This is a genomic window from Arsenophonus nasoniae (assembly GCF_004768525.1).
Classification (GTDB): Bacteria; Pseudomonadota; Gammaproteobacteria; order Enterobacterales; family Enterobacteriaceae; genus Arsenophonus; species Arsenophonus nasoniae.
The window spans coordinates 1-50,328 of record NZ_CP038622.1; the positions used below are offsets into that span (position 1 = coordinate 1).

Annotated in this window: 48 protein-coding genes and 19 pseudogenes; 34 read left to right on the forward strand and 33 right to left on the reverse strand. The window is 42.3% G+C overall.

Annotated elements, in window-relative coordinates; all coding sequences use genetic code 11:
• Window positions 1-134: 134 nt before the first annotated feature.
• The 4 genes and pseudogenes from ArsFIN_RS24720 (at window position 135) to istB (ending at window position 2,950) form a co-directional block, all read left to right on the forward strand.
• A complete protein-coding gene (locus ArsFIN_RS24720; RefSeq protein WP_135679055.1) occupies window positions 135-440 on the forward strand; it encodes a hypothetical protein in 306 nt (101 codons plus the stop codon).
• Between the two features lie 158 nt (window positions 441-598).
• Window positions 599-1,081, forward strand: a pseudogene (locus ArsFIN_RS24725) (IS91 family transposase); the annotation flags it as partial.
• An 86-nt stretch (window positions 1,082-1,167) separates the two neighbouring features.
• Window positions 1,168-2,204: pseudogene (gene istA / locus ArsFIN_RS24730) on the forward strand (IS21 family transposase).
• Window positions 2,191-2,950: pseudogene (istB, locus tag ArsFIN_RS24735) on the forward strand (IS21-like element helper ATPase IstB). The pseudogenes istA (ArsFIN_RS24730) and istB overlap by 14 nt, the downstream one beginning before the upstream one ends.
• A gap of 10 nt (window positions 2,951-2,960) precedes the next feature.
• On the opposite strand, the pseudogene ArsFIN_RS24740 reads toward istB, so the two are convergent.
• Window positions 2,961-3,542 (reverse strand): annotated as a pseudogene (locus ArsFIN_RS24740) (IS91 family transposase); the annotation flags it as partial.
• 81 nt (window positions 3,543-3,623) lie between these two features.
• A complete protein-coding gene (locus tag ArsFIN_RS24745; protein WP_135679058.1) occupies window positions 3,624-4,010 on the reverse strand; it encodes a hypothetical protein in 387 nt (128 codons plus the stop codon).
• Between the two features lie 82 nt (window positions 4,011-4,092).
• Between ArsFIN_RS24745 and pilV the strand changes: the two genes are divergently transcribed.
• Complete coding sequence (gene pilV / locus ArsFIN_RS24750) at window positions 4,093-4,443, forward strand: shufflon system plasmid conjugative transfer pilus tip adhesin PilV (RefSeq protein ID WP_246067633.1); 351 nt, start codon at window positions 4,093-4,095, stop codon at window positions 4,441-4,443.
• Between the two features lie 6 nt (window positions 4,444-4,449).
• On the opposite strand, the gene ArsFIN_RS24755 is transcribed toward pilV, so the two are convergent.
• Window positions 4,450-4,917, reverse strand: coding sequence for a lipocalin family protein (locus ArsFIN_RS24755; protein WP_135679039.1), 468 nt, complete (start codon window positions 4,915-4,917; stop codon window positions 4,450-4,452).
• 117 nt (window positions 4,918-5,034) lie between these two features.
• On the opposite strand from ArsFIN_RS24755, the gene ArsFIN_RS24760 reads away from it, so the two are divergent.
• The 12 genes and pseudogenes from ArsFIN_RS24760 to ArsFIN_RS24805 all read left to right on the forward strand — a co-directional run bounded on the left by ArsFIN_RS24760 (window position 5,035) and on the right by ArsFIN_RS24805 (window position 15,349).
• Entirely contained in the window at window positions 5,035-5,493 is a 459-nt protein-coding gene (locus tag ArsFIN_RS24760) for a hypothetical protein (RefSeq protein ID WP_135678317.1), read from the forward strand.
• Between the two features lie 9 nt (window positions 5,494-5,502).
• Window positions 5,503-6,706: pseudogene (locus ArsFIN_RS29080) on the forward strand (IS91 family transposase).
• 332 nt (window positions 6,707-7,038) lie between these two features.
• Window positions 7,039-7,545, forward strand: a complete 507-nt coding sequence (locus ArsFIN_RS26865) for a hypothetical protein (protein WP_167876789.1) — start codon at window positions 7,039-7,041, stop codon at window positions 7,543-7,545.
• A gap of 121 nt (window positions 7,546-7,666) precedes the next feature.
• A pseudogene (locus ArsFIN_RS24775) lies at window positions 7,667-8,761 on the forward strand (IS3 family transposase).
• A gap of 442 nt (window positions 8,762-9,203) precedes the next feature.
• Window positions 9,204-10,731: pseudogene (locus ArsFIN_RS24780) on the forward strand (DNA topoisomerase); the annotation flags it as partial.
• A gap of 287 nt (window positions 10,732-11,018) precedes the next feature.
• A complete protein-coding gene (locus tag ArsFIN_RS29085; RefSeq protein ID WP_407062062.1) occupies window positions 11,019-11,195 on the forward strand; it encodes a transposase zinc-binding domain-containing protein in 177 nt (58 codons plus the stop codon).
• A 54-nt stretch (window positions 11,196-11,249) separates the two neighbouring features.
• Window positions 11,250-11,414, forward strand: coding sequence for a hypothetical protein (locus ArsFIN_RS29090; RefSeq protein WP_407062063.1), 165 nt, complete (start codon window positions 11,250-11,252; stop codon window positions 11,412-11,414).
• A gap of 14 nt (window positions 11,415-11,428) precedes the next feature.
• A pseudogene (locus ArsFIN_RS29095) lies at window positions 11,429-12,160 on the forward strand (transposase).
• A gap of 229 nt (window positions 12,161-12,389) precedes the next feature.
• Window positions 12,390-12,965, forward strand: coding sequence for a topoisomerase C-terminal repeat-containing protein (locus ArsFIN_RS24790; RefSeq protein WP_276324686.1), 576 nt, complete (start codon window positions 12,390-12,392; stop codon window positions 12,963-12,965).
• A gap of 198 nt (window positions 12,966-13,163) precedes the next feature.
• Entirely contained in the window at window positions 13,164-13,598 is a 435-nt protein-coding gene (locus ArsFIN_RS24795; protein WP_026823894.1) for a regulatory protein RecX, read from the forward strand.
• A gap of 213 nt (window positions 13,599-13,811) precedes the next feature.
• Window positions 13,812-14,804 carry a plasmid segregation protein ParM domain-containing protein gene (parM, locus tag ArsFIN_RS24800; RefSeq protein WP_026823895.1) on the forward strand — a complete coding sequence of 331 codons (993 nt, stop codon included), beginning with the start codon at window positions 13,812-13,814 and terminating at the stop codon, window positions 14,802-14,804.
• On the forward strand, window positions 14,801-15,349 hold the full coding sequence (locus ArsFIN_RS24805; protein WP_026823896.1) for a plasmid partitioning/stability family protein: 549 nt from the start codon (window positions 14,801-14,803) through the stop codon (window positions 15,347-15,349). Before parM (ArsFIN_RS24800) ends, ArsFIN_RS24805 begins: the two co-directional genes overlap by 4 nt.
• Here the strand turns inward: ArsFIN_RS24805 and ArsFIN_RS24810 are convergent.
• The 6 genes from ArsFIN_RS24810 to ArsFIN_RS24835 form a co-directional block, all read right to left on the reverse strand.
• On the reverse strand, window positions 15,346-15,720 hold the full coding sequence (locus tag ArsFIN_RS24810) for a DUF2726 domain-containing protein (protein WP_026823897.1): 375 nt from the start codon (window positions 15,718-15,720) through the stop codon (window positions 15,346-15,348). The two genes, ArsFIN_RS24805 and ArsFIN_RS24810, sit on opposite strands and share 4 nt — an antisense overlap.
• Window positions 15,717-16,112 carry a hypothetical protein gene (locus ArsFIN_RS24815; RefSeq protein ID WP_026823898.1) on the reverse strand — a complete coding sequence of 132 codons (396 nt, stop codon included), beginning with the start codon at window positions 16,110-16,112 and terminating at the stop codon, window positions 15,717-15,719. The genes ArsFIN_RS24810 and ArsFIN_RS24815 overlap by 4 nt, the downstream gene beginning before the upstream one ends.
• A gap of 132 nt (window positions 16,113-16,244) precedes the next feature.
• Complete coding sequence (locus tag ArsFIN_RS24820) at window positions 16,245-16,496, reverse strand: helix-turn-helix domain-containing protein (protein WP_026823899.1); 252 nt, start codon at window positions 16,494-16,496, stop codon at window positions 16,245-16,247.
• Window positions 16,486-16,842: a hypothetical protein gene (locus ArsFIN_RS24825; protein ID WP_135679033.1), complete on the reverse strand. Its 357-nt coding sequence runs from the start codon at window positions 16,840-16,842 to the stop codon at window positions 16,486-16,488. The genes ArsFIN_RS24820 and ArsFIN_RS24825 overlap by 11 nt, the downstream gene beginning before the upstream one ends.
• 269 nt (window positions 16,843-17,111) lie before the next feature.
• Window positions 17,112-17,648, reverse strand: coding sequence for a hypothetical protein (locus tag ArsFIN_RS24830; protein ID WP_026823901.1), 537 nt, complete (start codon window positions 17,646-17,648; stop codon window positions 17,112-17,114).
• A 14-nt stretch (window positions 17,649-17,662) separates the two neighbouring features.
• Window positions 17,663-18,822 (reverse strand): IS3 family transposase gene (locus ArsFIN_RS24835; protein ID WP_135679031.1). Its coding sequence is split into 2 segments (ribosomal slippage): window positions 17,663-18,543 and window positions 18,543-18,822, totalling 1,161 coding nucleotides; the frame shifts between segments, so codons are not numbered across the junction.
• 379 nt (window positions 18,823-19,201) lie between these two features.
• Here ArsFIN_RS24835 and ArsFIN_RS24840 point away from each other — a divergent pair.
• The 6 genes and pseudogenes from ArsFIN_RS24840 (at window position 19,202) to ArsFIN_RS24865 (ending at window position 23,887) form a co-directional block, all read left to right on the forward strand.
• Window positions 19,202-19,699: a hypothetical protein gene (locus tag ArsFIN_RS24840; RefSeq protein ID WP_135679060.1), complete on the forward strand. Its 498-nt coding sequence runs from the start codon at window positions 19,202-19,204 to the stop codon at window positions 19,697-19,699.
• 262 nt (window positions 19,700-19,961) lie between these two features.
• Window positions 19,962-20,846, forward strand: coding sequence for a MobP1 family relaxase (gene mobP1, locus ArsFIN_RS24845; protein ID WP_276489452.1), 885 nt, complete (start codon window positions 19,962-19,964; stop codon window positions 20,844-20,846).
• Between the two features lie 45 nt (window positions 20,847-20,891).
• Complete coding sequence (locus ArsFIN_RS24850; RefSeq protein WP_026824268.1) at window positions 20,892-21,851, forward strand: Rpn family recombination-promoting nuclease/putative transposase; 960 nt, start codon at window positions 20,892-20,894, stop codon at window positions 21,849-21,851.
• Window positions 21,852-21,854: 3 nt separating this feature from the next.
• Window positions 21,855-22,367: a DNA-3-methyladenine glycosylase gene (locus tag ArsFIN_RS24855; RefSeq protein WP_026824269.1), complete on the forward strand. Its 513-nt coding sequence runs from the start codon at window positions 21,855-21,857 to the stop codon at window positions 22,365-22,367.
• Window positions 22,368-22,645: 278 nt separating this feature from the next.
• Window positions 22,646-22,951 (forward strand): annotated as a pseudogene (locus ArsFIN_RS24860) (type II secretion protein E); the annotation flags it as partial.
• Between the two features lie 159 nt (window positions 22,952-23,110).
• On the forward strand, window positions 23,111-23,887 hold the full coding sequence (locus ArsFIN_RS24865) for an N-acetylmuramoyl-L-alanine amidase (protein WP_026824271.1): 777 nt from the start codon (window positions 23,111-23,113) through the stop codon (window positions 23,885-23,887).
• A gap of 141 nt (window positions 23,888-24,028) precedes the next feature.
• Here ArsFIN_RS24865 and ArsFIN_RS24870 read toward each other — a convergent pair whose 3' ends face one another.
• Window positions 24,029-24,367: an Hsp20 family protein gene (locus ArsFIN_RS24870; RefSeq protein WP_246067618.1), complete on the reverse strand. Its 339-nt coding sequence runs from the start codon at window positions 24,365-24,367 to the stop codon at window positions 24,029-24,031.
• Window positions 24,368-24,491: 124 nt separating this feature from the next.
• Window positions 24,492-25,178, reverse strand: a pseudogene (locus ArsFIN_RS24875) (IS91 family transposase); the annotation flags it as partial.
• A gap of 86 nt (window positions 25,179-25,264) precedes the next feature.
• Here ArsFIN_RS24875 and ArsFIN_RS24880 point away from each other — a divergent pair.
• From ArsFIN_RS24880 to ArsFIN_RS24900, 7 genes and pseudogenes are all read left to right on the forward strand, one after another.
• On the forward strand, window positions 25,265-25,789 hold the full coding sequence (locus tag ArsFIN_RS24880) for a LuxR C-terminal-related transcriptional regulator (RefSeq protein ID WP_246067617.1): 525 nt from the start codon (window positions 25,265-25,267) through the stop codon (window positions 25,787-25,789).
• Window positions 25,790-25,848: 59 nt separating this feature from the next.
• Window positions 25,849-26,010 (forward strand): hypothetical protein, encoded by a 162-nt coding sequence (locus ArsFIN_RS26870; RefSeq protein ID WP_167876672.1) that lies wholly within the window; start codon window positions 25,849-25,851, stop codon window positions 26,008-26,010.
• 112 nt (window positions 26,011-26,122) lie between these two features.
• Window positions 26,123-26,302, forward strand: coding sequence for a hypothetical protein (locus ArsFIN_RS24885; RefSeq protein ID WP_135677618.1), 180 nt, complete (start codon window positions 26,123-26,125; stop codon window positions 26,300-26,302).
• Window positions 26,303-26,311: 9 nt separating this feature from the next.
• Window positions 26,312-27,546 (forward strand): annotated as a pseudogene (locus ArsFIN_RS24890) (IS91 family transposase).
• A gap of 233 nt (window positions 27,547-27,779) precedes the next feature.
• A complete protein-coding gene (locus tag ArsFIN_RS28495; RefSeq protein ID WP_276489417.1) occupies window positions 27,780-27,902 on the forward strand; it encodes a hypothetical protein in 123 nt (40 codons plus the stop codon).
• 339 nt (window positions 27,903-28,241) lie between these two features.
• Window positions 28,242-29,443 (forward strand): annotated as a pseudogene (locus tag ArsFIN_RS29100) (IS91 family transposase).
• 163 nt (window positions 29,444-29,606) lie between these two features.
• Window positions 29,607-29,777, forward strand: a pseudogene (locus tag ArsFIN_RS24900) (IS91 family transposase); the annotation flags it as partial.
• Between the two features lie 820 nt (window positions 29,778-30,597).
• Here the strand turns inward: ArsFIN_RS24900 and ArsFIN_RS24905 are convergent.
• A pseudogene (locus ArsFIN_RS24905) lies at window positions 30,598-30,869 on the reverse strand (HU family DNA-binding protein).
• A 623-nt stretch (window positions 30,870-31,492) separates the two neighbouring features.
• Between ArsFIN_RS24905 and ArsFIN_RS28505 the strand changes: the two are divergent.
• The 4 genes from ArsFIN_RS28505 (at window position 31,493) to ArsFIN_RS24920 (ending at window position 32,852) form a co-directional block, all read left to right on the forward strand.
• Window positions 31,493-31,807, forward strand: a complete 315-nt coding sequence (locus ArsFIN_RS28505; protein ID WP_167876791.1) for a RepB family plasmid replication initiator protein — start codon at window positions 31,493-31,495, stop codon at window positions 31,805-31,807.
• Window positions 31,804-32,319: a replication initiation protein gene (locus tag ArsFIN_RS24915; protein ID WP_135679066.1), complete on the forward strand. Its 516-nt coding sequence runs from the start codon at window positions 31,804-31,806 to the stop codon at window positions 32,317-32,319. Before ArsFIN_RS28505 ends, ArsFIN_RS24915 begins: the two co-directional genes overlap by 4 nt.
• Before the next feature lie 74 nt (window positions 32,320-32,393).
• A complete protein-coding gene (locus ArsFIN_RS26875) occupies window positions 32,394-32,534 on the forward strand; it encodes a hypothetical protein (protein WP_167876787.1) in 141 nt (46 codons plus the stop codon).
• Between the two features lie 84 nt (window positions 32,535-32,618).
• Entirely contained in the window at window positions 32,619-32,852 is a 234-nt protein-coding gene (locus ArsFIN_RS24920; RefSeq protein WP_135679068.1) for a hypothetical protein, read from the forward strand.
• A 136-nt stretch (window positions 32,853-32,988) separates the two neighbouring features.
• Here the strand turns inward: ArsFIN_RS24920 and ArsFIN_RS24925 are convergent.
• The 21 genes and pseudogenes from ArsFIN_RS24925 to ArsFIN_RS25025 form a co-directional block, all read right to left on the reverse strand.
• Window positions 32,989-34,190, reverse strand: a pseudogene (locus tag ArsFIN_RS24925) (IS91 family transposase).
• A 9-nt stretch (window positions 34,191-34,199) separates the two neighbouring features.
• Complete coding sequence (locus ArsFIN_RS24930; protein ID WP_135679025.1) at window positions 34,200-34,427, reverse strand: hypothetical protein; 228 nt, start codon at window positions 34,425-34,427, stop codon at window positions 34,200-34,202.
• A gap of 124 nt (window positions 34,428-34,551) precedes the next feature.
• Window positions 34,552-35,754, reverse strand: a pseudogene (locus ArsFIN_RS29105) (IS91 family transposase).
• A gap of 151 nt (window positions 35,755-35,905) precedes the next feature.
• Complete coding sequence (locus ArsFIN_RS24940; RefSeq protein ID WP_135679070.1) at window positions 35,906-36,220, reverse strand: hypothetical protein; 315 nt, start codon at window positions 36,218-36,220, stop codon at window positions 35,906-35,908.
• Window positions 36,221-36,496: 276 nt separating this feature from the next.
• Window positions 36,497-37,699 (reverse strand): IS91 family transposase, encoded by a 1,203-nt coding sequence (locus tag ArsFIN_RS24945; protein WP_135678014.1) that lies wholly within the window; start codon window positions 37,697-37,699, stop codon window positions 36,497-36,499.
• A gap of 151 nt (window positions 37,700-37,850) precedes the next feature.
• The gene (locus ArsFIN_RS24950; RefSeq protein WP_135679072.1) at window positions 37,851-38,165 is read right to left on the reverse strand and encodes a hypothetical protein; all 315 of its coding nucleotides are present in this window, start codon (window positions 38,163-38,165) and stop codon (window positions 37,851-37,853) included.
• Window positions 38,166-38,441: 276 nt separating this feature from the next.
• Window positions 38,442-39,644 carry an IS91 family transposase gene (locus ArsFIN_RS24955; RefSeq protein WP_135678014.1) on the reverse strand — a complete coding sequence of 401 codons (1,203 nt, stop codon included), beginning with the start codon at window positions 39,642-39,644 and terminating at the stop codon, window positions 38,442-38,444.
• A gap of 9 nt (window positions 39,645-39,653) precedes the next feature.
• Window positions 39,654-40,112, reverse strand: a complete 459-nt coding sequence (locus ArsFIN_RS24960) for a hypothetical protein (protein WP_135678330.1) — start codon at window positions 40,110-40,112, stop codon at window positions 39,654-39,656.
• Between the two features lie 276 nt (window positions 40,113-40,388).
• Window positions 40,389-41,590 (reverse strand): annotated as a pseudogene (locus tag ArsFIN_RS24965) (IS91 family transposase).
• Window positions 41,591-41,745: 155 nt separating this feature from the next.
• Window positions 41,746-42,057 (reverse strand): hypothetical protein, encoded by a 312-nt coding sequence (locus tag ArsFIN_RS24970; protein ID WP_135679074.1) that lies wholly within the window; start codon window positions 42,055-42,057, stop codon window positions 41,746-41,748.
• Between the two features lie 59 nt (window positions 42,058-42,116).
• Window positions 42,117-42,581 (reverse strand): ATP-binding protein, encoded by a 465-nt coding sequence (locus tag ArsFIN_RS24975; RefSeq protein ID WP_276489446.1) that lies wholly within the window; start codon window positions 42,579-42,581, stop codon window positions 42,117-42,119.
• The gene (istA, locus tag ArsFIN_RS24980) at window positions 42,568-43,608 is read right to left on the reverse strand and encodes an IS21 family transposase (protein ID WP_135679076.1); all 1,041 of its coding nucleotides are present in this window, start codon (window positions 43,606-43,608) and stop codon (window positions 42,568-42,570) included. Before istA (ArsFIN_RS24980) ends, ArsFIN_RS24975 begins: the two co-directional genes overlap by 14 nt.
• A 57-nt stretch (window positions 43,609-43,665) precedes the next feature.
• Window positions 43,666-44,073, reverse strand: a complete 408-nt coding sequence (locus ArsFIN_RS24985) for a hypothetical protein (RefSeq protein ID WP_135679051.1) — start codon at window positions 44,071-44,073, stop codon at window positions 43,666-43,668.
• A gap of 5 nt (window positions 44,074-44,078) precedes the next feature.
• Complete coding sequence (locus ArsFIN_RS24990) at window positions 44,079-44,336, reverse strand: hypothetical protein (protein WP_135679049.1); 258 nt, start codon at window positions 44,334-44,336, stop codon at window positions 44,079-44,081.
• Window positions 44,337-44,509: 173 nt separating this feature from the next.
• Window positions 44,510-45,709, reverse strand: a pseudogene (locus tag ArsFIN_RS28050) (IS91 family transposase).
• A 79-nt stretch (window positions 45,710-45,788) separates the two neighbouring features.
• Window positions 45,789-46,064 (reverse strand): hypothetical protein, encoded by a 276-nt coding sequence (locus ArsFIN_RS25000; protein ID WP_135679047.1) that lies wholly within the window; start codon window positions 46,062-46,064, stop codon window positions 45,789-45,791.
• A 297-nt stretch (window positions 46,065-46,361) separates the two neighbouring features.
• Entirely contained in the window at window positions 46,362-46,847 is a 486-nt protein-coding gene (locus ArsFIN_RS25005; protein WP_026823965.1) for a phospholipase D family nuclease, read from the reverse strand.
• A gap of 36 nt (window positions 46,848-46,883) precedes the next feature.
• Window positions 46,884-47,411 (reverse strand): hypothetical protein, encoded by a 528-nt coding sequence (locus ArsFIN_RS25010; protein WP_026823966.1) that lies wholly within the window; start codon window positions 47,409-47,411, stop codon window positions 46,884-46,886.
• 1 nt (window position 47,412) lies between these two features.
• Window positions 47,413-48,387 carry a plasmid segregation protein ParM domain-containing protein gene (parM, locus tag ArsFIN_RS25015; protein ID WP_026823967.1) on the reverse strand — a complete coding sequence of 325 codons (975 nt, stop codon included), beginning with the start codon at window positions 48,385-48,387 and terminating at the stop codon, window positions 47,413-47,415.
• A 281-nt stretch (window positions 48,388-48,668) separates the two neighbouring features.
• On the reverse strand, window positions 48,669-49,214 hold the full coding sequence (locus ArsFIN_RS25020) for a ProQ/FINO family protein (protein WP_026823968.1): 546 nt from the start codon (window positions 49,212-49,214) through the stop codon (window positions 48,669-48,671).
• Between the two features lie 3 nt (window positions 49,215-49,217).
• Window positions 49,218-50,136 (reverse strand): annotated as a pseudogene (locus ArsFIN_RS25025) (Rpn family recombination-promoting nuclease/putative transposase); the annotation flags it as partial.
• Window positions 50,137-50,328: the final 192 nt, after the last annotated feature.

The window sequence follows — 50,328 nt, forward strand, 5'->3', positions numbered from 1 at the left end:
ATAAAAGTGCATGGATTTGCAGAACGTAGCACGCTACGCGTGAGCGGCGCAGCGGTGCTGCTTCGGGGATGTTAATGAGTTGAGTACTGTTTTATACTCTGCAGTAGGTTAATTTTTTTCAGGGATTCATCTCGATGGCTCGCAATAAATCTCCCAGAAAGCGTAAACCGGTTAAATCAGGCAGGCTGCCCGTCACTTCACGTGCCACAGCGCCTGTTTATCCGAAACGTTTTATGATCTCTCTCCCACCCGAAAATGATGATGACAGACCGCCTGAATTTTTTTATGACACCCTAAAAGAAGCCATACGCCACTGCGTCCGACTCGGCCCCAATTTTTCTCGACACGCAGTATTACCCGCCGCTAGTCACGATTATCAGGGTTTTGAACAACGCCAAGACCAAGCCGATGACGCTGGATACGACTACACTGAGGGGTAATAACTGAAAGTCTGCCTGCCGATGAATTCATCACCTATACGGAGCTAGGAATAATCCCTGTTTCCTTTGAACCCTGGGATAAACACACCGATAACTGGGCTGACGAATCTGACAATTTCTGTTTCTTTGGCAAGATGCCCATAAGGTAATTGAGTCAGATGTATATCCCTCGTCCTGCTAAACTACTTTTCACCATTGATGACGGTTGGAATAAATTCCTCGAAAAATACGGCGATAGCGTTAGTTCGTGGACGAGTTTATCTGTGGAGCGCATGCTTGCCTGCGGCACTTGTGCCATGGGTGTCCGGCGCTATTGTTGCGCTTCGTCTGATTGTTCTCACAGCCGTTTTTTCTGCCAAAGCTGTAAGTCAAAAGCCTGCAGTTCATGTGGCTTTAAAGCCACCGAGCAGTGGTTAGCACAGCAGGTTCATATTTTACCCGACTGCGACTGGCAACACATTACTTTCACCATGCCACATCTCCTTTGGCCTTTTTTTAACAATAACTGGCCGCTACTTAATGCTCTGTTTCGGGCAGCCACTCGAGCTATGCTGCAGTTGGCTCGCAAACAGGGTATCGAAATTGGTATTTTCTGTGCCTTGCATACTTATGGCCGGCAACTCAATCAACATCCGCATGTGTCACCGATCATGCAAAACTGATCCACTAACGATCATCTAAAACTGATCCACTTGGTATTATTCGCACATTTTTGTACGGATAATTTATGTTAACCAAGGAGATATTTGTGGATATTCATGTTCGCTTTGCACAAGGACAAAGCCTTCGAAAAATTGCCAGTGAGTTGGGTATATCCCGTAACACCGTAAAACATCATTTACAACAACAGACAATGCCAACTTATGCTAAAAGAAGTCAACAACCGACTAAATTATCCCCCTTTAAACCTTATTTGCTTCAGCGAATTGAACTGGCTAAACCTGATTGGATCCCTGCAACAGTCTTATTTGATGAGGTAGTTGAAAACGGCTATCAAGGTGGTATTGCTCAATTACGCCGATTTGTTTGTCAATTTAAACCAAGCATTGTTCCCGAAGTAGTCGTCCGTTTTGAAACACAGCCAGGTCAACAAATGCAAATCGACTTCACCAGCATCCGGCGAGGTAAAAATCGCTGAAAGCGTTTGTTGCAACGCTAGGCTATTCGCGTGCGAGTTATGTAAAGTTCTTTGATAATGAACGAGCAGAATCGTGGCAGCAAGGTTTAAGAGAAGCTTTCGACTACTTTGGTGGTGTACCACAGGAAGTATTGTGTGATAACGCAAAATCCCTCATCATCGAACGGGATGCTTATGCAGAAGGTGATCATAAATTACATGTCGAAATGCTTCAAATGTCGAAAGATTACGGGTTTAAATTGAAGGCTTGCAAGCCCTACAGGGCAAAACGAAAGGGAAAGTAGAGCGCTTTAACCACTATTTAAAACAGCTTTATCGTGCCATTAAACACCGACCTTCGTGCTCATAATCTTGAACTGGATATTGAAATAGCTAATGCAAAAGTGGGTCCATGGTTACAACGCGTTGCCCATCAGCGAATTCATGGAACAACGTTAGAGAAGCCAGCAGATAGATTAGCTAAGGAAGTGAAGTCTCTTCTACCCTTACCAGCAAGGGTTTGCCAATCTATCCCACAGACTAATACGCTTAATATCCCTATCGTACCGCCCCTTGAATCTGTCAGTTTGCAACACTCAATCAGCGTATACGAAGCATTACTGGGAGGTGAACATGTTATTGCATGAACAAATTGAACACCTGTGTGAGTCATTGAAATTAAATTCTATTCCGACTCATTGGTCATCACTTGCCGAAAATGCATTGCCCAAGACAAAAGCTACGGAGAGTTTTACTGTCCCTGTTAAAATGTGAGCAACAACAACGAGATGAACGAACTCGTAATCTTTTGAGTCGGATGGCAGGATTCCCAGCACATAAAGAACTTAATACGTTCGATTTTAAGTTTGCAACGGGGATCCCCAAACAACACATACAGGAATTAAGCGCATTAACGTTTATTGAACGTAATGAAAATGTCGTGTTGCTTGGCCCAAGCGGTGTAGGCAAAACGCATTTAGCTATTGGGTTAGGATTAAAAGCAGTACAGGCCAAGAAGAAAACCCGCTTTACCACGGCAGCTGAACTGATGTTGCAACTCTCAACTGCCAAACGACAAAATAAGCTCAAACAATATCTATCACGTTCGGTGATGGCCCCGAAGTTGTTGATTATCGATGAGATTGGATACCTGCCGTTTGGGCGAGAAGAAGCAAACCTGTTTTTCAATGTGATTGCCAAGCGTTATGAGCATGGCAGTGTCATATTGACGAGTAACCTATCATTTGGGCAATGGCCAAGTGCTTTTGCTGATGACGCAACATTAACTGCCGCTATGCTTGATCGTTTACTTCATCATTCGCATGTACTGCAATTAAGCGGTGAAAGCTACCGATTGAAAGATAAGCGGCGCTCAGGAGCAATAACTGAGTAAAACAGTGGATCAATTTTGATTGATCGGATTTAGATAAAAAGTGGATCAGTTTTCGGTGATCGTTGACACTATGTTTACTATCCAAACCCCCTCGAGTGACGGAAACATGAACATGCGGATGTTGATTGAGTTGCCGGCCATAAGTATGCAAGGCACAGAAAATACCAATTTCGATACCCTGTTTGCGAGCCAACTGCAGCATAGCTCGAGTGGCTGCCCGAAACAGAGCATTAAGTAGCGGCCAGTTATTGTTAAAAAAAGGCCAAAGGAGATGTGGCATGGTGAAAGTAATGTGTTGCCAGTCGCAGTCGGGTAAAATATGAACCTGCTGTGCTAACCACTGCTCGGTGGCTTTAAAGCCACATGAACTGCAGGCTTTTGACTTACAGCTTTGGCAGAAAAAACGGCTGTGAGAACAATCAGACGAAGCGCAACAATAGCGCCGGACACCCATGGCACAAGTGCCGCAGGCAAGCATGCGCTCCACAGATAAACTCGTCCACGAACTAACGCTATCGCCGTATTTTTCGAGGAATTTATTCCAACCGTCATCAATGGTGAAAAGTAGTTTAGCAGGACGAGGGATATACATCTGACTTAATTACCTTATGGGCATCTTGCCAAAGAAACAGAAATTGTCAGATTCGTCAGCCCAGTTATCGGTGTGTTTATCCTAGGGTTCAAAGGAAACAGGGATTATTCCTAGCTCCGTATAGGTGATGAATTCATCGGCAGGCAGACTTTCAGTTATTCCCCCCTCAGTGTAGTCGTATCCAGCGTCATCGGCTTGGTCTTGGCGTTGTTCAAAACCCCTGATAATCGTGACTAGCGGCGGGTAATACTGCGTGTCGAGAAAAAATTGGAGGCCGAGTCGGACGCAGTGGCGTATGGCTTCTTTTAGGGTGTCATAAAAAAATTCAGGCGGTCTGTCATCATCATTTTCGGGTGGGAGAGAGATCATAAAACGTTTCAGATAAACAGGCGCTGTGGCACGTGAAGTGACGGGCAGCCTGCCTGATTTAACCGGTTTACGCTTTCTGGGAGATTTATTGCGAGCCATCGAGATGAATCCCTGAAAAAAATTAACCTACTGCAGAGTATAAAACAGTACTCAACTCATTAACATCCCCGAAGCAGCACCGCTGCGCCGCTCACGCGTAGCGTGCTACGTTCAGAAAGTCGTCGTTGAAGGTTCGTCCTGCCCCTCCAATGGATTAGTGAGTCGGGATGTTAAAGGCGCACTCCTTTCCTGTCAAACCGGCAGGTGGACCAAAACGACTGGACTGGGTCCTGTTTCCTATCATAAAACCAATTCAGGTGCTAAAAATATTGGCTCACACGATTTTTGTGCGATCGCAGGCTTTCACTTACCGGGCAGCCATTTTGATTATGTAGCCTGTCATGTGAAACCAGATGAGCATAAAAACTGGATTTTATCAGGTGGTCCGCAATTTTTTGTTCGCTTCCAATGTGAAGCAATTTGCATTAATTAAAAAATTCTACTCATCCTGATTCACCCATATCAATTTATCAACGGGGAAATTAAGTTCTCTGGCAAGATTTAGCAAAGACTCCGTTTCCGCCGTCTCGAGCCTAGGTGTGCGTGAAAGCAGCCAAAGATAGTTTCGACTTGGCCCTGCTACCAGCGCATAACGATATTCTGGATGTAGCGCTATCACATGGTAGCCACCATAGAACGGCCAGAAGAAGGAAACTTTCAGTGACCCCTTTTTCGGGGAACCTATAAATTTTGCTTTACCTATACTTTTTCGCCATTGATGCAGCTCGGGCAAAAATCCCCGATTAATGACTTTCACACTCCCGTCGGGATTAAGCATGTAATTGGCGGTAACCCGTTCTAGGCCACGCTCAAAACGATTGTCTAGTCGGGCAATTTCGTACCAGAGACCGAGATATTGATTCAAATCAAAATTTTCTACAGCCTTTACACCCTTTGGCGAAGACATACTAGAACGTAGCACGCTACGCGTGAGCGGCGCAGCGGTGCTGCTTCGGGGATGTTAATGAGTTGAGTACTGTTTTATACTCTGCAGTAGGTTAATTTTTTTCAGGGATTCATCTCGATGGCTCGCAATAAATCTCCCAGAAAGCGTAAACCGGTTAAATCAGGCAGGCTGCCCGTCACTTCACGTGCCACAACGCCTGTTTATCTGAAACGTTTTATGATCTCTCTCCCACCCGAAAATGATGATGACAGACCGCCTGAATTTTTTTATGACACCCTAAAAGAAGCCATACGCCACTGCGTCCGACTCGGCCCCCAATTTTTTCTCGACACGCAGTATTACCCGCCGCTAGTCACGATTATCAGGAGTTTTGAACAACGCCAAGACCAAGCCGATGACGCTGGATACGACTACACTGAGGGGGGAATAACTGAAAGTCTGCCTGCCGATGAATTCATCACCTATACGGAGCTGGGAATAATCCCTGTTTCCTTTGAACCCTGGGATAAACACACCGATAACTGGGCTGACGAATCTGACAATTTCTGTTTCTTTGGCAAGATGCCCATAAGGTAATTGAGTCAGATGTATATCCCTCGTCCTGCTAAACTACTTTTCACCATTGATGACGGTTGGAATAAATTCCTCGAAAAATACGGCGATAGCGTTAGTTCGTGGACGAGTTTATCTGTGGAGCGCATGCTTGCCTGCGGCACTTGTGCCATGGGTGTCCGGCGCTATTGTTGCGCTTCGTCTGATTGTTCTCACAGCCGTTTTTTCTGCCAAAGCTGTAAGTCAAAAGCCTGCAGTTCATGTGGCTTTAAAGCCACCGAGCAGTGGTTAGCACAGCAGGTTCATATTTTACCCGACTGCGACTGGCAACACATTACTTTCACCATGCCACATCTCCTTTGGCCTTTTTTTAACAATAACTGGCCGCTACTTAATGCTCTGTTTCGGGCAGCCACTCGAGCTATGCTGCAGTTGGCTCGCAAACAGGGTATCGAAATTGGTATTTTCTGTGCCTTGCATACTTATGGCCGGCAACTCAATCAACATCCGCATGTTCATGTTTCCGTCACTCGAGGGGGTTTGGATAGTAAACATAGTGTATGGCGAAAGCTGTTTTTTCAAAAAAAAGGATGTCGAAGAAATCTGGCGAGGGGCTGTTATCCGACTACTGCGTCACAGTTATGATTTAATTAACCCTGGCCTTCTTCCCGGTCTTGGCCATATCCGTGACAAAAAACATTGGCGGCGTTACTTGAGGGCGCAGTACGGACGTTATTGGAAAGTGCACTTTGCTAAAAAAACGAAAGGGGCATGGCATAGTGTTAAGTACCTCGGTCGCTACCTTAAACGCCCACCGGTATCTGCGTCAAAACTGCGGCATTACCGAGGGGGTGCCGTTGTTCATCACTACCATGACCACCGAACTGGCCAGCATCGGCAGCAGACTCTGCCGCAGGAAGAGATGATTAGACGCTATATAAGCCATATTCCGGCCAGGCATTTTAAAATGGTGCGTTACTCTGGTTTTTTGTCGAATCGTAAACGAGGAAAACTATTGCCGAAAGTGTATAAGGCACTTGAGATGACGGCACGTAAAAAACCGGAGAACCCAGGTTTTTCTGTGCTGATGAAAGGATTTCTGCGTACCGATCCGTACAAATGTATTCTGTGTGGCGACAGGCTGCTTTTCACCGGGGCGCAAATGGGTAAAAAAGCAACGGAATTGTTGTCAGAAAGACTGCATAACCTGGAGAAAAAGCGATGGTTACGCAGCTAAACGCAGGATCAATGTGTCTAAAATAAGGAAATCAGGTTAGAAATTACACTCTCTGAGGAAATGTTAACTGGCACTAAACACAATAAATCGATCCCCATCTCCTTTTTGCAATAAGGGATGGCTTTTGCTACTCACTTTAAAAGCGATTCAATTTCCTAACCATCAAGAGAGAGATAGCAAAGAAGATATTAGTAAATACAGATTTCTCCATAATTTCATGTCACGTCAACCTTATAACCATTTTCAATAAATACTCAATCAGCGTAATTCAAACCAACTTGATAGGAAAGTCATTATGAATAAAACCCTCTTCACTGCAACATGGCTATTACTTGCAGCCAGTATTCCTCTTTCTGCTCAAGAAAAAGTTGACTCAGGCGACCCGTGTACCGTTGTACTGTGCATGTACGGGAAGCTACAAGGCAGCAATCAAAGTGAGTGTAGTGGCGCTGTTCGTAAATTTTTCTCCCTTAGGAAATTTGGACGACACGGTTTTGACCCGTGGAAAACGTTTGTTAAACGGCGTGATTTCCTGGGGGCTGTCCAACGGCAGATCCAGCAATCGTCAGCGATATCATGAAACAATTTGGCAGAATGCGAGGATAAAAAAGAATAAAAGATCGCCCATCATCAATCGCCACAAAAAACAAAAGAGGAATAAAATGTATACATTTCTTACACCCATTATCATCTATGCATTCTTGTTTATCGTTACAATGATGGAGAAACGAAAAGATAAAATAGAAATCAGCATAATCAGAGATAACGAAGAGGTAGCGATAAAAAACATTCCAAGACATGAGCTTTTTTCCATTTACCATCGCGTACTCCGCTTGTAGTGGTCTAATAAAACTGTAGAGATTTATAGCTTATAATTAAGCAAAATCTTATAGGTATAAATATGACCCGAAAAGTAAAAGTAACCTTTAGCGGAAAGCAAAACTGGAATATGCAAAACTCATGGTTGAAGGTGGATATAGCAATATCCAAGTTGAAAAAATATCCGGTGCGGGTAAATCTGCCGTATCACGATGGAAGCAACAATATCTTGCCGAGTTAAATGGGAATACGCCTGTAAAATCAAAAGCGTTAACACCCGAGCAACAGCGCATACAAGAATTAGAAGTTCAACTTAAGCGTGCTCAGAGGGATAATGACATATTAAAAGCCGCGGCTTACTTCATCCTCGACAATCAAAACTCAAAATCGTGAAGCAACTGAAAATCATGTACCCCAATTTTACGGTCACTGAGTTATGCCATCTTTTGAAGTAAGCAGCAGTAGTTTTATTATGAAACGAAAATACCGACAGTTGAAAATGAAAGACTGTGTGGCGAAATCAAACGTATTTTTTATACATCGGGTCAAATTTATGGCAAAAGACGTATTCAAGCCGAGTTAAAGGGTTTAGGGCACCAAATTGGCACTTATAAAATATCGAACATCATGAAATTAAATCAATTAGTTGCAATTAGACCAACGAAAAAGCACTACTATCACTCATCGGGTAACGAACATCGATATGCCCCTAATTTGCTTAAACGACAATTTTCCCCTGAACAGCATAATCACTATTATGTCGGGGATATCACGTATATTAGACATCACTATGGGTGGAGCTATTTAGCCTGTGTGTTGGATTTAGCCACCAAAGAAATTATTGGTTATGCCTTATCAACAAAACCGGATTCGAAATTAGTGAAAGAAGCCTTAGATAACGCAATTGAACGGCAATTACCGGATACGACAAGTTTGATGTTCCATTCAGATCAAGGTTGCCAATATTCATCGGAGGAGTTTAGGGCGCACCTCTTTGAACGGAAAATAACTCAAAGCATGAGTCGGCGAGGTAATTGCCTCGATAATGCCGTGATGGAAAGATTTTTTAGGAGTTTAAAGACAGAAAGACTTAACCGTTTATCGTTTATGAATCATCAATCTGTTGTCTGTGAAGTTGAAAATTATATTCAGTTTTACAATTATTATCGACGCCATTCAACGATTGGTTATTTAACGCCACATCAAAAATATCATGAACTAAAAAATGCCGCTTAGATCTTCTACAGAATTTGTTGACCATTACAGCTCATGGCGCGTATTTCATATCTTTTTCTATATGGTTAAAGAATTTCTTATTTCATTTCAATATGTCATCTCCATGACACCAAAATTGATTGTAATAATATTGAGTTGCTACTTTATTTATGAACCATCAGTTATAAGAGAATTAAACGCAGATGTCATAACCTCTTGTTTTGAATCCTTAAAGGAAAATATTAATTCATTAATAATTTTAATAGCGAATCTATCTTTCTTTATCTGTTTTAAGAATAATTAATCCTTACAGAGACAATGTATTTTCTCTCATTCAACAACAAACTGATGAGACGATTAAAACACATCGGCGTATCAGGGATTGTAGAATTATCTATCAAATAGCCAAAAGAAAAGCTAACCATTATTGTCTTTAACAAAGAAAATAATCTAACAGGTGAAAATGAAACTCTTTATCGCAGAAAACCCTCCGTGGCGAAGGATATTGCCAAAGCGCTAGGGGCAATTTCCAGAAAAAAGACGGCTATCTTGAGTCAACCGATAACGTCGTAACATGGTGCTACGGCCATCTCCTGAAATCGATTGAACCGGAGGCGTACAATCCGGCTTATGCGCAGTGGAAAGCCGAGGATTTGCCGTTGCAGCTTTACCCGTTACGCTATGAGCCGATTGCCGGAAAGGAAGCGCATACCCAAACCGTCATTGACTTGATTAACCGGGCTGATGTGATTATCCACGCAGGCGACCCGGACGACGAGGGGCAATTACTGGTTGAGGAATTGCTGGAATATACCGGCAACAGCAAGCCGGTTAAGCGTTTGCTGATTAATGACAACACCGACGCTGCCGTTAAAAAGGCACTGTCCCAACTGAAAGATAATCACCAGTTCAAAGGCATTTACCGCAAAGCACTTGCACGAGCCGCTGGCGATTTGATTTACGGCATGAGCATGACTCGCGCCTATACCATCGAGGGACGCAAAAGGGCTATCGGGCGTACTCCGTCGGTCGGGTTCAAACGCCGATCCTCGGGCTGATAGTGCGCCGCTATCTCGCCAATCAGTCGCACACGTCGAGTTTTTACTACCCGCTTATCGGGGATTTTGCCGTTAACGGCCAGACATTCGCCGCCAACTGGAAGGTCAACGAAAATGCGCCGCAGGACGACAAGAAGCGTCTTACCAGCAAAAGTTATGCTGATGCACTGGCAGCACGTTTACGCGGCAAGGACGCCGATATAAAGGCCGCTGGCGTGCAGGAAAAAGAAAATGCACCGCCACTTCCGTTCAATCTGGTGAGATTGCAGCAGATGATGAACCGCCAGCACAAAATGACGGCGGCGCGAACGCTGGAAATCACCCAGCAGCTACGCGAAAAATACAAAGCGATCACCTATAACCGCTCCGATTGCTCCTATCTGTCTGACGAGCAGTTTAACGAAGCGCCACAGGTGCTTGAGGCGCTGCAAGGCATTGGTGATTTTAACGGACTTGCCCTTGATCAAAGCCGAAAAAGCAAGGCGTTTGACAGTGGCAAGGTAACAGCCCATACCGCGATTATCCCTACCGCCAACGTACCGGCATTAAACGCCCTCAGTGAGCACGAACGGCTGGTTTATCTGGCTATCGCGCAACATTATCTGGTGCAGTTCATGCCCAACAAGCGTTATCTGGAAGCCTCAGTTGTCGTTGAGGTTGAAGGTGAAACCTTTAGCGCACGGGCAACAAAACGATGGATGCCGGGTTTAGCGCCTTCTCAAAGGTGAAGCGTCAGACGCCAGCGATGAGGATATGCCGGACAGCGCGTTTGGCGTGCTACAGGCATTACGCACCGGGGAAACCGGCCGTTGTGATGCGGTGACCGTGAATGAAAAGAAAACCACGCCACCGCTGCTATTTACCGAAGCCACGCTACTGGCAGCACTGGTACGGGTAGCGGATTTCGTTGAAGATGCACAAATTAAACAATTGCGAACGAATCAGCCTACGGCTGCAAATCGATAACCTGAAACACTGTGCGCTGATATCTAGTGATAAAACGCGCGGTAATCTATTCTGATTGGCTCTTAATTTTAAGCATCTTTTGGCCTATAAACTGAAAATGCCTTACAGAAAGATTGAGGGAGCTTTAGTCCGTGTCTTGAGTGTAATATCGTCAATCAAAGCTAAACTGATTTATGTCCTTTCCTATGAAAAAAGATTTTCAACCCCGACCGTTAAAATCGCTTTTTGAGCGGAATAAGGCCTGGGCTGAAATTATGGAAACCACTCAACTCAGAGAGATAGAAATAGAAGTAGTCACAAAAATGTTGGCTTGCGGCACACCCATGATGGGTTTCCGTGAGTATTGTTGTGAAAACGAGAATTGTGATCATCAAAAGTTAGTCTGTTTTACCTGCAAAGGTCGGGGTTGCCCATCCTGTGGGAAAAATTGACGGATAACTGGATAAAGACCACGATTAAACGTTTACCTAATGTCAAATGGCAGCATGGCACATTTACGATGCCGCACAGTCTTTGGCCTCTTTGAATTGAATCGATGGTTACTAGGGAAACTGTTCCCGTTTGCTGCGGACAATTTACTTTATGCAGCGAAGAAACGCGGATTAACCATGGGTATTTTGGTGCGCTACATACCTATGGGAGAAAACTAAACTGGAACACGCATATTCATCTCTCATGGACAATGGGGCATCAATCAGAATGAAAAATGGAAGTCGATGCAATTTGACCTCGCTAAAGTGAGAAAACGTTGGATGTGGAATGTTCGACAATATCTTCTTTCTGTCTGGGGAAAATTTACCTACCTGAAAGTTTACAGCACATAAGAGATTATGATGAGTGGAAGCGGTTTATTCTTAATGCAGGGAAAAATGCCGAAGGTAAAGATTATTGGCATGTCTATTTTGCCGACCCGACATCCAATGCCAAAAAGACAGCAAAGTATCTGGGGCGTTACCTGAAGAAACCGCCTGTCTCGGGGGCGAGGCTTGAGCATTACGATGGCGGAAGTCGTATTACGTTACGATTTTTTGACCATAATACGGGTCACTACAAAAATTTAGATTTATCCCAAAAAGAATTAATTTTACGGCTTATCAAACAAATCCCCGAAAAACATTTTCGGATGCTCCGTTATTTTGGTTTTTTAGCCAATCGGGTGGTGGGAAAGTTTCTGGATGTTGTTAGAAACGCCGTCGGCCAATCCGAATTCAAAAGAAAAGGGTCTGTTCCCTTTGCGCTGCTAAGTCAGCGGTTTTTAGGTGTTGATCCGTTTAGCTGCATTCTTTGTGGTGGAAGGATGCGATTTTCTCGTTTTATCAAAGGATTAAAGATATCTCAATTAGTCTATCATGCTTTAGAGATTGCCCGAATGCGCTATGTCCCTTTGTTGGGGTGAGGGGAGATCTATTTAAAATCGACTAAATTGTACAAAGTTAACTCATATTGTTCTAAAAACATCATTACCGCTTATTGAAAAATCTTTCTCTCACCTCAAAAAAGGGGGAAATCACCTTTCGCACCCGTTATTCTGCTTAATAATTAATGTTAAATTTTTGTTAACTTATTTTTGAAATTCTTAGACGTTAAAAGAAAAGGATAAAGACAAAAAGGATGAGCACGGCGGCATCGGTACACCCGCCACACGTTCTGACATGCTGGAAAAACTGAAAAACCGCCAGTTTATCCGTGAAGAAAAAGGCAAGCTGCTCCCCACTGAAACCGGCGTGGCATTTTTCCGCGCTCTACCAGAGTCAGCAACATTACCCGATATGACTGCCCTCTGGTCAGCACAACAAAGCGATATCGAGCAAGGCAGTAAAACGGTTGATGAATTTGTGAATGCGCTTATCGATGATTTGCGCCAGCACGTCAATACAGTCAGCGTGGGTGAAATTAAAGGCGAAGCAAAACCAAACAGTGGACAGGGTGAAAGATTAGCCACCCCCTGCCCCAATTGTGGTAAGGATATTGTGGTGCGTCCCAAACTGTTTACCTGTACCGGATGTGACTTTAAAATCTGGTCTACTGTGGCAGAAAAAAAGCTCACTAACAAACAGGTTGAAATTCTCATTCAAAAGGGAAAAACAGGCATGATTAAAGGCTTTAAAAGCAAAGCAGGGAAAAATTTCGATGCCATGTTGATTTTACAAGATAAAACCACTGGAAAAGTGGGATTTGAGTTTAACCACAACGGGAAATAATGCAACCCAAAAGTAAAATCGAAGGGTTACGCCAATTAAGACGATACTCGGATGCAAACCCAAACCCATTGCTGAAGCCCTTAGCGCCGAACGTAGCTTGACGAGTTTTTGATTAACAAATAAAATTAACAAACAAAAACCCTTCATTAAACAGAAGGGTTTTTATTTAATTGAGTAATATAATGACGGATTTGAATGATGAGTGAAAACGAATTATATGATTACGCTATAACCCTTTTAGCCAAAAAAGACTATTCTTCTGGTAGCTTACGTCGCCTACTCAGCAAATTGACAGAAAAAGAAGAATACGTTGACTGTGTTGTTCGGCGGTTAAGCGATAATCACTATCTCAACGATACACAGTTAATTAATAACCTTATAGATAAACACATTAAAAAACGCCATGGCCCAACACGAATAAAGCAGGAAATCAGGCAAAAAGGTTTTCCGCAAGAATTAATTGAACAAAAAATAGAGGAGTCCGGCATAGACTGGTATTCGATGGCCAAAGAAGCAAGGATAAAAAAATTTTCTGATACTCCCCCCGCAGAGCAAAAAGAGAAAGCTAAGCAGATCCGCTATCTTCAGTACAAAGGATTTTCTATGGATATGATCTTCGAGGCATTTAGCTAACTCAGGTGTACATCAATCATAAAATAATAAAATTCACACCCAAAAAAAACACTTCTAGTATATTTTTTCGACATAAAATCAAAAAACAACACCAAAAAAAGAAAAAACAAAAAATAACACCATAAAAGGTGTAAAAAAATATTGAAAAACACACGAAAATGGTGTACGTTTTTAAAATATTGACATATTTTCACACCACAAAAGGGGTAATTTATGCTAAAAGTGTTTTGCGACGACGGCTCCACGGCTATCAAGTTATGCTGGCAAGATGAACCTAATCAGGAGCTAAAAACACTGGTAAGTCAAAACACCTTCAACGAAGGGTGGAAACCGGGCGGATTCGCGTCTGATCCCATCTATAACTATGAAGTAGATGGACTAAAATACAGCTTTTCCAAAGCATCAGCGGATGTGCTACCCACCACTAATATTGATTTTCAATACCGTACAGAAAACCTACTTTCGGTACATCATGCGCTCCAACTGTCCGGCATCACACCACAGGAGATCGAACTTTGGGTAACGTTGCCAATCAGTGAGTACTACAGCGACGACGCACAGGAAAATACAGTCAATATCCAACGAAAAATCAGGAATCTCCAGCGCCCGATTACTCTGAACAAAGGACACGTTTTTACCTTTGGGAAAATCCGCGTATACCCTGAATCTGTTCCCGCCGTAGTATCAGCACTACAGATGGATAATGTTCATGCATTAGAGCAATCCTTAGTCGTCGATTTGGGCGGAACAACGCTTGACTGTGGCGTAATAGAAGGACAATTTGACAGCATCGCAAAGATATCCGGTGAAGCAGGAACAGGCGTAAGTCTGGTTATCAAGCACGTACAGGACGCTTTGTTAAAAGCTGATACTCCAAGTAATTATCATGTAGCTGATACTATCATCAGGGCAATAATGGCAGGAAATGATAATGATATCATGCCACTAATCAATAATATTAAACACGTAGCAACCGTGAAAACTGCGTTTGAAGTCTCAAAGACTAGATTAATAGAAAAAGTTATCCAACATGTCGAGCAACATTATCGTGGATTTCATCGCATATACCTAACTGGCGGCGGTGCCGAGTACCTTTATCCCGCATTTAAAGCACACTGGAGTACGCTCAAAAACAAAGTAAAAAAGTTAGATACACCGCAGCTTGCTCTTGTCAAGGCGCTTGCTGAAATGGGCAAACAGCAATGAGTAAGACAAAGAAATATTATTTCTATCTTAATACAGATAAAGATGAACAAGCTACGGCCATTGCACATCTTGATCAACTTGGACAAGGAAAAAGAAGCGAAACGATAAAAAACGTGATTCTTTCTGGATTTAGTTTGAAAAAAATTGATGATCGTTTACCCTTACTCGTTGCTTCTCTCCTTGCAAAACCGACATCGTTATCAACACTGGCAAATATTATTGGAGCTCTTTCTCCAGACTATAATATTTCTCAGGTAAATAAAGGTAAAGAAAACGAAGTTGTCGCGTGGCAAAAACGAGTACGCGACCCACTACTACCTAATAATGGATGGAGTTCATGGATATCTATCACAGAATCAGAATACTCATCATTAATAGTTAAAAATGATACTGAAATTCAGGTTAGAGCTTTAATTGGCGCGATTAATGGCGATCTTATCAATGACATTTCAAATCCAAAAACGCTTTTATCGGAAAAAAAATTAGCAACTCCATCTAAGCCTAATTCAGTCATCAGTAAAGCTAACAAATTATTCAACACTTAATCTTCTTTGTTTTCAAAAAGAGTAAGTGTATACAACTCGGCAATACTGCCAACTTCTATCAAAGGAATTTGGCAGATTTCAAGGATCTTCCTTAATTCACCTGTTGTCTGTTTTTTAGAATCATTGTGAAATGTAATTACCTTTTCTACTTTTCTATTCTTTACATCAAACAATAAAAACGGGGCTGTTAGATTGTTCAATTCAAGGAAGTCTTGGTAAAATAGTTCCGTTCCATATTCAGCGATAGGTGTTAAAAATTCCGACAGTTTTACTTTAACAAAAACAACAACACCTTCTGGCATTAAGCGGTTAAGGTTACAATAGATTTCAGATTCATCTTCACTTAACAGGCTACGTTCTTTAATATTCATAACACTCCCTGATCGTCAAGCATTCGTGCACTTTTTAGTATCGGGTAACCTTTTTCACTTATCACAATATCCAGTAAAAAGCATTCCCCTAAAAGGCCCGATGATTTAAAATCAATACTGCCTTGTTGTGAAGCATAGTGCCCACCTGTCTTGGCATTGAAGAACAAATTCATTTTAAAATAGTCACCTAAATCAAGGCAACGAAAGTAACAACAAAGTTTTGACCGTTCCCACACTTTAAAGTTAAGTTGCGCCGATACCTGTTGTTTTGACGCTACCGGATAGTGATATTTTACTGGCTCTAAACCGGCATTAACGACATCAAAATAGCCTACGCCGGATAACGCATCAGCCTCTATCCAAAAATTCTGTAATCGTTGTTTTTCTGTCAAAATTTTACTCCTTTGATTTCCTCCAAAAACCCCGTGTAGCGGCTGGCGAGAGCTACAAATGTGCACATTTGTAGTGACTACGCCTATCTGGGTCTTGTGTTTTTATGGTAGTTCTGTGCTTTTTTTGAAGTGCTATTTCTCTATTTCTTGTCGCTTCTTTAGGATGAATTCAGGGTGTTCTCCAGCGAGTAAAAGCAAATAAAGGTATTCACCTTTTGTAATCCCCCGACTATTAACTGTGTTCGATTCTTCTTTCTTCTGCCAGCCTCGTAAACTTATACCAAATATATTCGCGCATTCTTTTAATGTTAAACCGGCAGCAATACGTAATCGTTTTACATTCTCTGGCGTAGGATTTATTTCAATAACATTATTATTTTTCATTTTTATTCGCCGTAAAAATTTTAATAAAGTCCACAATCATCTCAGACAAAGGCATCTGCTTAATGTTTAATCTTAAATCTTCCATATTGTCAAAAAAAAACGCTTTATCCATTAAAATTATTCTTTTAGGTTTAATCCCTTTAGCTTTTTCTGAACGTGTTGGATCTGTTCTATCCATAATTAAAAACCGCAATTTAAATTTTTCGCCATCTGAATACACAGTTAACATTTTTCTTAATTTACCACCTGCTTTTCTATGATAGATTTGATTCATTTTATTTTTACCTAGTGACATTTCATTACTAAAAATTCCATATCGCTTTAACTCTCTTTTGTCTCCGACCATTTAACGATTGCGTAGCGGATAGTTCGTAATTGCATGACTCGCACAGCTCGTCACGCCTGAAAAACGCTGTGCAGGGGGCGCAAGCGCAGTTCCGGGGGCTATAATCGTTTAGCAGTTCGCTACGCTCACGTAGCGGCGCGTATAACCCTTTGTATTCTTCTATCACCATTTTTCGCGCCTTTCATGCCCTGACGGGCATCTTAACATTAGAAGATGGTTAGCGTATTTTGATGATAGCCAGCCATCAATGAGACTGGCGTAAATCGGATTTATAATGTCGATACAAAACCAACAATTTTTATTAGCTGCTCGGTGTTTAGTTTATAGAGCTTTAGATTATATCCGTCATAACCTTCTTTTACCTTGCCATGAATACCACTTGAGGCGACAATGACCGTAATAGCATTATAATAAGATTCTAACTTAACTTGCTGTGCTAGCATTCCTTTTAAAATTCTTTTTTGTTCTTTTTTCTCCTGTTCTTTCTGGTGATACTCGTTAGCTTTATTGATTTCATCAACAGCGGTGATTAATACTTTTCGTTTAATATCTTCCGCAATTGCGCTGGCATTTCTCGTGAGTGAAACAGAGCATTTTGCTAATTTACCGTAGCGATAGTGATAATAATCAACACTGCCATAAATCATGATCCGGTCTTTTTCCCTTCTGCAAACGATAGAATAGTTCTTTAGTGTTGGATTCATCAATTTTATAAGGTGTTCTTCATCCTGATGTAGTTTATTGATTCGCCATCCACTACCCATAAAGACACAAACACGCTCAAAAAGGGGTGTAATGGTCAACAAATTCTGTAGAAGATCTAAGCGGCATTTTTTAGTTCATGATATTTTTGATGTGGCGTTAAATAACCAATCGTTGAATGGCGTCGATAATAATTGTAAAACTGAATATAATTTTCAACTTCACAGACAACAGATTGATGATTCATAAACGATAAACGGTTAAGTCTTTCTGTCTTTAAACTCCTAAAAAATCTTTCCATCACGGCATTATCGAGGCAATTACCTCGCCGACTCATGCTTTGAGTTATTTTCCGTTCAAAGAGGTGCGCCCTAAACTCCTCCGATGAATATTGGCAACCTTGATCTGAATGGAACATCAAACTTGTCGTATCCGGTAATTGCCGTTCAATTGCGTTATCTAAGGCTTCTTTCACTAATTTCGAATCCGGTTTTGTTGATAAGGCATAACCAATAATTTCTTTGGTGGCTAAATCCAACACACAGGCTAAATAGCTCCACCCATAGTGATGTCTAATATACGTGATATCCCCGACATAATAGTGATTATGCTGTTCAGGGGAAAATTGTCGTTTAAGCAAATTAGGGGTATATCGATGTTCGTTACCCGATGAGTGATAGTAGTGCTTTTTCGTTGGTCTAATTGCAACTAATTGATTTAATTTCATGATGTTCGATATTTTATAAGTGCCAATTTGGTGCCCTAAACCCTTTAACTCGGCTTGAATACGTCTTTTGCCATAAATTTGACCCGATGTATAAAAAATACGTTTGATTTCGCCACACAGTCTTTCATTTTCAACTGTCGGTATTTTCGTTTCATAATAAAAACTACTGCTGCTTACTTCAAAAAGATGGCATAACTCAGTGACCGTAAAATTGGGGTACATGATTTTCAGTTGCTTCACGATTTTGAGTTTTGATTGTCGAGGATGAAGTAAGCCGCGGCTTTTTTTAATATGTCATTATCCCTCTGAGCACGCTTAAGTTGAACTTCTAATTCTTGTATGCGCTGTTGCTCGGGTGTTAACGCTTTTGATTTTACAGGCGTATTCCCATTTAACTCGGCAAGATATTGTTGCTTCCATCGTGATACGGCAGATTTACCCGCACCGGATATTTTTTCAACTTGGATATTGCTATATCCACCTTCAACCATGAGTTTTGCATATTCCAGTTTTTGCTTTCCGCTAAAGGTTACTTTTACTTTTCGGGTCATATTTATACCTATAAGATTTTGCTTAATTATAAGCTATAAATCTCTACAGTTTTATTAGACCACTACAAAACCAGACAGGTGGCGAATGATGGGTAACGTCGTATGTCTCTACAGCATTTTTCTTATGCGTAGTTTTGTATGCCTATCTGCTCCACCTATACCAACAGTAACGATTGGAATATTGAGTATCAAGATGAATAGAGGTATGCCACAAAGCCACCATAAAACACAAGACCCGGATAGTCGTAGCCACTACAAATGTGCACATTTGTAGCTCTCGCCAACCGCTACACGGGTTTTGGAGGAAGGATGAAATTTATTAGCTTTAGAATATCGAGTGATAATTATAACAAATTAAAGGATGTGATAATAAAATTAAGTGGTAAAAGCCAGCCGCTTTTTTTCTGTTCTTGCCAATAAAATTATTTCTCAATATTCGACAGAAGTCGATACCGTCTCCTGTAAAGAATCGACATTATCAAATGTGAGGCAAATCCGTTTATCTGATGAGATGCTTAATCAGTTGACTCTGCAAGCGGATTCCCGGCACTGGTCAGTGGCGAAAGAAATAAGATTTATGTTAAACCTTGCCATGACCACGGAGCCTGTTCTTCTGGATGAGGAAGTGGAAGAATTACGCCGGGCAAGAAATGCCGTCAATACGGCGGGGCGTAATCTGGCTACGATTATTCGTCAACGTCAGTATAATGATGTAAAAGAAACAGAATTGTGGGAAGCGGTGAAAAAACTCAATAAGGACGTTGAGGATGTGAAAAAATCCGTGCGGCAATTGACTAATGCTGCTGTGAATGTGCGTAGTGTAAAATCCGTAATACGCCAAAATGATAAGGTGATGTTATGTCAAAAGAATAGGTAAAAAATCGGATGATGAATATAAAGCTCGTAAATTACGGGGCAACAGGAGCAGGCCAGACGGACACCTTATAACTTTAAAATGCGTAATGGTGGCGCGAAATATGAAAAAAACATCAAAGCCGGATGTTACAGCAGGGGCGAGTCGTGAGGTAATGGTAAAATTACCGGCAGCGCTAACCGGCCTCGCGGGGTTAAAATGAAATAAACTATATTGCACGAGAAGGGAAATAACTTTACGTGATAACAATGGCGTAGAATATCACATAGCTGTCCGGGAGCAACGAAAAGAAGCGTATGAATCGCTTATCGATGATGAAGATAAAAAGCAGTACACCCATGACCGTTCACCTAATCTTGTGCATAATATGGTTTTTTCATCCCCGAAGATAGCGGAGGTATCGGAAAGGGATATGATTAAAGCGGCAGAGGAGACACTAAGGGAAAAATATCCTGAAAACCGCGTTCTGATTGCATATCATACTGATAAAGAACATCATCCACATGTTCATGCATTGCTTCGCATTCCTGATAATGGCGGTAAGCGGATTAATATTCGTAAAAAAGACCTGCGCGAGTTACGCGAGAAGTTTGCCGGAAACCTGCAAAAAATGGGCTATAACGTCAAATGTACCCATAAATATGATTTTGGGAAGAAAGAGCAGCTTAAACGTGAGCCTGATCGTCTACGCAATCTGTTTGAAGTGGTTGAGTTCGGTCGGACAAATTATCTGTTTGATCCAAAAAACAAGCAGCAAAACTATATCACGCTGCGCACCCTGAAAAACAAAACAGAGATGACACGATGGGGTAGCAATATTGCTGATGAAATCAAGCGTGAAGGGGTAAAAGTCGGCAGTGTGATAAAAATGCGCAAGGAGGGTGAAACAACAGTAAAAGTACCGTTGACAGACGGGCAGGGCAATCAGCAGGGATGGTCAGATCACAAGCGCAATAACTGGCGCATCGAAAATCAGGGTGCAATGGGCATAAAGCCCGCGCCGTTTGATAAATTGAAACCATTGGATACCTCAGAGCAGTTGTTGAAGCAACAGCGCGGTTTTTCGCTGTTTAAACAAAATCAGGAAGCGACAGTTAAACTTCAGGAGAAACAAAAGCTGGGTATTCGCGTCGGGATATTCAAATTTTAATGTGAAAGAATGGCGAGGGTTATCCCTCATAGGTATAATGCATTAATGAAAAAGACACTTTCCCACCATGACAGTCTGTTTAAGAAATTCCTTGGTGATATCACCATCGCAAGGGATTTTCTGCAAATTCATTTACCGGAAAAACTTCGTCAATTGTGTGATTTTAGTACGCTGGCGATGGAGTCCGGAAGCTTTATTGAGCCAGACCTGCGTAGCCAGTGTTCGGATATGCTCTATTCAATGAAGACCACAGCGGGTCATGATAGTTACGTCTATTGCCTTATCGAGCACCAGAGCAGCCCAGAAAAGCTGATGGCATTTCGTTTGATGCGCTATGCGGTGGCGGCGATGCAACGGCATCTTGAGCAGGGTAATGACACCTTACCTGTGGTGATCCCGATGCTGTTTTATCAGGGTAACACTTCGCCGTATCCCTACAGTACCCATTGTCTGGATTGTTTTGCTGATCCAGAGCTGGCAAAGTCTGTTTATATGCAGGCGTTTCCGCTGGTTGACGTTACGGCGATCCCCGACGAAGAAATTGTCACGCATCGGCACGTTGCCCTAATGGAGCTGGTGATGAAGCATATCCGTACCCGCGATATGCTAGAGTTAAGTCAAGAGATAGCATCCTTGCTCAATCAGTGGGTATTGCAGCCTGAGCTATTTCGAGGATTAATATGTTATATTGTAGAACGAGGAAATACTTCTGATGCAAAGCAATTTTTGCATCAGATTGCGGAAAAAGCGACTGATTATCGGGAGGTAGTGATGACTATTGCAGAGCAGCTACGGCAAGAAGGTGAGAAACTTGGTGAACAGCGGGGCATAGAAAAAGGTATCTTGAAAGGCCGTCAAGAAGGAATACAGCTTGGCGAACAAAAAGGTGAGAAAAATGCCTCAGTTAAAATAGCTCGCCAGCTTTTAGCCAACGGCGTTGATCGGGCGATTGTCAAAATGTCAACGGGGCTGTCTGATGCTGAGATTAATGCACTGATGGATTAATCTGTGTCGAGTAATACTATTTTACCTCGCTCATTTTATGAGCGTGATACGCTTTGTGTGGCAAAGGATTTGCTGGGAAAAGTTTTAAAGTTTGCTGATTATTATGGCGTTATCAACGAAGTGGAAGCCTATATAGGGCAGGATGATCCGGCCTGTCATGCCGCGCGAGGCTGTACGCCACGAACAGCAGTCATGTTTGGTGCTGCCGGGGTTTCCTATGTTTATCTTATTTACGGCATGTACCATTGTCTGAATATTGTGACCGAACGTGAAGGATTTCCGTCGGCGGTTTTAATTCGAGGTATAGAATTAGAAAAACCGATGCGTCTTTCTTTGGATGGGCCGGGTAAACTCTGCAAAAAATTAAATATCACGAAAAATAATAACCAGATTGATTTAACACAATCGAATTATTTTTGTGTTTACGATACCACGGCCAGACCAGAATATATGACCACACCAAGAATAGGCATAAAAGTTGGCACTGATAAATTATGGCGTTTTAAGTCAATGTAAACACCGTTAAGTACCAAGCGCAATATGTGCCTACATTCATTAATATATCCTTGCCGATTTTCCTCTCAGTCGCTATAATCGAGGTGTTAATCCTCAATGGTTAACCGGGTGTAGGAACCTGAGTTTTTCCTTGGCGACAGATGACGCGCCCCGCGTCTTTTTTATGTCGAAAAAAGCCTAAGTATGCCTGTAAATTATGGTGGCTCAGGCGGGGCACCCGTAAGGGTGGCCGGTATCCAAGGAAGCCGGTATTCCTACCCTCGTCTGGGCTACCCTTCCTGATTGAACAGTATTGCCAGCCTGAAAAGGTGTTTATGCGCCATTTTGAAGGCTGCGAACACTGTTATCACGGGATTGTCGGGCGGATTGTGGTAGCCGAAGTGATTGCCCCGGATGCCCAATTTTTTGAACTGTACCGGACAAAAAGTAAAGCGGCCGCGAAAACCTACTGGCATCGAAAACTAGGTGGCATGACCCGTAATCAGCACGTTCTGCACTACATCCATGCGGGAGAAGTTGACCCACTGGCCGCGCATTTCATTTGCCCGATTGATGAAGACAGTTATACGTTGTTACCGCAATAAAATCCTCTCCCACACTGAATTCCGCATGCTGTTTTTACGCACTCATTTTTATTGTTGACTTTATGACCAGTTTGTAATGCTGTTTATTTATACAGTATAATGTAGATGTGATTTTGTTGAATTAACAATTAATCTAACATATAGAGAAGAGAGGAGCTTATGTATCCAATTGACTACAACTCGTATCGTTCTGTAAAAAGCTTTAATCGCCGTGTACGTTTCCTTGTCATGCATTATACCGCGGCTAATTTTAAAAGTTCAGTCAATATGCTAACCGGTAGCTCAGTTAGCGCGCATTATCTTGTTCCTGATCCATCTGACCAAACTTATATTGATGCAGGATTTAAAAATATGTGCATATTTAATCTGGTTGATGAAAACGAGAGGTCTTGGCATGCAGGTGTGAGTAATTGGGCTGGTCGTAACAACCTCAACGATACCGCCATTGGTATTGAAACAGTTAATCTAGCGACGGACAATAATGGTGAGTTTACTTTCCCACCTTTCCACCCACAACAGATAGAAGCCATCATTGAGTTGTCAAAAAATATTATACAACGTTACCCAGACATCTCCCAAGTCAACGTTATTGGGCATTCTGATATTGCACCGGGGCGGAAAAGTGATCCTGGAGCGGCTTTCCCTTGGGAAGATCTTTATAAGGCCGGTATTGGCGCATGGCCAGATATAGATACCATTGAGAAGTACAAGAAAAAGTTTATTTCTCAAGGTATACCTGAGCGTAACGCTATTATAAACTTATTCAATAAATATGGCTATTCAGTCCAAAATGCAAACAACGCTGATGGTTTTAAACAGTTAACAAGAGCCTTTCAACTACATTTCCGTCAAGAAAACTATGATGGAGTTATGGATACGGAAACCATATCGATACTAGCTGCTTTATGCGAAAAGTACAAAAAAATTCAAAGTTAATATTTATTCAAAAAATCATCACTTTGTACATCCACTATCGATAGGAGTACTTTTTCAAGCCACTTTAAATTTTGTTTAACAGAGTACTGCTTTTTAATGAATGTTTAATTTTTAAACGCCCCAATTCGGGGCGCTATTATATTAAGCTGCATTGTGTTCCAGAATACGTCCTGATTCATTTTGAACGCCAATGGCGATTTTCTGTGGTTTTTCCTGTTCGGGAATATCATAAGTAAATTGAAGGGTTAATAATCCTTTATCCAGATTGGCCTGCTGGATGGTTATCCGATGCTCAAGTCTGAAACTTAAGGAAAAATCGCTTTTTCTAATCCCCTGATGCAACCATTTGATGCCATCTTTTTCTTCGTTAGCCTCTGTTTCCTCAACCTTCGGTTTACCGCTCAGGGTTAACTGGTTATTAAGCACTGAAATATCGAGTTCATGGTTAGGAAATTGAATCGCTTTTAAAGTGAGTAGCAAAAGCCATCCCTTATTGCAAAAAGGAGATGGGGATCGATTTATTGTGTTTAGTGCCAGTTAACATTTCCTCAGAGAGTGTAATTTCTAACCTGATTTCCTTATTTTAGACACATTGATCCTGCGTTTAGCTGCGTAACCATCGCTTTTTCTCCAGGTTATACAGTCTTTCTGACAACAATTCCGTTGCTTTTTTACCCATTTGCGCCCCGGTGAAAAGCAGCCTGTCGCCACACAGAATACATTTGTACGGATCGGTACGCAGAAATCCTTTCATCAGCACAGAAAAACCTGGGTTCTCCGGTTTTTTACGTGCCGTCATCTCAAGTGCCTTATACACTTTCGGCAATAGTTTTCCCCGTTTACGATTCGACAAAAAACCAGAGTAACGCACCATTTTAAAATGCCTGGCCGGAATATGGCTTATATAGCGTCTAATCATCTCTTCCTGCGGCAGAGTCTGCTGCCGATGCTGGCCAGTTCGGTGGTCATGGTAGTGATGAACAACGGCACCCCCTCGGTAATGCCGCAGTTTTGACGCAGATACCGGTGGGCGTTTAAGGTAGCGACCGAGGTACTTAACACTATGCCATGCCCCTTTCGTTTTTTTAGCAAAGTGCACTTTCCAATAACGTCCGTACTGCGCCCTCAAGTAACGCCGCCAATGTTTTTTGTCACGGATATGGCCAAGACCGGGAAGAAGGCCAGGGTTAATTAAATCATAACTGTGACGCAGTAGTCGGATAACAGCCCCTCGCCAGATTTCTTCGACATCCTTTTTTTTGAAAAACAGCTTTCGCCATACACTATGTTGTCACCGATCATGCAAAACTGATCCACTAACGATCATCTAAAACTGATCCACTTGGTATTATTCGCACATTTTTGTACGGATAATTTATGTTAACCAAGGAGATATTTGTGGATATTCATGTTCGCTTTGCACAAGGACAAAGCCTTCGAAAAATTGCCAGTGAGTTGGGTATATCCCGTAACACCGTAAAACATCATTTACAACAACAGACAATGCCAACTTATGCTAAAAGAAGTCAACAACCGACTAAATTATCCCCCTTTAAACCTTATTTGCTTCAGCGAATTGAACTGGCTAAACCTGATTGGATCCCTGCAACAGTCTTATTTGATGAGGTAGTTGAAAACGGCTATCAAGGTGGTATTGCTCAATTACGCCGATTTGTTTGTCAATTTAAACCAAGCATTGTTCCCGAAGTAGTCGTCCGTTTTGAAACACAGCCAGGTCAACAAATGCAAATCGACTTCACCAGCATCCGGCGAGGTAAAAAATCGCTGAAAGCGTTTGTTGCAACGCTAGGCTATTCGCGTGCGAGTTATGTAAAGTTCTTTGATAATGAACGTAGCACGCTACGCGTGAGCGGCGCAGCGGTGCTGCTTCGGGGATGTTAATGAGTTAAGTACTGTTTTATACTCTGCAGTAGGTTAATTTTTTTCAGGGATTCATCTCGATGGCTCGCAATAAATCTCCCAGAAAGCGTAAACCGGTTAAATCAGGCAGGCTGCCCGTCACTTCACGTGCCACAGCGCCTGTTTATCCGAAACGTTTTATGCTCTCTCTCCCACCCGAAAATGATGATGACAGACCGCCTGAATTTTTTATGACACCCTAAAAGAAGCCATACGCCACTGCCTCCGACTCGGCCCCAATTTTTTCTCGACACGCAGTATTACCCGCCGCTAGTCACGATTATCAGGGTTTTAAACAACGCCAAGACCAAGCCGATGACGCTGGATACGACTACACTGAGGGGAATAACTGAAAGTCTGCCTGCCGATGAATTCATCACCTATACGGAGCTAGGAATAATCCCTGTTTCCTTTGAACCCTGGGATAAACACACCGATAACTGGGCTGACGAATCTGGCAATTTCTGTTTCTTTGGCAAGATGCCCATAAGGTAATTGAGTCAGATGTATATCCCTCGTCCTGCTAAACTACTTTTCACCATTGATGACGGTTGGAATAAATTCCTCGAAAATACGGCGATAGCGTTAGTTCGTGGACGAGTTTATCTGTGGAGCGCATGCTTGCCTGCGGCACTTGTGCCATGGGTGTCCGGCGCTATTGTTGCGCTTCGTCTGATTGTTCTCACAGCCGTTTTTTCTGCCAAAGCTGTAAGTCAAAAGCCTGCAGTTCATGTGGCTTTAAAGCCACCGAGCAGTGGTTAGCACAGCAGGTTCATATTTTACCCGACTGCGACTGGCAACACATTACTTTCACCATGCCACATCTCCTTTGGCCTTTTTTTAACAATAACTGGCCGCTACTTAATGCTCTGTTTCGGGCAGCCACTCGAGCTATGCTGCAGTTGGCTCGCAAACAGGGTATCGAAATTGGTATTTTCTGTGCCTTGCATACTTATGGCCGGCAACTCAATCAACATCCGCATGTTCATGTTTCCGTCACTCGAGGGGGTTTGGATAGTAAACATAGTGTATGGCGAAAGCTGTTTTCAAAAAAAAGGATGTCGAAGAAATCTGGCGAGGGGCTGTTATCCGACTACTGCGTCACAGTTATGATTTAATTAACCCTGGCCTTCTTCCCGGTCTTGGCCATATCCGTGACAAAAAACATTGGCGGCGTTACTTGAGGGCGCAGTACGGACGTTATTGGAAAGTGCACTTTGCTAAAAAAACGAAAGGGGCATGGCATAGTGTTAAGTACCTCGGTCGCTACCTTAAACGCCCACCGGTATCTGCGTCAAAACTGCGGCATTACCGAGGGGGTGCCGTTGTTCATCACTACCATGACCACCGAACTGGCCAGCATCGGCAGCAGACTCTGCCGCAGGAAGAGATGATTAGACGCTATATAAGCCATATTCCGGCCAGGCATTTTAAAATGGTGCGTTACTCTGGTTTTGTCGAATCGTAAACGAGGAAAACTATTGCCGAAAGTGTATAAGGCACTTGAGATGACGGCACGTAAAACCGGAGAACCCAGGTTTTCTGTGCTGATGAAAGGATTTCTGCGTACCGATCCGTACAAATGTATTCTGTGTGGCGACAGGCTGCTTTTCACCGGGGCGCAAATGGGTAAAAAAGCAACGGAATTGTTGTCAGAAAGACTGCATAACCTGGAGAAAAGCGATGGTTACGCAGCTAAACGCAGGATCAATGTGTCTAAAATAAGGAAATCAGGTTAGAAATTACACTCTCTGAGGAAATGTTAACTGGCACTAAACACAATAAATCGATCCCCATCTCCTTTTGCAATAAGGGATGGCTTTGCTACTCACTTTAAAAGCGATTCAATTTCCTAACCATGAACGTAGCACGCTACGCGTGAGCGGCGCAGCGGTGCTGCTTCGGGGATGTTAATGAGTTGAGTACTGTTTTATACTCTGCAGTAGGTTAATTTTTTCAGGGATTCATCTCGATGGCTCGCAATAAATCTCCCAGAAAGCGTAAACCGGTTAAATCAGGCAGGCTGCCCGTCACTTCACGTGCCACAGCGCCTGTTTATCCGAAACGTTTTATGATCTCTCCCACCCGAAAATGATGATGACAGACCGCCTGAATTTTTTTATGACACCCTAAAAGAAGCCATACGCCACTGCGTCCGACTCGGCCCCAATTTTTCTCGACACGCAGTATTACCCGCCGCTAGTCACGATTATCAGGGTTTTGAACAACGCCAAGACCAAGCCGATGACGCTGGATACGACTACACTGAGGGGTAATAACTGAAAGTCTGCCTGCCGATGAATTCATCACCTATACGGAGCTAGGAATAATCCCTGTTTCCTTTGAACCCTGGGATAAACACACCGATAACTGGGCTGACGAATCTGACAATTTCTGTTTCTTTGGCAAGATGCCCATAAGGTAATTGAGTCAGATGTATATCCCTCGTCCTGCTAAACTACTTTTCACCATTGATGACGGTTGGAATAAATTCCTCGAAAAATACGGCGATAGCGTTAGTTCGTGGACGAGTTTATCTGTGGAGCGCATGCTTGCCTGCGGCACTTGTGCCATGGGTGTCCGGCGCTATTGTTGCGCTTCGTCTGATTGTTCTCACAGCCGTTTTTTCTGCCAAAGCTGTAAGTCAAAAGCCTGCAGTTCATGTGGCTTTAAAGCCACCGAGCAGTGGTTAGCACAGCAGGTTCATATTTTACCCGACTGCGACTGGCAACACATTACTTTCACCATGCCACATCTCCTTTGGCCTTTTTTTAACAATAACTGGCCGCTACTTAATGCTCTGTTTCGGGCAGCCACTCGAGCTATGCTGCAGTTGGCTCGCAAACAGGGTATCGAAATTGGTATTTTCTGTGCCTTGCATACTTATGGCCGGCAACTCAATCAACATCCGCATGTTCATGTTTCCGTCACTCGAGGGGGTTTGGATAGTAAACATAGTGTATGGCGAAAGCTGTTTTTCAAAAAAAAGGATGTCGAAGAAATCTGGCGAGGGGCTGTTATCCGACTACTGCGTCACAGTTATGATTTAATTAACCCTGGCCTTCTTCCCGGTCTTGGCCATATCCGTGACAAAAAACATTGGCGGCGTTACTTGAGGGCGCAGTACGGACGTTATTGGAAAGTGCACTTTGCTAAAAAAAACGAAAGGGGCATGGCATAGTGTTAAGTACCTCGGTCGCTACCTTAAACGCCCACCGGTATCTGCGTCAAAACTGCGGCATTACCGAGGGGGTGCCGTTGTTCATCACTACCATGACCACCGAACTGGCCAGCATCGGCAGCAGACTCTGCCGCAGGAAGAGATGATTAGACGCTATATAAGCCATATTCCGGCCAGGCATTTTAAAATGGTGCGTTACTCTGGTTTTGTCGAATCGTAAACGGGGAAAACTATTGCCGAAAGTGTATAAGGCACTTGAGATGACGGCACGTAAAAAACCGGAGAACCCAGGTTTTTCTGTGCTGATGAAAGGATTTCTGCGTACCGATCCGTACAAATGTATTCTGTGTGGCGACAGGCTGCTTTTCACCGGGGCGCAAATGGGTAAAAAAGCAACGGAATTGTTGTCAGAAAGACTGCATAATCTGGAGAAAAAGCGATGGTTACGCAGCTAAACGCAGGATCAATGTGTCTAAAATAAGGAAATCAGGTTAGAAATTACACTCTCTAAGGAAATGTTAACTGGCACTAAACACAATAAATCGATCCCCATCTCCTTTTTGCAATAAGGGATGGCTTTTGCTACTCACTTTAAAAGCGATTCAATTTCCTAACCATGAACCCAGGTTTTCTGTGCTGATGAAAGGATTTCTGCGTACCGATCCGTACAAATGTATTCTGTGTGGCGACAGGCTGCTTTTCACCGGGGCGCAAATGGGTAAAAAAGCAACGGAATTGTTGTCAGAAAGACTGCATAACCTGGAGAAAAAGCGATGGTTACGCAGCTAAACGCAGGATCAATGTGTCTAAAATAAGGAAATCAGGTTAGAAATTACACTCTCTGAGGAAATGTTAACTGGCACTAAACACAATAAATCGATCCCCATCTCCTTTTTGCAATAAGGGATGGCTTTTGCTACTCACTTTAAAAGCGATTCAATTTCCTAACCATCAAGTTTTTGCCTCACTTAAATCACGGTAAAGGCCAGTACTGGTCTACGCTTAGTGGTATTGTACAACTGCATAAAAAACGACACATTTGGTGCGCAGGCGCGGCGGGGCTACTACTGCAATTTTTGGGGTAAAATCGGATTTTTTCTATCTAAAACAATCCAAAAATCGATTACAGGGAATTTTAGAGAAATCGGTGAATTTTTTGATATTGCAGTTCATATCTGGTTCATAAATCAATTTTAAGCAGCCTGTAACGCTATGTACGTCGTTTTCTTGATATAGGTAACCCAATCGTAGCGATTTTCAATTTAATACGATTAGAATCGATTACAGGCGGTTTTAGGTTTTGATGCCGTCAGGCATGGAAGGCGACACTCAATAGTGACAGAGAATAACAATAGTTAAATCGCCGAAGCCTACGAAGCAGTGAGAGATTGATATATTGCCCGTAACCCATGCGTAGCATCCCTGCAAAGCCTATTGGCACGATATGACAGCGATAATGATGTTAATTGTCGAAGATGAGGTATTGAAGCAAAGTTGTTGAGAATAATTCTCAATTATAATAAGATATAGTTATTATTACATCAATACTTTTACTCATTGCTTCTAGCCAACACCAGCTTGTTGGCTATTTTTTTGCTTGAATTTTTAATTAACGGCTTCTTTCAATCAAAGTTTTACCCGCTTTAAAACTGGGAACGTTTGCAGCAGCAATTTGAATGGTCTTGCCTGTTTGTGGATTGCGTCCTTCCCTTGCCGCTCTTGGCTTAACTTGAAAGTTACCAAAGCCAACTAGTTGTACTTCATCTCTGGCCTTTAGTGTTTCTGTCACGGTTTCAATGAAAGCGTTCAGCGCCTTCTCTGAATCTTTTTTGGTTAAGTCTGCTTTTTCAGCAATTTGCTGATGAGTTCTGTTTTGTTCATGGTGTGCCTGAATTAATGGATACGTTAATCCTAGTGATGCTAGCTGTAGCGACTGAATAGGCAATGTTTCAGTGTTAATTAACCAAAAAATCTTTTTAATTAAAATCCCACCGCTCGACGCAAGTCTGTGACCGAGCGAAGCGAGTGAGCAGACGAGGAAGCGGAATATCACAATTGCAAAAGAGAAATACGGTCACTAAGTAGTAACATATATTTTTTGTTCAGGGTTTTGTTAGAAGAAAAGTTATCCACAGCCACTTTACCTTAAAAGACTTTTTTTAACTTATTTTAACTTCAAAAGACTTAGAGAGGCTAAAGGTCTAAATATAGGTCAATTAATACTATAAAAATAAATAAATAATGTAATCAATAATTTAACTTCTAAAAGGTTAGCATGTAACAGGGAAAAGGTTAGCATGTAACAGGGAAAAGGTTAGCATGTAACAGGGAAAAGGTTAGCATGTAACAGGGAAAAGGTTAGCATGTAACAGGGAAAAGGTTAGCATGTAACAGGGGAAAGGTTAGCATGTAACAGGGAAAAGGTTAGCATGTAACAGGCGAAATAATTATTTATACACATAAAGGATTTCTTTGTAAAAAAGATAATAGATATCTTTATTTTATTGACAACCTTTATTGATGATGATAAATTTGTTTTACTATGTTCATTAAGGGTAAAAATAAATGTGCTTAATGTGACTAAAAAAACAAAGATTAGACATCGAAATGGTATAAATAAAACGTTTGCTTCTATGCCTTTGGCTGCTAGAAGAATTCTATTTTTGATCATGGCGCAAATAGACTCAAAACGTTTAATAAAAGAAGGACAAATTTTTGAAATTTCGGCTAAAGATTATTCAGCATTGTGTTCCATCGATATAGATACTGCATATGAACAACTAAAAAAGGAGCAGAACAACTTCATGCACAATCATTGAAAATTCCGCAAAGTGAACTACTAAAAGCTTTTACCAGAAGACCAAGTGAATTTCTTGAGAGTGAGAAACAATGGAGAGGTATGCGTTTGCTGCATATAACTGATTCTTGTAGTTATATCGATATGGAAGCCATTGTACAAGTTAGGTTTAGTAGGCAAGTAGAGCCTTACATATGTATGATAGAAAAAGATTTTACCACACAGGTACTTTTAAGTTCTGTTCGTATTGCAGATACAAACGCTAGTAATTTTTATCAGTACTTAAGAAAAAATATATCATCAGGTAAATCAAGATACTTTGAGATTGAAGTTGACAAACTAAGAGAAGATCTTGGCATTGAAAAGCATGAGACATATAAAAATTACAAATTTTTAAAAAGTCAGTTTATAGATCGCGCTATAAAGAAAATATTAAATATTACTGAGTTTAAAAAAATAGAAGTTAAAATCTTAGAAAGAAAAGGCAGAAAAGCTCATAAAATAATGATTAGCTATGAATATGAAAATTGTTAGTTAACGCTCCACGTCAGTGTTGAACGCACTGCCGTAGAGCTAATCCAAAGCCTAACTCTACTAGGAGTCGGACTATGCGAAATAGTACGCATATTGCACGCATAATGAAAGTGTGCGGCATATCAATCGAGCAGCTTTTGAGCTTTGCTCACACATCAAAATATCTTACACCCCGTCAGCGTGAGTACCTTCTGAGTATCGGAGGTGCAGCATGAAATCCGAGTTGATTAAATGCTTTTGAGTAGCGGTGTTCCTTGTGGTTTTGCGGATAGTGAAGGGAAATTAAGGCCAACGCTAAAATGGTAGATTTTCTCGGTTTGAATAAAGATGCGCCTGAAATGGTGACTTTATTAGAGAAAATCCGCACTGAAAAATCGCCGTTTTTTGTCATTATTAAACTGGTTTCTGATTTCAAGAAAGCACCCAAAGTCTGGCACTTTCATTTTCTACCGCTTTTTTGTAGTGAAAATGGCTACCTAGGCACTTTCTTTCACGCTCACGAGTTCATGGTTAGGAAATTGAATCGCTTTTAAAGTGAGTAGCAAAAGCCATCCCTTATTGCAAAAAGGAGATGGGGATCGATTTATTGTGTTTAGTGCCAGTTAACATTTCCTCAGAGAGTGTAATTTCTAACCTGATTTCCTTATTTTAGACACATTGATCCTGCGTTTAGCTGCGTAACCATCGCTTTTTCTCCAGGTTATGCAGTCTTTCTGACAACAATTCCGTTGCTTTTTTACCCATTTGCGCCCCGGTGAAAAGCAGCCTGTCGCCACACAGAATACATTTGTACGGATCGGTACGCAGAAATCCTTTCATCAGCACAGAAAAACCTGGGTTCTCCGGTTTTTTACGTGCCGTCATCTCAAGTGCCTTATACACTTTCGGCAATAGTTTTCCCCGTTTACGATTCGACAAAAAACCAGAGTAACGCACCATTTTAAAATGCCTGGCCGGAATATGGCTTATATAGCGTCTAATCATCTCTTCCTGCGGCAGAGTCTGCTGCCGATGCTGGCCAGTTCGGTGGTCATGGTAGTGATGAACAACGGCACCCCCTCGGTAATGCCGCAGTTTTGACGCAGATACCGGTGGGCGTTTAAGGTAGCGACCGAGGTACTTAACACTATGCCATGCCCCTTTCGTTTTTTTAGCAAAGTGCACTTTCCAATAACGTCCGTACTGCGCCCTCAAGTAACGCCGCCAATGTTTTTTGTCACGGATATGGCCAAGACCGGGAAGAAGGCCAGGGTTAATTAAATCATAACTGTGACGCAGTAGTCGGATAACAGCCCCTCGCCAGATTTCTTCGACATCCTTTTTTTTGAAAAACAGCTTTCGCCATACACTATGTTTACTATCCAAACCCCCTCGAGTGACGGAAACATGAACATGCGGATGTTGATTGAGTTGCCGGCCATAAGTATGCAAGGCACAGAAAATACCAATTTCGATACCCTGTTTGCGAGCCAACTGCAGCATAGCTCGAGTGGCTGCCCGAAACAGAGCATTAAGTAGCGGCCAGTTATTGTTAAAAAAAGGCCAAAGGAGATGTGGCATGGTGAAAGTAATGTGTTGCCAGTCGCAGTCGGGTAAAATATGAACCTGCTGTGCTAACCACTGCTCGGTGGCTTTAAAGCCACATGAACTGCAGGCTTTTGACTTACAGCTTTGGCAGAAAAACGGCTGTGAGAACAATCAGACGAAGCGCAACAATAGCGCCGGACACCCATGGCACAAGTGCCGCAGGCAAGCATGCGCTCCACAGATAAACTCGTCCACGAACTAACGCTATCGCCGTATTTTTCGAGGAATTTATTCCAACCGTCATCAATGGTGAAAAGTAGTTTAGCAGGACGAGGGATATACATCTGACTCAATTACCTTATGGGCATCTTGCCAAAGAAACAGAAATTGTCAGATTCGTCAGCCCAGTTATCGGTGTGTTTATCCCAGGGTTCAAAGGAAACAGGGATTATTCCTAGCTCCGTATAGGTGATGAATTCATCGGCAGGCAGACTTTCAGTTATTACCCCCTCAGTGTAGTCGTATCCAGCGTCATCGGCTTGATGGTTAGGAAATTGAATCGCTTTTAAAGTGAGTAGCAAAAGCCATCCCTTATTGCAAAAAGGAGATGGGGATCGATTTATTGTGTTTAGTGCCAGTTAACATTTCCTCAGAGAGTGTAATTTCTAACCTGATTTCCTTATTTTAGACACATTGATCCTGCGTTTAGCTGCGTAACCATCGCTTTTTCTCCAGGTTATGCAGTCTTTCTGACAACAATTCCGTTGCTTTTTTACCCATTTGCGCCCCGGTGAAAAGCAGCCTGTCGCCACACAGAATACATTTGTACGGATCGGTACGCAGAAATCCTTTCATCAGCACAGAAAAACCTGGGTTCTCCGGTTTTTTACGTGCCGTCATCTCAAGTGCCTTATACACTTTCGGCAATAGTTTTCCTCGTTTACGATTCGACAAAAAACCAGAGTAACGCACCATTTTAAAATGCCTGGCCGGAATATGGCTTATATAGCGTCTAATCATCTCTTCCTGCGGCAGAGTCTGCTGCCGATGCTGGCCAGTTCGGTGGTCATGGTAGTGATGAACAACGGCACCCCCTCGGTAATGCCGCAGTTTTGACGCAGATACCGGTGGGCGTTTAAGGTAGCGACCGAGGTACTTAACACTATGCCATGCCCCTTTCGTTTTTTTAGCAAAGTGCACTTTCCAATAACGTCCGTACTGCGCCCTCAAGTAACGCCGCCAATGTTTTTTGTCACGGATATGGCCAAGACCGGGAAGAAGGCCAGGGTTAATTAAATCATAACTGTGACGCAGTAGTCGGATAACAGCCCCTCGCCAGATTTCTTCGACATCCTTTTTTTTGAAAAACAGCTTTCGCCATACACTATGTTTACTATCCAAACCCCCCTCGAGTGACGGAAACATGAACATGCGGATGTTGATTGAGTTGCCGGCCATAAGTATGCAAGGCACAGAAAATACCAATTTCGATACCCTGTTTGCGAGCCAACTGCAGCATAGCTCGAGTGGCTGCCCGAAACAGAGCATTAAGTAGCGGCCAGTTATTGTTAAAAAAAGGCCAAAGGAGATGTGGCATGGTGAAAGTAATGTGTTGCCAGTCGCAGTCGGGTAAAATATGAACCTGCTGTGCTAACCACTGCTCGGTGGCTTTAAAGCCACATGAACTGCAGGCTTTTGACTTACAGCTTTGGCAGAAAAACGGCTGTGAGAACAATCAGACGAAGCGCAACAATAGCGCCGGACACCCATGGCACAAGTGCCGCAGGCAAGCATGCGCTCCACAGATAAACTCGTCCACGAACTAACGCTATCGCCGTATTTTTCGAGGAATTTATTCCAACCGTCATCAATGGTGAAAAGTAGTTTAGCAGGACGAGGGATATACATCTGACTCAATTACCTTATGGGCATCTTGCCAAAGAAACAGAAATTGCCAGATTCGTCAGCCCAGTTATCGGTGTGTTTATCCCAGGGTTCAAAGGAAACAGGGATTATTCCTAGCTCCGTATAGGTGATGAATTCATCGGCAGGCAGACTTTCAGTTATTCCCCCTCAGTGTAGTCGTATCCAGCGTCATCGGCTTGGTCTTGGCGTTGTTTAAAACCCTGATAATCGTGACTAGCGGCGGGTAATACTGCGTGTCGAGAAAAAATTGGGGGCCGAGTCGGACGCAGTGGCGTATGGCTTCTTTTAGGGTGTCATAAAAAAATTCAGGCGGTCTGTCATCATCATTTTCGGGTGGGAGAGAGAGCATAAAACGTTTCGGATAAACAGGCGCTGTGGCACGTGAAGTGACGGGCAGCCTGCCTGATTTAACCGGTTTACGCTTTCTGGGAGATTTATTGCGAGCCATCGAGATGAATCCCTGAAAAAAATTAACCTACTGCAGAGTATAAAACAGTACTTAACTCATTAACATCCCCGAAGCAGCACCGCTGCGCCGCTCACGCGTAGCGTGCTACGTTCATGGTTAGGAAATTGAATCGCTTTTAAAGTGAGTAGCAAAAGCCATCCCTTATTGCAAAAAGGAGATGGGGATCGATTTATTGTGTTTAGTGCCAGTTAACATTTCCTCAGAGAGTGTAATTTCTAACCTGATTTCCTTATTTTAGACACATTGATCCTGCGTTTAGCTGCGTAACCATCGCTTTTTCTCCAGGTTATGCAGTCTTTCTGACAACAATTCCGTTGCTTTTTTACCCATTTGCGCCCCGGTGAAAAGCAGCCTGTCGCCACACAGAATACATTTGTACGGATCGGTACGCAGAAATCCTTTCATCAGCACAGAAAAACCTGGGTTCTCCGGTTTTTTACGTGCCGTCATCTCAAGTGCCTTATACACTTTCGGCAATAGTTTTCCTCGTTTACGATTCGACAAAAAACCAGAGTAACGCACCATTTTAAAATGCCTGGCCGGAATATGGCTTATATAGCGTCTAATCATCTCTTCCTGCGGCAGAGTCTGCTGCCGATGCTGGCCAGTTCGGTGGTCATGGTAGTGATGAACAACGGCACCCCCTCGGTAATGCCGCAGTTTTGACGCAGATACCGGTGGGCGTTTAAGGTAGCGACCGAGGTACTTAACACTATGCCATGCCCCTTTCGTTTTTTTAGCAAAGTGCACTTTCCAATAACGTCCGTACTGCGCCCTCAAGTAACGCCGCCAATGTTTTTTGTCACGGATATGGCCAAGACCGGGAAGAAGGCCAGGGTTAATTAAATCATAACTGTGACGCAGTAGTCGGATAACAGCCCCTCGCCAGATTTCTTCGACATCCTTTTTTTTGAAAAACAGCTTTCGCCATACACTATGTTTACTATCCAAACCCCCTCGAGTGACGGAAACATGAACATGCGGATGTTGATTGAGTTGCCGGCCATAAGTATGCAAGGCACAGAAAATACCAATTTCGATACCCTGTTTGCGAGCCAACTGCAGCATAGCTCGAGTGGCTGCCCGAAACAGAGCATTAAGTAGCGGCCAGTTATTGTTAAAAAAAGGCCAAAGGAGATGTGGCATGGTGAAAGTAATGTGTTGCCAGTCGCAGTCGGGTAAAATATGAACCTGCTGTGCTAACCACTGCTCGGTGGCTTTAAAGCCACATGAACTGCAGGCTTTTGACTTACAGCTTTGGCAGAAAAAACGGCTGTGAGAACAATCAGACGAAGCGCAACAATAGCGCCGGACACCCATGGCACAAGTGCCGCAGGCAAGCATGCGCTCCACAGATAAACTCGTCCACGAACTAACGCTATCGCCGTATTTTTCGAGGAATTTATTCCAACCGTCATCAATGGTGAAAAGTAGTTTAGCAGGACGAGGGATATACATCTGACTCAATTACCTTATGGGCATCTTGCCAAAGAAACAGAAATTGTCAGATTCGTCAGCCCAGTTATCGGTGTGTTTATCCCAGGGTTCAAAGGAAACAGGGATTATTCCTAGCTCCGTATAGGTGATGAATTCATCGGCAGGCAGACTTTCAGTTATTCCCCCTCAGTGTAGTCGTATCCAGCGTCATCGGCTTGGTCTTGGCGTTGTTCAAAACCCTGATAATCGTGACTAGCGGCGGGTAATACTGCGTGTCGAGAAAAAATTGGGGGCCGAGTCGGACGCAGTGGCGTATGGCTTCTTTTAGGGTGTCATAAAAAAATTCAGGCGGTCTGTCATCATCATTTTCGGGTGGGAGAGAGATCATAAAACGTTTCGGATAAACAGGCGCTGTGGCACGTGAAGTGACGGGCAGCCTGCCTGATTTAACCGGTTTACGCTTTCTGGGAGATTTATTGCGAGCCATCGAGATGAATCCCTGAAAAAAATTAACCTACTGCAGAGTATAAAACAGTACTCAACTCATTAACATCCCCGAAGCAGCACCGCTGCGCCGCTCACGCGTAGCGTGCTACGTTCATGGTTAGGAAATTGAATCGCTTTTAAAGTGAGTAGCAAAAGCCATCCCTTATTGCAAAAAGGAGATGGGGATCGATTTATTGTGTTTAGTGCCAGTTAACATTTCCTCAGAGAGTGTAATTTCTAACCTGATTTCCTTATTTTAGACACATTGATCCTGCGTTTAGCTGCGTAACCATCGCTTTTTCTCCAGGTTATGCAGTCTTTCTGACAACAATTCCGTTGCTTTTTTACCCATTTGCGCCCCGGTGAAAAGCAGCCTGTCGCCACACAGAATACATTTGTACGGATCGGTACGCAGAAATCCTTTCATCAGCACAGAAAAACCTGGGTTCTCCGGTTTTTTACGTGCCGTCATCTCAAGTGCCTTATACACTTTCGGCAATAGTTTTCCCCGTTTACGATTCGACAAAAAACCAGAGTAACGCACCATTTTAAAATGCCTGGCCGGAATATGGCTTATATAGCGTCTAATCATCTCTTCCTGCGGCAGAGTCTGCTGCCGATGCTGGCCAGTTCGGTGGTCATGGTAGTGATGAACAACGGCACCCCCTCGGTAATGCCGCAGTTTTGACGCAGATACCGGTGGGCGTTTAAGGTAGCGACCGAGGTACTTAACACTATGCCATGCCCCTTTCGTTTTTTTAGCAAAGTGCACTTTCCAATAACGTCCGTACTGCGCCCTCAAGTAACGCCGCCAATGTTTTTTGTCACGGATATGGCCAAGACCGGGAAGAAGGCCAGGGTTAATTAAATCATAACTGTGACGCAGTAGTCGGATAACAGCCCCTCGCCAGATTTCTTCGACATCCTTTTTTTTGAAAAACAGCTTTCGCCATACACTATGTTTACTATCCAAACCCCCTCGAGTGACGGAAACATGAACATGCGGATGTTGATTGAGTTGCCGGCCATAAGTATGCAAGGCACAGAAAATACCAATTTCGATACCCTGTTTGCGAGCCAACTGCAGCATAGCTCGAGTGGCTGCCCGAAACAGAGCATTAAGTAGCGGCCAGTTATTGTTAAAAAAAGGCCAAAGGAGATGTGGCATGGTGAAAGTAATGTGTTGCCAGTCGCAGTCGGGTAAAATATGAACCTGCTGTGCTAACCACTGCTCGGTGGCTTTAAAGCCACATGAACTGCAGGCTTTTGACTTACAGCTTTGGCAGAAAAAACGGCTGTGAGAACAATCAGACGAAGCGCAACAATAGCGCCGGACACCCATGGCACAAGTGCCGCAGGCAAGCATGCGCTCCACAGATAAACTCGTCCACGAACTAACGCTATCGCCGTATTTTTCGAGGAATTTATTCCAACCGTCATCAATGGTGAAAAGTAGTTTAGCAGGACGAGGGATATACATCTGACTCAATTACCTTATGGGCATCTTGCCAAAGAAACAGAAATTGTCAGATTCGTCAGCCCAGTTATCGGTGTGTTTATCCCAGGGTTCAAAGGAAACAGGGATTATTCCTAGCTCCGTATAGGTGATGAATTCATCGGCAGGCAGACTTTCAGTTATTACCCCCTCAGTGTAGTCGTATCCAGCGTCATCGGCTTGGTCTTGGCGTTGTTTAAAACCCCTGATAATCGTGACTAGCGGCGGGTAATACTGCGTGTCGAGAAAAAATTGGGGGCCGAGTCGGACGCAGTGGCGTATGGCTTCTTTTAGGGTGTCATAAAAAAATTCAGGCGGTCTGTCATCATCATTTTCGGGTGGGAGAGAGATCATAAAACGTTTCGGATAAACAGGCGCTGTGGCACGTGAAGTGACGGGCAGCCTGCCTGATTTAACCGGTTTACGCTTTCTGGGAGATTTATTGCGAGCCATCGAGATGAATCCCTGAAAAAAATTAACCTACTGCAGAGTATAAAACAGTACTCAACTCATTAACATCCCCGAAGCAGCACCGCTGCGCCGCTCACGCGTAGCGTGCTACGTTCATGGTTAGGAAATTGAATCGCTTTTAAAGTGAGTAGCAAAAGCCATCCCTTATTGCAAAAAGGAGATGGGGATCGATTTATTGTGTTTAGTGCCAGTTAACATTTCCTCAGAGAGTGTAATTTCTAACCTGATTTCCTTATTTTAGACACATTGATCCTGCGTTTAGCTGCGTAACCATCGCTTTTTCTCCAGGTTATGCAGTCTTTCTGACAACAATTCCGTTGCTTTTTTACCCATTTGCGCCCCGGTGAAAAGCAGCCTGTCGCCACACAGAATACATTTGTACGGATCGGTACGCAGAAATCCTTTCATCAGCACAGAAAAACCTGGGTTCTCCGGTTTTTTACGTGCCGTCATCTCAAGTGCCTTATACACTTTCGGCAATAGTTTTCCCGTTTACGATTCGACAAAAAACCAGAGTAACGCACCATTTTAAAATGCCTGGCCGGAATATGGCTTATATAGCGTCTAATCATCTCTTCCTGCGGCAGAGTCTGCTGCCGATGCTGGCCAGTTCGGTGGTCATGGTAGTGATGAACAACGGCACCCCCTCGGTAATGCCGCAGTTTTGACGCAGATACCGGTGGGCGTTTAAGGTAGCGACCGAGGTACTTAACACTATGCCATGCCCCTTTCGTTTTTTTAGCAAAGTGCACTTTCCAATAACGTCCGTACTGCGCCCTCAAGTAACGCCGCCAATGTTTTTTGTCACGGATATGGCCAAGACCGGGAAGAAGGCCAGGGTTAATTAAATCATAACTGTGACGCAGTAGTCGGATAACAGCCCCTCGCCAGATTTCTTCGACATCCTTTTTTTTGAAAAACAGCTTTCGCCATACACTATGTTTACTATCCAAACCCCCTCGAGTGACGGAAACATGAACATGCGGATGTTGATTGAGTTGCCGGCCATAAGTATGCAAGGCACAGAAAATACCAATTTCGATACCCTGTTTGCGAGCCAACTGCAGCATAGCTCGAGTGGCTGCCCGAAACAGAGCATTAAGTAGCGGCCAGTTATTGTTAAAAAAAGGCCAAAGGAGATGTGGCATGGTGAAAGTAATGTGTTGCCAGTCGCAGTCGGGTAAAATATGAACCTGCTGTGCTAACCACTGCTCGGTGGCTTTAAAGCCACATGAACTGCAGGCTTTTGACTTACAGCTTTGGCAGAAAAAACGGCTGTGAGAACAATCAGACGAAGCGCAACAATAGCGCCGGACACCCATGGCACAAGTGCCGCAGGCAAGCATGCGCTCCACAGATAAACTCGTCCACGAACTAACGCTATCGCCGTATTTTTCGAGGAATTTATTCCAACCGTCATCAATGGTGAAAAGTAGTTTAGCAGGACGAGGGATATACATCTGACTCAATTACCTTATGGGCATCTTGCCAAAGAAACAGAAATTGCCAGATTCGTCAGCCCAGTTATCGGTGTGTTTATCCCAGGGTTCAAAGGAAACAGGGATTATTCCTAGCTCCGTATAGGTGATGAATTCATCGGCAGGCAGACTTTCAGTTATTCCCCCTCAGTGTAGTCGTATCCAGCGTCATCGGCTTGGTCTTGGCGTTGTTTAAAACCCCTGATAATCGTGACTAGCGGCGGGTAATACTGCGTGTCGAGAAAAAATTGGGGGCCGAGTCGGAGGCAGTGGCGTATGGCTTCTTTTAGGGTGTCATAAAAAAATTCAGGCGGTCTGTCATCATCATTTTCGGGTGGGAGAGAGAGCATAAAACGTTTCGGATAAACAGGCGCTGTGGCACGTGAAGTGACGGGCAGCCTGCCTGATTTAACCGGTTTACGCTTTCTGGGAGATTTATTGCGAGCCATCGAGATGAATCCCTGAAAAAAATTAACCTACTGCAGAGTATAAAACAGTACTCAACTCATTAACATCCCCGAAGCAGCACCGCTGCGCCGCTCACGCGTAGCGTGCTACGTTCAGCTGCCGTGGTAAAGCGGGTTTTCTTCTTGGCCTGTACTGCTTTTAATCCTAACCCAATAGCTAAATGCGTTTTGCCTACACCGCTTGGGCCAAGCAACACGACATTTTCATTACGTTCAATAAACGTTAATGCGCTTAATTCCTGTATGTGTTGTTTGGGGATCCCCGTTGCAAACTTAAAATCGAACGTATTAAGTTCTTTATGTGCTGGGAATCCTGCCATCCGACTCAAAAGATTACGAGTTCGTTCATCTCGTTGTTGTTGCTCACATTTTAACAGGGACAGTAAAAACTCTCCGTAGCTTTTGTCTTGGGCAATGCATTTTTCGGCAAGTGATGACCAATGAGTCGGAATAGAATTTAATTTCAATGACTCACACAGGTGTTCAATTTGTTCATGCAATAACATGTTCACCTCCCAGTAATGCTTCGTATACGCTGATTGAGTGTTGCAAACTGACAGATTCAAGGGGCGGTACGATAGGGATATTAAGCGTATTAGTCTGTGGGATAGATTGGCAAACCCTTGCTGGTAAGGGTAGAAGAGACTTCACTTCCTTAGCTAATCTATCTGCTGGCTTCTCTAACGTTGTTCCATGAATTCGCTGATGGGCAACGCGTTGTAACCATTGACCCACTTTTGCATTAGCTATTTCAATATCCAGTTCAAGATTATGAGCACGAAGGTCGGTGTTTAATGGCACGATAAAGCTGTTTTTTAAATAGTGGTTAAAGCGCTCTACTTTCCCTTTCGTTTTTGCCCTGTAGGGCTTGCAAGCCTTCAATTTAAACCCGTAATCTTTCGACATTTGAAGCATTTCGACATGTAATTTATGATCACCTTCTGCATAAGCATCCCGTTCGATGATGAGGGATTTTGCGTTATCACACAATACTTCCTGTGGTACACCACCAAAGTAGTCGAAAGCTTCTCTTAAACCTTGCTGCCACGATTCTGCTCGTTCATTATCAAAGAACTTTACATAACTCGCACGCGAATAGCCTAGCGTTGCAACAAACGCTTTCAGCGATTTTTTATCTCGCCGGATGCTGGTGAAGTCGATTTGCATTTGTTGACCTGGCTGTGTTTCAAAACGGACGACTACTTCGGGAACAATGCTTGGTTTAAATTGACAAACAAATCGGCGTAATTGAGCAATACCACCTTGATAGCCGTTTTCAACTACCTCATCAAATAAGACTGTTGCAGGGATCCAATCAGGTTTAGCCAGTTCAATTCGCTGAAGCAAATAAGGTTTAAAGGGGGATAATTTAGTCGGTTGTTGACTTCTTTTAGCATAAGTTGGCATTGTCTGTTGTTGTAAATGATGTTTTACGGTGTTACGGGATATACCCAACTCACTGGCAATTTTTCGAAGGCTTTGTCCTTGTGCAAAGCGAACATGAATATCCACAAATATCTCCTTGGTTAACATAAATTATCCGTACAAAAATGTGCGAATAATACCAAGTGGATCAGTTTTAGATGATCGTTAGTGGATCAGTTTTGCATGATCGGTGACAACATGAGCGATATTCTCACCCGCATATTTTTTATTATAATTATTTCCCTCAGCTAACGTGTCAGTCGCAATCTGATTGAACGATTTACCTTGTCCACTAAACTCGGTTCCTTGACCATCATAACAATAACCTTGAAGTTCACCTTCACGAGTAATGTACTCAATACTGTTGCTTATTCCGGCTAACGTTGTCCCTGCGCCTGTAATTTTAAAAGCGACTTCATTACTGGGTTTATAACCCCATGATTTTGGCTGATAACCCTGTTTAACTTTATAGTTAAAGGCAGATTTTGAGGCTCTACGACTACGAAAAGCTGACTTTTCAGCTTGCCCTTTTGCACGTTTTATCCGGTAATCGTAATCCGTCTTAATGCCCATCTTAATCACCCAAAACGATTTAATGCATGGTCACGAAGTGATTCTACTTGTGACACTAAATCAGACATAACACCCATTAACTGACGAATGTCTTGGCGAAATTCCGTATCGTTCACCGTACAATATCTGCCTCCCTTAATGATATAGGCAATATTGCGACCAATCCGTTTTGCTTCACTATTCACTTTACGTAATGCTTCAATTTCAAATGGATACAAACAAGGATGTTTTGGAAATAGCGTTTGCCTTAAACGTAAGGCCATTTCACGACTTAGGCTTGATGGTTAGGAATCTCAATCAATACAGTAAGGCATTAATGGAGGTGTTTTGAACTTAATATTTCTATTAAATTCTGACAGTTTTCTCGTTGATTAACCATGAGAACAGTAATTCGGTTAAATTATCATCTAAAAGCCTAATAATAGGCACACTGCTCCTAGGCTGCGGTTTGTAACCATCGTTTTTTGACCATTTTATCCCGCCTTTCTGACAGTAAAGTGACGGCGTGTATTCCTTTTTCCGCACTCATAAACCGCAATCGGTTTCCACATAAAATACATTGGTACGGGTCAGTATTTAAAAAACCTTTGATAAGGGCCCCAAACCCAGGTTTTTCAGGCACATTAGGAGATATCATGTCTAACGCCTCATACACCTTCGGTAATAAGCACCCGCGTTTGCGATTGGCTAAAAAACCGTAATAACGGATCATCTTAAAATGTCGCGCAGGGATATGACTGACATAACGCCGTATCATTTCTTCTTGGGATAAGGTCTGTCGTCTGTATTGTTGGCTGTGGTGGTCATAGTAATGATGAACCACGGTGCCGCCGCTGTAGTGTTTCAATTGAGAAGCGGAGATAGGGGGACGTTTAAGATAACGGCCCAGATATTTCACATTATGCCAGGCCCCGCGTGTCTTTTTGGCAAAATGTACTTTCCAATAACGTTGAAACTGGGCATTGAGGTAACGGCACCAGGTCTGATAATTGCGAATGTGCCCGAAGCCAGGCAATTTATTGGGTTGTAACTGAAAATAGTTATCCCTAAGGAGTCGAATGACCGCACTGCGCCAGACCTTTTCAACGTCTTTCTTTTTAAAGAAAATCGGTTTCCAGGTGTCATATTGAGTGAGTCCCCCACGCGTGACGGATAAATGAATATGCGGATGTTGATTGAGTTGGCGACCGTAAGTATGCAGCGCACAAAAAATGCCAATTTCGAGGCCTTAGCGCTTGGCGTTTTTGAGCATGGCGCGGGTTGCACAGCGAAAGAGTTGGTTGAGCAAGTACCAGTTATTGTTAAAAAAAGGCCAAAGTAGGTGAGGCATAGTGAGGGTAATATGTTGCCATTCGCAATCCGGCAAAATATGGCGCTGCTGGGCAATCCACTGTTCGGTGCCTTTGAGGCCACACGCACTGCAGGCTTTGGATTTACAGGTTTGACAAAAGAAGCGTGAATGAGAGCATTCAGGTGAAGAACAGCAATAACGGCGAACGCCCATAGCGCAGGTGCTGCAGGCGAGCATCTTTTCGACAGAGAGTAGTTGCCATTCATCCACGTGATTATTTTCGATGAAAAGGTTCCATCCGTCATCGTATTGAAATAGCAGTTTTGCAGGTCTGGGGATGTACATAGAGCAGAGTATAAAAGACGAGAAGGGAATTGCCTAGAAATAGAGCGCCTTTGCCGCGATGCTCACGCCAAAGGTGTGCTTATGTTCTACCGTGCGCTTTTGCATATGACTCTAGTGCAGTACTTTCATACTCATACAAAGAGACAGTAGTACGTGTTACTTTTTGTTCTTTTGATACCTCAAAACTCGTCTTTACATTATCCAATTTAAGAGTTTTCTCTTTAGCCATTTGATTAACCGATTTAAAGCCTTTTGATTTTGCCATCACCTCAGCTTGTACATATTGCTCATCTGTTAAGTAAAATTTTATTTGTTTCATCTTTCCTCCAAGAGAGCCAACTGCAAGTTCAGGCAAAACCTTGTTTTTTGGGGATTATGAGCAAAATGGTACTATTTTGCATCATAATCCCTATCCTGCATTAATTATACCTTGCATTTAATGCATTTTTCTATTCTTTAGTTGAATAAAGGCATTTTATTCATAACTTATGATAAGAATGTCAATTAAGACATATTCGCATAAAAACAAAATGGGGAGTAAATAATCAATAAACGAATGTAAGTAGTGGAGTTCGTATCAAAAAAATATTAAGCAAAGATAAAATAATCCTCCATGCATTACATTGATGGAGGAGCTAGAGAGATAAAAAAATTAACCAGTCAAACATTCGTTGTAAAGTCGATTGAATTCTTGCTGATAAGCATTAGCGACATCTTTGTTATTTATCACGATGACATTTTCAGCATTTCTTTTTGCTGCGCTGGCACTGTAGTTAAATGAACCTGTTTGAACAGTATTGGTGTCAATGACCATAAATTTATTATGCATTATGGCGTAATGATCTGTTAAGCAAGTTTCAATCTGATGGTTCTTCAAAAAAGTTACGGCGGTATATTTGTTTCCATTTGCCTTTTTATCCGCAACGACTTTAATGTTAACGCCTCTTTTTTTGGCTTCTAATAAGGCTAACGAAACAGGTTTGCTCGTAAAACTATACGCAGCAACATGAATATCCCTTTTTGCCTGATAAATCGCATTTAAAATAATATTTAACGCCGTCCCCGTTGTTGAAAAACCCACTTCAATTTCTTTTGCATTAACGACAGAGGGTAACAATAAAAAATACAATAAAATTATTTTCCATTTTTTATATCCGTATCAAAAAAAGTCTATTTATTTTGAAAAAAATCGATTGGCGTTTTTTAAACTTTCCGGATTTATTTTCTCATTTTTACCTTCTTTATTTCCTTCAATCACTGGTTCAATAATTTCTTTTTGCAAACTGCCATCACCATAAATTTTCCCCTGTAGTGCTCTAACCTGAATATGACTTTGAGGATCCATTAAACTATTTTTATATTCTTCTTCCGTTATTGGCATCCATTCAGACCATTTACCATTAGGATCTAAATGATTAATTGTCCTTTTCTGCCAAGCAACAATTTCATTAACATTAACTTCCTCATTATTTTCAGCAAATGCATCAAAAACAGCTCGAACATCATGTAAATTACCATCATTTTCAATCGTCGTTGATAAAAAACTCGGCAACCTTGCATCTAACTCACGTAAACCAAAATACAACATTAAAGCATCTCGAATAACAGGTGTTTTTTTGCGATATGATTCAAGCGCCTCTACGACCTTTCTTTGTCCCACAATGTCTTCATTTAGGTAGAAAAAAAACTTTTTATTACTCATATTAATTATCTTCACTATCCAGTGCGCCCAACGCTTTGACTAAAGCAGTTTGTGGTTCATCTATTTTCTTGACCTTATCCCCCAATACGTGCCAATGTTTTTTAAATGGAGAAAGTAAAAATTCTGCGCCTCCTCCGGTTAAATAAATACGGTGAAAACTTTTGTAATTTTCCTCAATATGACCGATAACACTATCCGATAATTGCATCATAGCCATTTCCAATGCTTTTTTGACATGGGAAATCATCGATTTATTATTAATATATTGTGCTATATTCCGGTTTTTTACCATGTCCCTAATAAGACTATCCGTATCATTAAAATTCAGTTCAGTATCTGCCATCATTAAGGCATTTTGAACCTGTTTTATAATTTGACCTACCCCTAAGTTTTGATTTCCGGTAGTCTTAATGACATCATTAAAAACCCCACGTATTAAACCACAGTCAAGTGTTGTACCGCCCAAATCAACAACCAGCGATAATTCCCTTTCTTGAACATTATCAATGGATAAAATGGGCGCTACAGAAGGAATTGACTCCGGCAACACCTTGATATCATTAAAAGTAAAAACATCACCATTATTTAACTCGACTTTTTCTTTTAAGTTATTAATTTTTTTCCTGATATTTTCCTTATTTTCCTGAGCATCAGTATTGTAATATTCCGTAATAGGTAAAGTCACAACCAAATCAATTTCTTGTGGCTTTAAACCACTTTGTTGTAATGCTTCCTGAATACCTAATGTATTTATCGGTCTATACTGATAATTGATGTTAGTCGTGGAAATAATTTCATCACTATTGGGGGAGTAAGAATATTTCTTGCCATTAACAATATAATTGTGAACTTCGCCAAAGGTATTGTTTTTCCACTTTTCTACAAACCCATTTTGTAAAACAAATAGCTTTATTTTTCCATCTTCAATCCAGGCTAATTTAGTAGCTGTCGAGCCATCATCACAATAGACTTTCATCGAATTTCCTTTTTAAAATTAAAAAAATAAATTATATCTAATTTAAAAGATAATTAAAACAAAAAATAACCATTTAATCACCTTAAAACTAAATAACATAAAAAAACAAAACCAAAAAGGTGATAAAATAAAATAATAAGGTAATTTTATGTAAAACTAAAATCAATAAAATATAAAAAATACACTATAAAAGTGATATTTAAGTATAAATTACGTGATTGTGATAGATAAAGCAGTTCACAAGACACTCTAATTTCTTAGAGCGTTCAGGATTAAGTGATTTATTGCTTATTTCGCCGAGCTAAACGTTGCAGATTATCGTCAACATCGGATTGGGTGACCTCTCCAACTATCTGACCGTCTTTGTCATAACGAAACGCCCCTAACTGGATAAGTGCGCGATAATCAGTATGATGACCAATACTCCCTAAACAGGCTCTCAAACGCCTTCTGGCTATTGGGAAACCCTTTTCTTTCACTTCTTGCCACATATCTTGCTGGATACCAATTTTCATTGGGCACAACTTGCCATCAGGGAAAAGATAAGGCCAAAACGTGCTGATTTGTGAAATCGCTTCCTCTAACGGCAATCGCTTTTTAGGCGGTATGGGTGGTTTTGGAATTTTAACCTTCACTGCCTGTTTAGGTTTTTCAACCAGCTTCTTGGGCTGCTGTTTTACTACCTTTTGGGGTTTCGGTTTTTTTGCCTGTTTTTTGTGCGTAGCATTCACCCAGACCTTTTTACCGTAAACAGTATTACTTGAGGTCTGTTTTTCTGGTGAAGCCTTTCTAGTGCGATTGAGGCTTAATTTCTGGCGTTCCGTCATGGTTTAATCTTTAAACAGATTGCTCATTTCGACATCAGTCAAACCCGTAAATTTCATCACAGATTGCCTATCCATACCACTTTCTAGCATTTGCCGTGCTATCTTCATCGATGCATGTTTCTCGCCCTTTTGCATTCCCTCTTGAATTCCCTCTTGAATTCCTTCAATTTTACCTTCTTGTCTTAATGCTTGAGCAATAGTCATAAGTGCTCCTTCGTGTTTCTCTGACTGTTTCGCTATCTCAGTGATAAATTCCATTGGCTTTTGCATTTCCTTCTTGGATGAGATAATTAAACATCGTGATGACTTGATTATCAGTATAATAATTATACGACAGCAGTGTCACAATTTCATCAAGAAGCTCTGTCATATCCCGTCGGCGAATGTGCTTTTGTATCAAAGTTAACAAAGCCATGCGCTTATGTTGCATAATCTCGCCATCATCAAGCGTGGTGACATCGGCTAACTTAAAGGGATTGGTGTAGATACTCTTCGCTAGTTCCTTGTCCTCAAAGCAATTGAGCCAATTCGTGCTATAGGGGTGAGGACTTTGTTCACCTGCATAAAACAGGATAGGGAAAACTAACGGTAATTGCTTATGTCCATTCTCTAAATGCTTATGCATGGCAGCAAGGCTATAGCGCATTAATCGCCATGCAATGAGCTTATCAGGGTTGGACTGATGCTCAATCAAAACATAGATATATCCGCTGCCCTTTGAAGTGCTGACTGAGTAAAGAATATCACTCTGGTAGTTTTTCATCTCGATATCGACAAATGAGCCGGATTCCACTTTCAGACTATCCAAGTCACACAAGGCTTTAAGCTCATCCGGTAGCCAGATATCAAAGAAATCTTTTGCCGTCTCTTTCTCGCTTAAAAACTGCTTGAATACGGCATCGTGTGGGGTTGGGGTAAATTTTTACTCATCTGATATTTTCGTTGTTTACATAACAAATTGCATCATAACAAACGAATACACTATATTGAACGAGCAATCTTTTCATTACATGACATTAATCCTTATCATCAAAACACCTCGTTAACCACACGGGGTGTTTTTTTTGAAAACCTCAGACTTATTTTTCAATAAAAAATAAGTGCATAATTTTGC

What these genes read in the sequence shown, in the direction of transcription:
- ArsFIN_RS24720 (WP_135679055.1), top strand. Translation starts at nt 135, where the DNA reads ATGGCTCGCAATAAATCTCCCAGAAAGCGTAAACCGGTTAAATCAGGC.
- ArsFIN_RS24745 (WP_135679058.1), bottom strand. Translation starts at nt 4,010, where the DNA reads ATGGCTCGCAATAAATCTCCCAGAAAGCGTAAACCGGTTAAATCAGGC.
- ArsFIN_RS24755 (WP_135679039.1), bottom strand. Translation starts at nt 4,917, where the DNA reads ATGTCTTCGCCAAAGGGTGTAAAGGCTGTAGAAAATTTTGATTTGAAT.
- ArsFIN_RS24760 (WP_135678317.1), top strand. Translation starts at nt 5,035, where the DNA reads ATGGCTCGCAATAAATCTCCCAGAAAGCGTAAACCGGTTAAATCAGGC.
- ArsFIN_RS29085 (WP_407062062.1), top strand. Translation starts at nt 11,019, where the DNA reads ATGGAAACCACTCAACTCAGAGAGATAGAAATAGAAGTAGTCACAAAA.
- ArsFIN_RS29090 (WP_407062063.1), top strand. Translation starts at nt 11,250, where the DNA reads ATGGCACATTTACGATGCCGCACAGTCTTTGGCCTCTTTGAATTGAAT.
- ArsFIN_RS24795 (WP_026823894.1), top strand. Translation starts at nt 13,164, where the DNA reads ATGAGTGAAAACGAATTATATGATTACGCTATAACCCTTTTAGCCAAA.
- parM (WP_026823895.1), top strand. Translation starts at nt 13,812, where the DNA reads ATGCTAAAAGTGTTTTGCGACGACGGCTCCACGGCTATCAAGTTATGC.
- ArsFIN_RS24805 (WP_026823896.1), top strand. Translation starts at nt 14,801, where the DNA reads ATGAGTAAGACAAAGAAATATTATTTCTATCTTAATACAGATAAAGAT.
- ArsFIN_RS24810 (WP_026823897.1), bottom strand. Translation starts at nt 15,720, where the DNA reads ATGAATATTAAAGAACGTAGCCTGTTAAGTGAAGATGAATCTGAAATC.
- ArsFIN_RS24820 (WP_026823899.1), bottom strand. Translation starts at nt 16,496, where the DNA reads ATGAAAAATAATAATGTTATTGAAATAAATCCTACGCCAGAGAATGTA.
- ArsFIN_RS24825 (WP_135679033.1), bottom strand. Translation starts at nt 16,842, where the DNA reads ATGGTCGGAGACAAAAGAGAGTTAAAGCGATATGGAATTTTTAGTAAT.
- ArsFIN_RS24850 (WP_026824268.1), top strand. Translation starts at nt 20,892, where the DNA reads ATGAAAAAGACACTTTCCCACCATGACAGTCTGTTTAAGAAATTCCTT.
- ArsFIN_RS24865 (WP_026824271.1), top strand. Translation starts at nt 23,111, where the DNA reads ATGTATCCAATTGACTACAACTCGTATCGTTCTGTAAAAAGCTTTAAT.
- ArsFIN_RS24880 (WP_246067617.1), top strand. Translation starts at nt 25,265, where the DNA reads ATGTTAACCAAGGAGATATTTGTGGATATTCATGTTCGCTTTGCACAA.
- ArsFIN_RS26870 (WP_167876672.1), top strand. Translation starts at nt 25,849, where the DNA reads ATGGCTCGCAATAAATCTCCCAGAAAGCGTAAACCGGTTAAATCAGGC.
- ArsFIN_RS24885 (WP_135677618.1), top strand. Translation starts at nt 26,123, where the DNA reads ATGACGCTGGATACGACTACACTGAGGGGAATAACTGAAAGTCTGCCT.
- ArsFIN_RS28495 (WP_276489417.1), top strand. Translation starts at nt 27,780, where the DNA reads ATGGCTCGCAATAAATCTCCCAGAAAGCGTAAACCGGTTAAATCAGGC.
- ArsFIN_RS26875 (WP_167876787.1), top strand. Translation starts at nt 32,394, where the DNA reads ATGCGAAATAGTACGCATATTGCACGCATAATGAAAGTGTGCGGCATA.
- ArsFIN_RS24920 (WP_135679068.1), top strand. Translation starts at nt 32,619, where the DNA reads ATGGTAGATTTTCTCGGTTTGAATAAAGATGCGCCTGAAATGGTGACT.
- ArsFIN_RS24940 (WP_135679070.1), bottom strand. Translation starts at nt 36,220, where the DNA reads ATGGCTCGCAATAAATCTCCCAGAAAGCGTAAACCGGTTAAATCAGGC.
- ArsFIN_RS24945 (WP_135678014.1), bottom strand. Translation starts at nt 37,699, where the DNA reads ATGTATATCCCTCGTCCTGCTAAACTACTTTTCACCATTGATGACGGT.
- ArsFIN_RS24950 (WP_135679072.1), bottom strand. Translation starts at nt 38,165, where the DNA reads ATGGCTCGCAATAAATCTCCCAGAAAGCGTAAACCGGTTAAATCAGGC.
- ArsFIN_RS24955 (WP_135678014.1), bottom strand. Translation starts at nt 39,644, where the DNA reads ATGTATATCCCTCGTCCTGCTAAACTACTTTTCACCATTGATGACGGT.
- ArsFIN_RS24960 (WP_135678330.1), bottom strand. Translation starts at nt 40,112, where the DNA reads ATGGCTCGCAATAAATCTCCCAGAAAGCGTAAACCGGTTAAATCAGGC.
- ArsFIN_RS24970 (WP_135679074.1), bottom strand. Translation starts at nt 42,057, where the DNA reads ATGGCTCGCAATAAATCTCCCAGAAAGCGTAAACCGGTTAAATCAGGC.
- ArsFIN_RS24975 (WP_276489446.1), bottom strand. Translation starts at nt 42,581, where the DNA reads ATGTTATTGCATGAACAAATTGAACACCTGTGTGAGTCATTGAAATTA.
- istA (WP_135679076.1), bottom strand. Translation starts at nt 43,608, where the DNA reads ATGTTAACCAAGGAGATATTTGTGGATATTCATGTTCGCTTTGCACAA.
- ArsFIN_RS24985 (WP_135679051.1), bottom strand. Translation starts at nt 44,073, where the DNA reads ATGGGCATTAAGACGGATTACGATTACCGGATAAAACGTGCAAAAGGG.
- ArsFIN_RS24990 (WP_135679049.1), bottom strand. Translation starts at nt 44,336, where the DNA reads ATGGCCTTACGTTTAAGGCAAACGCTATTTCCAAAACATCCTTGTTTG.
- ArsFIN_RS25010 (WP_026823966.1), bottom strand. Translation starts at nt 47,411, where the DNA reads ATGAGTAATAAAAAGTTTTTTTTCTACCTAAATGAAGACATTGTGGGA.
- parM (WP_026823967.1), bottom strand. Translation starts at nt 48,387, where the DNA reads ATGAAAGTCTATTGTGATGATGGCTCGACAGCTACTAAATTAGCCTGG.
- ArsFIN_RS25020 (WP_026823968.1), bottom strand. Translation starts at nt 49,214, where the DNA reads ATGACGGAACGCCAGAAATTAAGCCTCAATCGCACTAGAAAGGCTTCA.